The sequence below is a fragment of the Methylobacterium sp. 2A genome, assembly GCF_009806555.1.
Classification (GTDB): Bacteria; Pseudomonadota; Alphaproteobacteria; order Rhizobiales; family Beijerinckiaceae; genus Methylobacterium.
This window is the reverse complement of sequence record NZ_VUOK01000036.1, coordinates 56,856-111,680: the sequence shown is the minus strand read 5'-3', so window position 1 is coordinate 111,680 and position 54,825 is coordinate 56,856. Positions and strand designations below refer to the sequence as shown.

Below are 54,825 nucleotides of genomic sequence, written 5' to 3'. Positions count from 1 at the left end.
CACGCTTGGCGACGCCGTTGGCCGCGACGCTCTCCTCCTGGTCGTCCCAGGCGGTCAGGTGGTCGGTCATCGTTGCCTCTCGCTGGCGACAGAACGCAGCCGGTCGGCGACGAAATGCGGCGTAGATCCGCCGGGTCAACGGCCGCGGAGGCCTCGTCCGTGCGTCACCCGGTCCCGCCCTGGGGCGGGCGCCCGCGCTTGGCCTTCCCGGCCTGCGGCTCGGGCGGCGCGGCGGCCTGTGCGTCCCGGGGGCCGTCAGCCGTCGCGCCTTTCGTCGGCCAGAAGGTCTCGAACAGATCCTGCATCGCCCGGATGTTGTTGCCCTGCACCTCCGCCCCGGTGCGCAGCATCTGCTGGAGCATGTCCGAGCCGGCCTCGCCCGGCTTCGCCTCCGGCGGTTTGGGGGCCGGTTTGGCCGCCGGGGCCTCGGCGGGCAGGAAGGCCCGCGCCATCTCGGCCCAGGCCGGGCCGAAGGGGAACGGCACCGGCGGGGGCGGCGCGCTGGCCCGCGCCTGGGCGGGCGCGGGTTGCGGCTGGTTCAGCAGCACATGGACGATGCTGGCCACCACGGCGCCCGCCATCATCGGCAGCATCTGGCGCAGCACCTGCGCGCCGACGCCGCTCGTGGCCGAGGCCTGCTGCAGCACCGCCTGCAGCAACTGGGCCGAACCGAACATCTGGCTGAGGGGGTCGAGCCCCTGCGGCGCAGCGGGGCGCGGCGCCTCGGGCAGGCCGAACATCCGCCCGAGGCTGCCCGGATCCATGCCGACGCTGCGCTGGAGGCCGAGGGTCAGGGCCGGCATCAGGGCCTCGAAGGCGCGGGCCGTCTGCTCGGTCGTCAGGCCGAATTGCTGGCCCAGAGCCTGGAACCCGGCCTCGCCCTGAGCCTGGAACATCTCGAGCGGGTTGAACATGACGCCTCGTTCCTGGCCCGGCCGGACCCGGGATGGGGCATCGTGACCCGTCGCGCGGGGAAATACCAGTTCCCACCCGCGGAACTTGTGTTCAGCGCGGCCCGACCGTCGCGTTCAGCTTGCCGGACCGGGTTGGGCATGGCCCACCGGCAGGGGCGCGGCCCGGTGGGGCGCCTCCGGCGCGCCCGCGACCGGCAGGCGCTGCGGCCCCGCGCCCTCCAGCCGGTCGACCGTGCGGCGCGCGAGCAGGAAGCCCAGCACCCCGAAGACCAGCGAGCCGAGCCCCATGCCGGCGACGACCCCCCGGGGGCCGTAGAGCGCCGCCCCGATCAGGCCGGGCGGGATCGTGCCGAGCGTCGCCCGCCCCCAGTTCAGCAGCGTCGAGCGCAAGGGGAAGCCGAGATTGTTGAAGGCGGCGTTGCCCAGGAACAGGAGGCCGTTGAAGAACCAGATCGCGCCGCCGACCTGGCAGAAGAAGCCGAACAGATCGGCCGCGATCCCGTGCAGGCCGAACAGGGCGGCGAGCGGCGCGTGGGCGAGCGCCAGGACGAGCCAGACCAGACTCACGTAGGCGAGCGTCACCCCGGCGGCCTCGCGCAGGACGCCGCGCATCCGGTCGAACCGGCCCGCGCCCCAGTTCTGCGCGAGGATCGGCCCGATCGCCCCCGACAGGGCGAACAGGCCGCAGAAGGCCACCGGCGTCAGGCGGTCGATCACCGAGGCGGCCGCGACCGCCTCGGCGCCATAGCCGGCATAGAGACGCGCCAGGAAGGCGCTCGCCGCCGAGGGCGCGAGGTTGGTGAGGATGGCGGGCCCGGCGACGACCGCCAGGGCGAGGGCGTCGGCCCGCAGATCGGCGGCGCGGGGGCGGCCCAGGAGCCCGTGCCGCGCGACGTCGCGCAGGCCCACCACCACGAAGGTCAGCCGCGCCACGCAGACGGTGATCGCCGCGCCCTCGACGCCGAGGCCGGCGGCGAAGATCAGCAGGGGATCGAGGAACGCGGTGATCAGGGCGCCCGCGAGCGTGACCCGCATCGCCTGCCCCGCCGCACCGACCGCCCGGAGCAGGCCGGTGAACAGCATGCCGGCGGCGAGCAGCGGGTTCGATGCCAGGGTGATGTGCAGGAACAGGGTGGCGACCCGCAGGGCCTCGCCGCTTGCGCCGATCAGGGTCAGGAGCGGCTCGGCCGAGAGCCCGATCAGGACCGCGATCAGGGCGGACAGGCCGGTGCCCAGCGCCAGCGCCGAGGTCGAGAGGCGGCGGGCCGAGGCCGGATCATGCGCACCCACCGCCTTGCCCACCAGGGCGCCCGTGGCGATCATCAGCCCGATATTCACCGCGGTGGCGAAGAACTGCACGATGCCGGCGAAGCCGACCGCCGCGGTGAGGTTCGGGTCACCGAGCGACGAGACGTAGAGCAGCGACAGCAGGTCGACGGCGAAGATCGCCACCAGCCCCACCGAGCCGGTGGCGCCCATCACCACCACGTGCCGCAGGATCGAGCCGGTGACGAAGCGGCCCGTTTCCGGTGGAGGCGGGCCGTCAGACATCGTGTGCGTCACGCATCGGGATCGTCACGCATCCCGGACGCCGCCTTCCGTCTCCAGTTCGGCCTCCGGATCGCCCTCGACCTCCGCGGCGTCCGCCTCCTGCGGGGCCAGCGCCGGTTTCTCGAGCAGGCGCTCGGCCGCCTCGCGCCGGTCGCTGCCCACGAGGTCGCGGGTCTCGGCGCTGAGCGCCCGGGCCGGGCGGATCGGAACGGTCAGCGGCTCCGGCTTGAGGCCCGCGGTCCCGCGCATCCAGCTGGAGCCGTCCGGCAGGGCGCCAGCCTGCTGCAGGACGAGGCGGGCGATGTCGCGCTTGCGCACGTCGTCGGTCCGGGCCGCGGCGGCCTCCGGCGACAGGCCGAGCCCCTCCAAAGCCGCGCGCCCGAAGGCGAGGGCCGATTCCGCGGTCTCGCGGATCTGGTAGTCGACGTCCCGGTTCATCAGCTCCACCGCGTGCAGGCGGTCATAGGCCCGCACGAAGGTGCGCACGCTGGAGAATTCCTCGTGCACGATGTCGACGATCTTCAGGGCGCCCTCCCGGTCGTCGACGCAGATGCAGACCAGCTCGACCCGGCCGATCCCCGCGGCGCGCAGCACGTCGAGCCGCGTGCCGTCGCCGTAATAGATGCGGAAGCCGAAACGTGAGGCGGCGCGCAGCTGTTCCACGTCCTTGTCGATGACGGTGGCGGTGATGCCCTCGGCGAGCAGCACCTGCGTCAGCAGCTGCCCGAACCGGCCGAAGCCGATCACCAGGACCCGGGCGTCGCCGCTCTCGGCGAGTTCGGTCGAGGGCGCCTCCAGCTCGTGCGTGGTCCGGGCGTTGCGCCGCTCGATCAGCTTGTCGAGCCCCTTGGCGGCGATCGGCCCGATCAGCATGGTCAGCGCCGCGAGCGCCACTGCGAAGCGCGTCGCGGTGGCGCCGGTGAGGCCGAGATCCGCCGCCTGCGGCAGCAGCACGAAGGCGAACTCGCCCGCCGGCGCCAGGACGGCCGCGCCCCGCAGCGCCCCGAGCGTGTCCGAGCCGAACAGCCGGAACAGGGCCGCCACCAGGGCGACCTTCACCAGGATGGCGGCGAGCGTCGCCCCGAACAGGGCCGGCCAGACCTCGCGCACGAGGGTGCCGTCGATCGACATGCCGACGCTCATGAAGAACAGGCCGAGCAGCATGCCGCGGAACGGCTCGATATCGGCCTCGAGCTGGTGGCGGAAATTCGACTCGGCGAGCAGGATCCCGGCGAGGAACGCGCCCATCGCCATCGAGAGGCCGACCTGCTCCATCAGCAGGGCGGTGCCGAGCACCACGAGCAGCGCCGCCGCCGTCATCACCTCACGGGCGCCGCTCGCCGCGAGCAGCCGGAAGAACGGGTTCAGGCCGTAGCGGCCGATCAGCACCACCGTCAGGATCGCGGCCAGCGCCTTGCCGGTGGACAGCGCGGCCTCGCCGAGCCAGGATCCGCCGGTCCCGCCGCCAGCCGAGGCGAGCAGCGGCATCAGGGCCAGGATGCCGACCACCGAGAGATCCTGGAACAGCAGCACCGCGAAGGATTTTGCGCCGTAGGCGCTGTTCAGGTCGCCCCGCTCCTCCAGGAGTTGCAGCGCCACCGCGGTGGCCGAGAGGGCGAGCGCGAGCCCGATCACCGCGGCCGCGCCGAGACTCAGGCCCGCCAGCATGCCGGCGCCGCCCAGCACCAGGGCGCAGACGACGAGCTGCGCGGTGCCGAGGCCGAAGATGTCGCGCCGCATCGAGACGAGCTGCGACAGGTGCAGCTCCAGCCCGACGATGAACAGCAGCAGCACCACGCCGATCTCGGCGACGCTGGCGGCGGTGTCGGGCTCGGCGATCAGCGACAGGCCGGACGGCCCGATCAGAACGCCGGCCACGAGGTAGCCCAGCACGGCACTCTGGCCGATCAGCCGGAAGATCGGCACGCCGATCACCGCTGCCGACAGGAAGGTCAGGACCGGCGGCAGGAAGCTCGCATGTTCGACGGGGCTCGCCATGAAGATCGTCCCGGCGGTTCTTCCAAGATGCGTGCGAAGCACCCGCTTAGCGCGGCCGGCGCCGGGATGCGAGCCGCAAGCGGGTGCCGTTCGGCACCGACAGGGCTTCGTCGGGCGATCAGCCCAGCAGCCGCGGCCGGGCGGGGCGCGAGCCGTCGATGAATTCCAGGCCCCCGGCCGCGCTCAGCATGTGCAGGCGCGAGCCCGGCCAGGCCGCCCCGGGCCCGAGGCGGGTCTCGACTCGCTGGGCGTAGCCCTCCTCGTCGAGGCGCAGGATCCGGGCGAGGCCGAGCGCCGCGCCGTAGCCGCCGCGGCAATCCTGCACCGGCCGGATCAGGGCGCCGCCCCGCGCCACGACCGGCCCGGCGGCCCGGGCCGAGCCGACATCGATCAGGACCGGGTTGCGCCGATGCGGCGTCCAGGGGCCGCGGAAATGCGGCGCGTGCCAGAGGTGCAGCGTGTCGGAATAGCTGCCGCCGCCGGCCCGGACCGTGGCGAACAGCCACCAGCGCCCGCCGTGCCGCAGCAGCGTCGCGTCGCTGGCCACGATCCCGTCCACCAGCACCGCCTCGTGGACCCAGCCCCGCGGGAAGGCGGTGGCGCGGTACAGGTCGATCGTCCCGGAGGCGTGGGATTCCGGGATCATCCAGGCCTGCCCGTCCGCCTCGAACACGAACGGGTAGGAGAGGTGTGTTTCGAGTTCGAGCACCGGCTCCGGCCGGCCCCGGGGACCGCTGGCCTCGAAGCCGACCGCCGAGATCACCCCCTTGCCCCGGCGATAGTCGAATTCCTCGACGAACAGGGTCACGGCCCCGGCCCGGGCGATGGCGAAGGGGTCGGCGTAGAAGCGGCGTCCGTCGTCGGGCAGGTCGTTCCAGCCGCCCTCCGGGTGGCGGCGCAGGTCGATCAGGTCCGGGCCGACGACCTGCCGCCAGCCCACCCGCCATTGCGGACCCTGGAAGCAGAGGGCGTAGAGCCGGCGGGCGATCTGCCGGGCGAGGCCCCCGGCGGCGCGCCGCCCGGCCCCGAACCCGTCGAGGTCGAAGACCCGGCTCGGTTGCAGCGGCGCCTCGGCGCCATCGGGCAGCGTCGGCGATCCGGCCCCGTCGAGGGCGGCGGCGATCAGCGTGATCGTCCGGGCGAGGTAATCCTCGAAGGCGGCGAGCATCACGGTATGCGATTCCGCCCCGAGGCGGCCGACGGCCACCGGCGCGCCGTCCGGCCCGCGCAGGGCCGCCACCGGCGCCCGGCGGGCGAACAGGGCGGCGAGCAGGCCCGCTTCCCCGGGCCGCCCGTCGAAATCGAGCCGCCAGACAGGCGCGGCGGTCGAAGAGGCGGTCGGCGCGGCGGACGCGCCCGAGAGGTCGAGGACGAGGTCGGTATCGGCCCTCACCGCCTCGTCCGGCCGGACCTCGTAAGGCGCCAGGGCGACCGGCTCGGCCGCGGTGGCGAGCCCCGGACGCGGCAGCCCATGAATCGCCGCCTCCAGGCGGAACAGCAGTTCGGCATTCGCCGGCAGGCCATCGCCCTGCGTCACCCAGGCGATCCGGACGCGCCTGTCGGGCCGCTGCCCGAGCTGATCGAGGAGGCGGATATGCCAGCCGCGCAGGGACTGGCGGTCCAGGCGGACGGTGATGCATCGCGCGACGGCGCCCGGGCCGTGCGCCTGGGTGGCGGGAGCCCGACCGCCGACCGCCGACCGGTCCGAGCCGCCGATCACACGCTCCATCAACCGAACGATCTCGCGCTCGGCCTGTCGTATTGCGTCACGACGCGCACGGTGTGGGGCCCTGAAAAACGCCTTGGACGGCCGTCAATACGGTCGATGCGGGCTCGGAAGCTGTTGCTTGGCGGTACGATCCAGCAAGACCGACCGGTTGTCCACCAGAACAATCCGGCCATGCCGGGCGATTCCTGTCGACGTCATCAAAAATTGATGCGTTTCATCCGGCATCGTAAACCTCTGTTGCGCGGCCGTGATACCGTGTCACGCGGCTGATCCGGGGCTATCCGGGAACTCCCCGTTCGGCTGTGCCGTTCGCCGAGTCAGAGGTTTTGGAGACAGGACATGACGCGCAAGACGCTGACGCTCACGGCAATGCTCCTCGTCGCCCTGCCCGGGACGGCCTTCGCCTGGGGCGGCGGTGGTGGCGGTGACAGCGGCAGCGGGCTCTCGCCCTACGCGGCGCTGAGCGGCAACGACCGTTCGGCCGGCGTGAACAACGGTAATTACCGCGACCCGGCGCTCGATCCCTACATCCGGACCTACGATCCGGAGGCCGCCGCCCGCTACGTCGCGCCGCCGGCCGCCCAGCCGCGTCTGCGCATGCGGCCCTATTACGGCTATCCCTACTGAGCCGTCCCCCCTGCGCCGGCCCCCGCACGGGGCCGGCCGTCATCCGAAGCGTTCGGACCCTTCGCGGTCCGGATGCGCGTGAGCGTCCAGGCGCCGCCCGAGGGCTTGCAGCCGGTGCCGCGCACGAAGCGGCTGCGCTGCGGGGCGACCACGGAGGCCAGGAAGTTGCGGCAGATCAGGTCGTCGGCCACGTAAGGCAGGCCGGTCGGGTTGACGGTGCCGTGCAGGCCCGTCTCGGGGTTGTCCCATTTCACCGGACGCCCGTTGCCCTGCGGATCCAGCGCGACCGTCAGAGCCGCCCGGGCTCGCCGCCAATCCTCCTCGGCGAGGTCGTTCCCGAAGCTCAGGGGCCGTTTCTCGATGCTGCCGGTGACGGTGGGCTCCGCGGCCACGCGGGGCGCCTCGTCCGCCCCGTGGAAGACGAGCAGCGGCTGGCTGCAGCCGCACAGGACCAGCATCATCGACAGAGACAGCACGGACGCGCCGAAGCGCGCCTGCCGCCGTGCCTCTTTACACGCGCATCGCCGCATTACACCTGACTCACGACGGGCTTTCCGCTCGACCGAACATGCCGATGTCGGTGCCCCCTCAGGCCCTGGACGCGGCAGGCAGGAGTCTTGGCGTGGATCAGTTAAGGACCGATGACCCGCGAGGCGCGGACTTCACCCAGAGCGACGACCCGCTCGCCCTGTTTTCCGCCTGGATGAAGGAGGCGGAGGCCGCCGAGCCCGAGGACCCGAACGCGATGGCGCTCGCCACCGCGGGATCCGACGGGCTGCCCGATGTCCGCGTGGTGCTCCTGAAGGGTTTCGACGCGCGCGGCTTCGTTTTTTACACCAACGCGCACTCCGCCAAGGGCGAGGAACTGGCGCAGAATCCGCAGGCCGCCCTGGTGCTGTACTGGAAGAGCCTGCGGCGGCAGGTGCGTGCCCGGGGTCCGGTCTCGCCGGTGACGCCGGAGGAGGCGGATGCCTATTTCGCGAGCCGCCGCCGGGAGAGCCGGCTCGGCGCCATCGCCAGCCAGCAATCGCGCCCGCTCGCCGACCGCGCCACGCTGATGGACGCGGTGGCCGACCTCTCCGCGCACTACGGGGACGGACCGATCCCGCGGCCCCCGCACTGGACCGGCTACCGCATCACGCCGGTGAGCATCGAGTTCTGGCAGAACGGCGACTTCCGTCTGCACGACCGGGTCCGCTTCACCCGGACCGGCGACGGCTGGAGCCGGGCGCGGCTCTATCCTTGAGCCCCGGCCCCTGAAACGAAGAGAGCCCCGACAGGGCCGGGGCTCTCGATCGCGCTGGACGGTCCGACGCGGCTCAGGCCTCGTCGCCGTCCTTCTTCTCGCCTTCGGCAGCCTCGGCCTTCTCGTCGGCGGCCTCGCTCGCCTGTGCCTCGGCGACGGCGGCCTCCTCGGCCTCCACCTCGGCACCGAGCACCGTCGGCGGCACGATGTTGGCCACCGGGTCGGTCGCCTCGCCGGTGTAGGAGCCGGCCGGGATCTTGATGTCGGAGACGTGGATCACGTCGCCGATCGCGCGGCCGGTCAGGTCGACCTCGATCGCATCCGGGATCTGGTCGGGGGCGACGTCGAGGCTCAGGGTGTGGGCCACGATGTTGAGGGTGCCGCCGAGCTTCTTGATGCCGGGGGCCGCGTCCTCGTTGACGAAGTGCACCGGCACCTCGACCGTGACGGTCTGGCCCGAGACGACCCGCAGGAAGTCGACGTGCAGCGGCACGCCGGTCACCGGGTCGAGCTGGAAGTCGCGCGGGATCGCGCGGATCTTCTTGCCGCCGGCGTTGATCTCGAACAGCGTGGTCTTGAAGCCGCCGGCGTAGATCAGGGTGCGGGTGCGGATGAGGTCGACCGCGATGGATTGCGGCGGCTGGCCGCCCCCGTAGATGACGGCGGGAACCTGGCCCTGGCGACGAACGGCCCGGGCGGCCCCCTTGCCGACCCGGTCGCGTGCCACGGCCTCAAGCGTCTTCACAGCGCTCATGGCGTGATCCTTTCGATGGCTGGAGCCGGAACGCGAAAAAGCCGCCCGCTACGGACGGCTCAACCCCTTCCCGGCGCGCCCCTGCCTCCAAGGGTGTCTCGGGGGCGCGGGGTGCGCATACACGGACGGGGGTGGATTGGCAATGTTCGGGTGGCGCCGCTATGGGGCTGCGAGCCCGCTCCGGAGGATCATGCCGATGGCTTCCTCTCGGCTCGGCCGCTCCGGCCTCGACAGGCGCCACGCATCGATCGCGCCCAGGACATCGCCAGGGATTGTCGATGCCTCGACCGGCTGGGGCGCGGACGCGGCCGCACCGAACTGGCTCAGGGCGAAAGGCGAGTTGCCACTCGGCGTCAGGTGCAGGGTCACATAGATCCGCTCGCCGCTCGCGAGGCGATCGACAGTGTCGTGCGCGTCTCGCAAATCCAGACCGAAGTCCATCAGGGCTCGCACGAGGCTGACGGGTTGCTCGATCGGGCTCGAGGCCTGGAGCACGAGCTCAACGGGGAGACCGGACGGGCGGTGGTCGGCGCCCGCGCTTCGGTCCCGCTCCCGTCGTTCGAGCGCCTCCTTCAATGACGATCGCATCGACTTCAGCCTCTCTCAAGATCGCCGCACCGATCGCGTTGAGACCAACCCGCCCAAGGGCACCCCTATGCCGCCCCTGAATATGGGCAGGGCGAAATACAATGTTGGGCCGATCTGCTCAGCTCGCCGACTGCCTGCAGCCGCCCGACCGGCGTTTCGATCTCGATCAGGACCGTATTTCCGCGGCCATCATCGAGGATCGTGATCGCAACGGAATCGGCCAGCCACACAAGCGAACCTCATCGACTCGCATGCGGGCATGGTGAGAAGATCGGTGCCTCGCCGGAACCCTGTTGGGCAACGGCGGACCCCATCCACCGCGGACATCCGGCTCTGCGTGCGAGCAAACCCATCACGGCCGCCCTCGGCGAGCCGCGAGCCCTCGACCGCGAGAAGGCTGCGCTGGAGGCCATTCTGCGGCAGCGGGTTCAGGAAGCGCTGGACGATCCGCGCCCTGCGATCCTGGCCGATCAGGTCTTCGCGGATCTGCATGCCCATCATGCGCAGCGCATGAGAGCGGCCAAGCGTGGCGCATAGCGTAATGGTTTTCTTCTCGACTACGGCTACAACCCCGCCAGCGCCCGCCGCGCGCGGCGCTTCTGCAGCCATAGCGTCAAACCGAGCGCCGTCCCGATCACCAAGCCTGAGACCGCCGTGGTCACCGTGCCCAGCGCGTAGATCTCCGGCGTCGTCACCGTGGTGGTCAGGCCCTGCAATTCCAGCGGCAGGGTGTTGCGGCCGCCGATCGCCTGGCTGGTGCGGGCGAGCTCGTCGAACGACAGGGTGAAGCCGAACAGCGCGACGCCGACGAGGGCGGGCGCGAGGATCGGCACCACCACGTGGCGCAGCGTCTGCGGTCCGCTGGCGCCGAGGTCGCGCGCGGCCTCCTCGTAGGCCGGGTCGAACCGGTTGAACACCGCGAACATGATCAGCAGGCCGAAGGGCAGCGTCCAGGTGAGGTGCGCCCCGAGCGCCGAGCTGTAGAGGCCCATCAAGGTGCCGTGATCCTGCAGGAAGCCCCAGCCGGTGGCGGCGGCGAGCGCCTTGATGGCGTCGTCGAGGAGCCGGAACTCCAGCCCGATCCCGAGGGAGACCACGATCGACGGCACGATCAGGCTCGACACCGCCAGGGCGAAGACGAGGCCCGCCCCCCAGAACCCCTTCCGGAAGGCGAGGCCGGCGTAGAACGCGATGCCCACGGTGAGCGCCATCACCACGAGGCCGAGCGCCAGGGAGCGGCGCAGCGCCGCCCAGATGTCGACCACGCCGACGCCCTCCCACAGCTTGGCGAACCAGTGGGTCGAGATGCCGTTCATCGGGAAGGTCAGGCCGCCGGACGGACCCTGGAAGCTGAGCGCCAGGATCGTCAGCGTCGGCCCGTAGAGGAACAGGACGTAGAGGGCGAAGACCGCCGCCAGCAGGTAGAAGGCGCGGCCCCGGGGCTGGTCCATCGCTACAGCTCCCGCCGGAGGTCGATCATCCGGGTGAGACCCAGGATCATCAGCAGCACGGCGGCGAGCAGCACCATGGCGTTGGCGGCCGCCGCCGGGAATTGCAGGTAGGCCATCTGCACCTGGATCACCTTGCCGACGCTGGCGATCTGCTGCCCGCCCATGACGCCGACCGTGACGAAGTCGCCCATCACCAGGGTCGTCACGAAGATGGTGCCGATGGCGATGCCGGGCTTGGCCAGCGGCAGGATCACGGTCCAGAGGATCTGCGCGCCCGACGCGCCGCAATCCCGCGCCGCCTCGATCAGCCGCCGGTCGATGCGGGCGAGGCTGTTGAAGATCGGCACGATCATGAACACCGTGTCGAGGTGCACGAAGGCCAGGACCACCGCGAAGTCGGAGTAGAGCAGGCCCTCGATCGGCTGCCGGATCAGGCCGAGCGCACGGAGCGTGTCGTTGATCAGGCCGTTGCGGCCGAGCAGCGGGATCCACGAGATCATGCGGATCACGTTCGAGGTCCAGAACGGGATCGTGCAGAGCAGGAACAGGCCCATCCGCACCGTGCCTGAGCGGATATGGAAGGCCAGGAAATAGGCGATCGCGAAGCCCAGCGGCAGGGTGATCGCCAGCGTCAGGGCGACGAACTTCACCGTCGAGAGATAGGTGCGCAGAGTCGTGCAGAGGTCGGCCGACAGGCAGCCGTCGAACACGTCGGCGTAGTTCTGGAGGGTGAGCGCCGGGATGATCTCGTACTCGTTGTACTCCCAGAGGGAGACGATCCCGGTGAGCACCAGCGGGATCACCAGGAAGATCAGAAAGATCAGGGCGAGCGGCGCGGCCTGGAGATAGGCGAGGGCGCGGCGCGGGCGGAGAGGCGCAACGCGACTCTCCTCTCCCCGGGGGGGAGGAGCCGGAGGTGGGGGTGGTGCAGGATCGAGCGGTGCGGTGCCGTCTGCACCACCCCCGCCCCTGCCCCTCTCCACAGGGGGGAGGGGAAAGGTGAGCCCGCTCACGCCGCGATGAACTCGTTCCACTTGCGCACCATGTAGGTGTTCTCGTCCATCACGGCGTTCCAGCAGGCGACCGCGCCCATCCGCGCGTCGAAGGAGCCGCCGTCGCGGGTGGCGCCGGCCTTCTCGATCAGGGTGCCGTCGGGGCCCAAAATGTCCTTCTCGGCGGGCTTGCCCTCCATCCAGAAGGCCCATTCGTAGGGCTGCATGTTCGCCTGGGCGGTCTCCAGCACCGCGGAATAGTAGCCCTGCCGGTTGAGATAGGCCCCGCCCCAGCCGGACAGGAACCAGTTGATGAAATCGTAGGCGGCGTCGAGCTTCCTGCCGCTCAGGGTCTTCGGGATGCCGAAGCCCGAGGCCCAGGCCCGGTAACCCTCCTTCAGCGGCTGGTAGGTGCACGGCACCCCCTGGGCGCGCACCTTCGTGACGGCGGGCGACCACATCGACTGGATCACCGTCTCGCCCGAGGCCATCAGGTTCACGGATTCGTTGAAGTCCTGCCAGAAGGCCCGGAACTGTCCGGCGCGCTTGGCCTCGATCAGCACCTTGATGGTCCGGTCGATCTCGGGGCGCGTCATGTTGCCCTTGTCGCCATAGGTGTAGTCGCCGGTGGCCTCCACCACCATGGCGGCATCCATGATGCCGATCGACGGGATGTTGAGGATCGAGGCCTTGCCCTTGAAGGCCGGATTCAGGAGCTCCTTCCAGCTCGTGACCGGGACCTTGATCAGGTCCGGCCGGATGCCCAGCGTGTCGGCGTTGTAGACGGTCGGGATCAGCGAGATCCACTGGGTCTGTTCGCCGGCAAATTTCTTGGAGTCCTGGCCCTCCAGGTAGAAGACCTTCCTGGGCGCCGTGCCCTGGTCGCCGATCTTCTTGCCCGCGACCTCACCCTTGGTGAAGACCGAGGAAATCTTGTCGGCGAGCTTGATTCTTTTGGCGTCCATGCCCTGCAGGTTGCCGGAGGGCAGGATCTTCTTGAGGCTGAAATACTCGGTGTCGATCAGGTCGAAGGAGTTCGGCTGGGTGACCGCCCGCTTGGTCACCTCGTCGGTCACCACCGGAATGTATTCGAGGGTGATGCCGAGATCCTCCTTCACCTTCCGGGCGATGTCGGCGGACTGGTTCACCGCGGTGCCGAGATAGCGCAGGGTCACGGGCTCGGCGGCGTGCACCGCCGGGAAGCCGGTGACCGGCGTCGCGGCGAGCGCGGCGGCGCCCTTCAGGAGCGTGCGGCGGCTCGGGGAAAGGTCCATGGTCGTCTCCGTCCTGTTACGCATCGAGGCGGTGGGCGGCGGCTTCGTCCCAGCCGACCGGAACCGTGTCCCCCGGCCGGAGCGGGCGCGCTGAAAAATCCGCGTCGCTGAGGATCGCCGTGAGGGCTGCCGGGCTCTCGGGCGGGCGCTCCAGACCGTCTGCATCGAGGCCGACATGGACGCTGGTGCCCTGGTACTCCACCGCCACCACCCGGGCCGGCACCGCGGAGGGGCCGGCCTCGGCGCCGAGCCGCATCCGGTCGGCCCGCACCGCGACCAGCCCGTCGGGCAGCCGGATGACGTTGTGGCCGCCGATGAACCGGGCCACGAAGGCGGTGGCGGGCCGCTCGAACACCGTGCGCGGGTCGGCGGCCTGCTCGATCCGGCCGGCATTCATCACCACCACGAGGTCGGAGAGCGCCATCGCCTCCTCCTGGCTGTGGGTGACATGGATGAAGGTCAGGCCGAGTTCGGTCTGGATCCGCTTCAGCTCCACCCGCATCCGCACCCGCAGGAACGGGTCGAGGGCCGAGAGCGGCTCGTCGAGGAGCAGCACCTTCGGGCCGGTGACGAGGGCGCGGGCCAGCGCCACGCGCTGCTGCTGCCCGCCTGAGAGCTGGGCCGGCAGGCGCCCGGCGAGGTGGCCCATCTGCACGAGGTCGAGCATCGCCATGGCCTTGGCGCGGCGCTCCGCCTTGCCGATTCCGCGCATCTTCAGGCTGAAGGCGACGTTGTCCCGCGCGTCGAGATGCGGAAACAGCGCGTAGCTCTGGAACATCATGGCGGTGCCGCGCTCGGCCGGAGGCGCATCGCCCACCGCCTTCGGGCCGATCACGACCTCGCCCGCGCTGACGCGCTCGTGGCCGCCGATCATCCGCAGCGTCGTGGTCTTGCCGCAGCCCGAGGGCCCGAGCAGGCAGCAATAGGCGCCGGACGGCACCTTGAGGTCGATACCATCCACCGCAATGGCCGCACCGTAGCGCTTGGTCAGGCCGATCAGCTCGACATTCATGTGAGGCTCCCCCCGGAGATCACGCAAGCGGCGGGCCAGCGGGGCCGTCAGGCCTCCCGCCGCTCGGCCGGATCGACCGCCCGGTCGAGCACCCGCCCGTGCCCCGGCGCGGAGAGAACCTTGCCGTCCTCGGCGATTACCTGCCCGCCCGCGATGGTCATGACTGGCCAGCCGGTGACCTCGAACCCCTCCCAGGGCGTGTAGTCGGAACCGTGATGCAGGTTCGCTTGCCGGATGGTCTCGCGCTTGTTGGGGTCCCACAGGGTCAGGTCGGCGTCGAAGCCGGGGGCGATCGAGCCCTTGCGCGGATAGAGCCCGTAGAGCTTGGCGTGGTTGGTGGCGGTCAGCGCGGCGAACTGGTTGAGGCTGATCCGCCCCTTCGAGACGCCCTCAGAGAAGAACACCGGAAGCCGCGTCTCGACGCCCGGGATGCCGTTCGGGATCCAGCGGAACGAGGTCTTGCCGCGCGGGTTCAGCTTGCCCTGCGGGTCGTCGTAGCGGAATGGGCAATGGTCGGAGGAGACCACGTCGAAGATCCCGCGCCGGATGCCCGACCACACCGCCTCCTGGCTCGCGACGTCCCGCGTCGGCGGTGAGCAGACGTATTTCGAGCCCGCCATGGGATCGTCGAGGCCGAGCCCCTTCATGTCCTCAGCCGTCAGCGTCAGGTATTGCGGGCAGGTCTCGGCCCGGATCTTCAGGCCCCGCGCTTGCGCCCAGGCGATCTGCTCGGTCGCCTCGCGGCCCGAGACGTGGACGATGACGATGGGCAGGTCGATCAGCTCGGCGTGGCTGATCGCCCGGTGGGCCGCCTCGCGCTCGACCACCTCGGGGCGCGACAGGGCGTGGCCGTAGGGCCTGGTCTCGCCCGCCCGCTCCAGCCGCTCGCTGAGATAGCGGATCGCGTCGTAGCCCTCGGCATGGACCATCACCCGCGCGCCCTGCCGCCGCGCCACGTGGAACACGTCGAGGAGCTGGCGGTCGTTCAGCACGAGGTCGTCGTAGGTCATGAAGACCTTGAACGAGGTGTAGCCGTCGGCCACCAGAGCGGGCAGCTCCTGGCCGAGCACGGCTTCCGTCGGGTCCGAGATGATCATGTGGATCGCCACGTCCACGTGGCACTGGCCCTCGGCCCTGGCCCGGTAGGCATCGACCGCCCCGCGCAGGGAGGCGCCCCGGGGCTGGAGCGCGAAGGGCATCACGCAGGTGTTGCCGCCGGCCGCCGCCGCCCGGGTGGCGCTCTCGAAATCGTCCGCCATGACGATGCCGGGGCCTGAATCCTGGGCGATGTGGACGTGGCTGTCGATGCCGCCGGGCAGGACCAGCAGGCCGGAGGCGTCGATCACCCGGGCAGCATCCGCGATGCCCTCGGCCACCGCCACGATGCGGCCGCCGCGCACGCCGATATCGGCCCGCACCGTGTCGCTCGCCGTGACGACGGTGCCGCCGCGGATCGCCAGATCGTATTCGGGCATGCCGCTCCCTCCTCTGCGCCGCCGGGCCGATGCATGGTCCGCGCCGATTCGGGCGACCGTCATCGCGGCGGCAGGAGGTCACAGCCGATCGTCGGGGTCCAGCGCCTCCCCGTCATGGGTTTCCAAAGGGCGTGCCCTTTGGCGGGGAATCGGGGCGGAGCCCCAATATCGGGCTTCGCCCGAGCCCATCAGGGCTCCGCCCTGAACCCGCGAAAGGGCACGCCCCTTCGGATCCGGGTTCGTGGCTCGGAGCATCGACGGCGCCGTCGCGTGGAACTGCGCCCAGACCCGTCGCATGTGCCGGGCCGAGGCGAAGCCCGCCCGCTCGGCGACCTGTTCGAGGCCGAGATCGGTCTGCGCGATCAGGTCCCCGGCCCGCGCGATCCGGGCGCGGTTCACCGCCTCCGTCACGGTCATCCCGGCATGAAGCCGGAACAGCCGCGCGAGGTTGCGCGGGCTCGCCCCGACCAGCGTGCCGAGCGCGGCGGGTGACCAATCCCGCACCGGGTCGGCCGCGATCGCGTCCTGCGCCCGGTGGACCACCGGATGCAGGTGGCTGCGGCCCTCCAACCAGGGGGAGAGCTGCGGATCGTCCGGACCGCGCCGCATGTACACGACCAAAGTGCGGGCCACCGCGACGGCCGTCGCCGGGCCAGCCCACTCCGCCACGAGGTGCAGCATCAGGTCGATGCCGGCCGTGACGCCGGCGCTGCTGAACCGGTCGCGGTCCTGCACGAACAGCCGGTTCTCCAGCACGTTCGCGTGGGGCGCCGCCGCCCGGAGGCGGACGCAGCTGCCGTGATGGGTGGTGCAGGCATAGCCATCGAGCAGGCCGGCCCGCGCCGCCAGCAGCGCGCCCTCGCAGACGGTCGCGACCGTGTGGCCCGGCCGGATCGCCGCGCGCAGCCAATCGACGATCGCGGCCTCCGCGGCGGCCTCGGCGGCCCGGTCCCGGTCGGGGCCGAGCGGGTTCTCGGTGGCGCCGGGCAGGAGCACCACCGTCCCGGGCGGGATCTCCCGTGGCAGCGGGCCGGCGCCGCCGAGATCGAGCCCGATCGAGCTGCGGATCGATCCCGGCGGCGCCGCGTAGCTCACGTCGAAGGCGATCCGGTCCTGCACCGCACCGGCGATCCGCAGCACCTCCACGGGGCCGGCGAGATCGAGCAGCAGCGTCCGGGGCGGCAGCACCACCAGGACCGGGATGCGGCGCCCCGGCCCGGTCATGCGGCGGCAGGCAGCGCCCGGCCGGCCAGCGCCTGGTCCACCGTGGCGATGCGGGCGAAACGGTCGGTGAGCACCAGCTCGGTGCGGGCCTTGATGTCGTCCGCCTCGAAGCGGCGGCCATCCGGATGGGTCATGGCGAAGGTCAGGGTCGCCTCCGTGACGAAATCCACCTGCCAGCCGCTGTCGGAGGCGTGGCGGGTGGTGGTCTCGCAGCATTGCTCGGTCCGGATCCCCGACACGATCAGGCGGCGGATGCCGTGCTGCGTGAGCCAGCCCGCCAGGCCGGTATCGACCAGGGCGCTGTGCCGGCGCTTGTGGAACACGGCCGCGGGCGCGATCACGACGGGATCGAGGGTGCGGACATGGCCCGATTCCAGGGAGAAGGGACCCGTCTCGGCCAGGTGGAACACCTGCACCACCGGGATGCCGCGCGCCACGGCGCCGTCGATGAGCGCCTGCAGACGCTCCGCGAAGCGCGGGAGATCGGCGTCGGTCCAGAAGGGCCTGTGCCGGAAGGAATCCTGGACATCGATGACCAGCAGCGCAACATCGGACATTTCCTGCCTCCGCAAGGGTGGATGCAGGGCCAGCATCCGTCTCCCGGCCGGCGCGTGAAAGCAACCGCGTGGCCAACGAGCGGACATTTCCGGCCATCCGGAGCACGGGCATGACGCGGCATCCCCAAAAGATCTTCGTGCTGACCGGGGCCGGCGTCTCGGCCGAGAGCGGGCTCGGCACGTTCCGGGACCGGGGCGGGATCTGGGCGCGGTTCGATCCCATGAAGCTCGCCACCCCGGAGGCCTACGCGGCCGATCCCGACACGGTGCTCGACTTCTACGACCATCGCCGCCGGGGCGTGATCGCGGCCGAGCCGAACGCCGCGCATGTCGCCCTGGCGCAGGCAGAAGCCCGACTCGCCGACCGGGGCGGGCGGCTGTTCCTGTGCACGCAGAACGTCGATGACCTGCACGAGCGGGCGGGCTCCCGGGCGGTCGTCCATATGCACGGCGAGCTGCTGAAGGCCCGCTGCTGTGCCTGCGGTTCGGTCACGCCCTGGCGCGCGGACCTGACGCGTGCGGATGCCTGCCCGGCCTGCGGCGCCGCGGGCCGGATGCGGCCCGACGTGGTCTGGTTCGGCGAGATGCCGATGCACCTCGACGCGATCGAGGCCGCGCTGGCGGAGGCCGATCTGTTCGTGGCGGTGGGCACGTCGGGGGCGGTCTACCCGGCGGCCGGCTACGTGCGGCAGGCCCGGGCCCTCGGCATTCCGACCTGCGAGATCAACCTCGACCCCTCCGACAACGCCGACGTGTTCGACGCGGCGCGGTACGGGCCGGCCAGCGAGGCCCTGCCGCGCTATCTCGCCGAACTGGGTCTGTGACCGCACCTAAGCCGGCAACACACTGAGAAATCTGTGTATTTCGGCCTAAAAGGCGTTGCGACAGACAAGGATCCATGTCCTAATTCGCGCGAATCACTTCGTTGCGAGCTGTCAAGAACTGTTCGGATAGTTGCCTACCGGTTACAACGGTCAAGCTCGGGCTCGGCGTCGCGGCCCTCCCGGGCGTTCGTTGAAGCCACAGGGGAAGCTACGACCCATGCAGCACTTCACCGTAACCGACCGCGAGCGTGACACCGTCCTGGCGGCGTTGCGCTATTATCAATTCTACCGGATGCAGGGACATCCCTTCGACCCGCGCCAGGACCACCTGATCGACACGATCGCCGGCCAGACCGGCGAGGCTCTGAACCTGACGGAGATCGACGATCTCTGCGCCGGCCTGAACGGCCACCGGCACGCTCTGGCGGCCGCCGCAGCCTGAGGCTGCAACGCGGGGCGGCTCGACCGCCCCGGGTATCCTGCGGGAAGATCCCCTCCGAGATGAGCGCGAGCGCCGCCGGAGCGGGATCCTCCCCGGTTCGGGAGGCGTCCGATGCCTCCCGCCCCCCCGAAAGGCCGGTCCCGGTTCCGGGCGAGAACGATGTGGTCATCGAGATCAGCGCGCCCGGCCGGTGAGTTGCTGGCCTGACGGGGTTTCCAAAGGTCGTGCCCCAGCCCTTTTAAGGTGTTTGCGGAAGCAACGAGACAGGGGCCAAGCGCACTCTCCTCCCCCTTGTGGGGAGGAGTTGGAGGTGGGGGTGGTGCAGACGGCACCGCTGCGCCTCATCCTGCACCACCCCCACCCCTGGCCCCTCCCCACAAGGGGGAGGGGAAAAGGCGGTGCTCTTTCAGGATGTTAGAGCCACGACTTGCGATTTTCGCAGCTAGCCCAAACACCTTAAAAGGGCTGGGTCGTGCCCTTTGGCGGGTTGCCAGGGCGCCGCCCTGGCGGAGCTTCATCGCAGCGCGCTGCCCTGCACCCGCAAAAGGTCCCAGACCTTTTGAAACCCTGACTCTGGATCAGGGCGCCTTCTTCAGCTGCTGCTCGGCCCGCGAGAGGGCCGCCTCGCAGCCCTTGGCGTCGCCCTTCGAATCCGCGGTGCGCGCCTCGTCCAGGGCGACCTTCGCCTGCTGGGCGGCATCCGCGCCCTGGCCGGCCTGGGCCGCCTTCTCGGGCGGCGCCTGCGGCGACTCGTTCGCCCGCTGGCCCTCCGTGCCGGTCAGGCCCTCGCCGCCCCGCTTGGCGGCGTTGCCCTGGCCGCTGGTATTGGCCGAGATCGACTGGCTGACCTCGGCCTGGACGCGCTTCGAGACGCTGTCGATCCGGTCGCCGCAGGGCGAGGCGAGGGCGGGAGCCGCCGTCAGCATCAGGGTCAGGCAGGCGGTCAGGGCGGGACGCATCATCGGGTCGGGTCACTTTCCAAAAAGAAGGGGCCGCGGGTTCCCCCACGGCCCCAACGTCTCGCGACGCGTGACGGTTCAGGCGCTCAGCTGATCGCGGATCGGCAATTGCCGCACCCGCCGGCCCGTGGCCGCGAAGACCGCGTTCGCGATCGCCGGCGCCACCGGCGGCACGCCGGGCTCGCCGACGCCGCCGAGCGGCCCGTCATAGGTGCCGGTCGGCACGAGATGCACGCGGACCACCTTCGGGGCGGCGTCGATCCGGATGATCTCGTAGCCGTCGAAGTTGTTCTGCACCGCCCGGCCCTGCTTGAAGGTGATCTCGGAGGTGAGGGCGAGCCCCATCCCCATGACCACCGCGCCCTCCAGCTGCGAGCGGATGCGCTCCGGGTTCACCTGCGGCCCGCAATCGACCGCGATGTCGACCGCCTTCACCTGGACCTGGCCCTTGTCGTCGACCTCCACCTCGGCCGCCACCGCCGTGTAGGTGACGAAGCTGTAATGGCCGGCGATGCCGAGACCCCGGCCCTTGGGCATCTGCCGGCCCCAGCCGGCGCCCTTGGCGGCCGCCTCGATCACGCCGCGCAGGCGCCCGGTGTCGATCGGGTAGCGCTTCGGGTCCTCGCCGTAGTTCCAGACATCGCCGATGGCGGCCGGATCGATCTTCCGGTCCGGGCCGATGAGCTCCAGCAGGTAATCCTTCGGGTCGCGGCCGGCGGCATGCGCCAGCTCCGACACGAAGGACTGGATCGCGAAGGCGTGCGGGATGTTCGAGACCGAGCGGAACCAGCCGATCCGGACATGGGCGGCGGCTTCCGGGTTCTCGAGGCGGAGATTCGGCACGTTGAAGGGCGTGTTCACCAGCCCCATGCCGAGCTCCAGCGGCAGCTCGTGCTTCGGATCGGGTGCGAAGATCGAGCCGATCGTCGGCGCCGCCGAGCGGTGCAGCCACGCCACCGGCATGCCCTTCTCGTCGAGGCCCGCCTCCAGGTGCTCCACCGAGATCGTGTGGTAGAAGCCGTGGTGGAGGTCGTCCTCGCGGGTCCAGGCCAGCTTCACCGGCGCGCCGCCGACGGCCTGCGAGCAGAGCGCGGCCTCGACCACGTAGTCGGGCTTGGACTTGCGCCCGAACCCGCCGCCGAGCAGCGTGACGTTCACCTTGACCTTGTCGTCGGGCAGCTTGAGCGCCTTCATCAGGCGGTCATTGGCCGCCTGCGGACCCTGGACGCAGGCCCAGGCCTCGCAGAACCCGTCCTTGACCCGGGCCACGGCGGCCGGGGGCTCCATGGGCGCCTGGGCGAGGTGGGGCACGAAATACTCGGCCTGGACCTTGGTCTTCGCCTTGGCCATGGCGCCATCGACGTCGCCCTGGGTGCGCACGACCTTGCCGGGCTTGCGGGCGGCGGCCTCCAGCTCCTTGCGGAACGCGTCGGTGTCGTAGCCGGCGTTCGGGCCGTCGTCCCAGGTGATCTTGAGGGCGTCGCGCGCCTTCATGGCCGACCACGTGTTCTTGGCCACCACGGCGACGCCGCCGAGCGGCATGAACTCCGTGGGAATCGGGGTGGCGTCGATCTTGAAGATCTTCACGACGCCGGCGACCTTCCTGGCCTCGCTGTCGTCGAACGACTTCACCGTGCCGCCGTAGACCGGCGGGCGGGCGACGACCGCGTAGAGCATCCCGTCGAGCTTGGTGTCGAGGCCGTAGATCGCCTTGCCGGTGGTGATGTCGAAATTGTCGATCAGCCCGATCTTGCCGGTGCCGATATACCGGAAATCCTTCGGGTCCTTCAGCTTGACCTCGGTGGGGACCGGAAGCTCGGCCGCCGCCTGCGCCACCGCGCCGTAGCCGAGGGTGCGGCCCGACTTGGCGTGGGTGAGCGTGTGGTTGACGGCCGTCACCTCGGAGGCCGGCACGCCCCATTGCTTGGCGGCGGCCTGGATCAGCATCAACCGCGCGGCGGCGCCGGCATGGCGGAAATGCTGGAAGAAGTGGCGGGTCGAGCGCGAGCCGTCCGTGTCCTGGTTGCCGAAGCGGGTCTCGTCGCCCCAGGCCTGCACGACCTTCACCTTCGACCAGTCCGCCTCCAGCTCGTCGGCGACCGTGAAGGCCACCGAGGTGCGGATGCCCTGGCCCATGTCGGAGCGGTGGTTGGTCACCGTGACGGTGCCGTCCGGCGCAATGGCGACGAAGATTTTTGGATCGTCGCGCCAGCCATGCGGCATGGAATCGGCGCCGAATTTCTGCGCCTCCGCCTTGGCCTCCTCGGCCCGGGCCGGGCTCCGCAGGCTGAGCGCCAGCACGAGGGCGCCGGCGCCGCCGAGGATGCCGCGGCGGCTGACATTGTCGAGGGCCGGCTTGGCCGTGGCGATGTCCGCCATCATCTTCGCGTCGTGGATCACAGGCGCTCTCCCTTGCTGGCGGGCGCCTGACCGGCGGCCTGGTGGATCGCGGCGCGGATGCGCGGATAGGTGCCGCAGCGGCAGATGTTGCCGCTCATCGTGGTGTCGATATCCGCGTCGGTGGGCTTGGGCGTGTCCTTGAGGAGGGCGGCGGCCTGCATGATCTGGCCACACTGGCAGAAGCCGCACTGGGCGACGTTCTGATCGCGCCATGCCACCTGCACGGGGTGGTTGCCGTCCGGCGACAGCCCCTCGATGGTGACGACCTCCTGGCCCTCGGCCGCCGAGACCGGCGTGATGCAGGCGCGGGTCGCGGCGCCGCCGAGATGGATCGTGCAGGCCCCGCAGAGCGAGACGCCGCAGCCGAACTTGGTTCCGGTGAGCCCGAGCTCGTCCCGCAGGTACCACAGCAGCGGCATGTCGGGGTCGCCGTCGAAGCTGCGCGCAGCCCCGTTCACGGTGAGTCTGATCATCGATGCGTCCTGTCTGGCGGCGCCGGAGCGGCGTTCAGTCGGGTCCGAGCCGGGCCGGGGGCCGATGCTGGCTTTGCCGGATCACGTTCGCCGATGCGGGCATGCCGCCGGGCGAGCGCTCAGGCTCAGAATAATAACTGTTCTAAAGCACGCCGCGCGGGCGGCGCAACGCAGGGATGGGGTGGGTCATCCCTACCTAGCTGCGCTCATGGCATGCCGCGTGCGGTGGCGCACATAGTCGGATTACCGGGGGTGACGGTCGCGAAGCCGGGGCCGAGTGGGAGCGTCGGTTCGTTGATCCCCCCGAGATAAGAGACTGCTCTCGAAAACCGATGTCTTTAAGGGACCGTCTCCAGATCCGTTCTGCGAAATTCGTCAGCTGTAGCAAGAATCGGCATGCGGAAGAACCGCGCCGCCGCATAGTGGAGGCAATCGCCGAGATTGAGTCCGTGGCGACCAGCCCGGTATTGATGCGCGGCCGACAGGGCGAGCGCAGTCGTCTCACTGGCAGGCGGGAGATCGCAGATCTCGATGCCTCCGGCGTCCAAAAATTCGAGGACGATCGGTCCGACCGCTTCGACCGTCATGTCGAACTTGTCGGGCCGCGCGAGCGCCAGCACCGTTTCCAGAACCGCTACAGGCGAGGTCCGACGCTGGCTGGCCGAGGCGAGCGCTGCAGAGATCCGGTCGGCCTCGGGTTCGTCCGCCAGCAGGGCGACGATCGCGGAGGCGTCCACGAACATCAGCGGCTTCCCCACATAGCGTCGTAGACCTCCCGCGGCAGAGGTTCTCGGGCGGTCTCGCCGAGCGTGATCCCATGCTGCGCCCGCAACCGGGCCGCGGTCTCCCGCGGCGTCTCCGCTCGGTGCCTGCGCTCGATCGCTTCCCGCATGGCGATGACGATCGCCTCGGTGATGCCGACGCCCGCCATGGCGGCGAAGCGGCGCGTCAGCGCATCGGCTTCGGGATTGTTGACGTTGATCGGCATGCGGATTCGCCCTCAATCCCCAGCGTAGATAATCCCGTGCGCCGATCTACACCAGCGGCAGGCGAAACACCGTCACCTGCCTCACCCCTCGAAGACTTCGTCCATGCCGATCAGCAGATCGCGGCCGTTCTTCGGTAGGGGAAAGCCGTACCCAGCACCGGGCTTATCCCACATCAGGATGCCGGCCTTGTGGGCGTCGCTGACGTAGAGGTCGATGCCGATCTTCTGCATCGTCAGATGGAGCGCCTGCAGCGCGTCGACGCCGGCTCCGAAGCTGTCCCGCGGCTGCTCGGGCCAAGCGATCGTGTCGCGGCAGATCCAGTGCCCATCCGCGTATTCCGGCGCGCAGAGTTGGATCGGGACGGGGATGTCCGCGTCCGGGCTCCGGATCGTCAGGACGCGGGTGCCGATGACCATGGCGGCGCGATCCTCACACCGTCACCTGCGTCCCCACCTCCACGACGCGCCCGGTCGGGATCTGGAAGAAGTCCGTCGCATCGTTGGCGTTCTTGGCGAGCGTGATGAAAATCCGGTCCTGCCAGAGCGGCATGCCGGAATGCGCCGCCGGCCGGATCGAGCGACGGGACAGGAAGAACGACGTCGCCATGATGTCGAACTTGAAGCCCTGGCGGCGCAGCAGCACCAGCGTCTTCGGGATGTTCGGCGTCTCCATGTAGCCGAACTTCATCACGACCTTGTAGAAATGCGGGCCCACCGGCTCGATCCGCACCTTGTCGGCCTCGTTCGAGCGCGGCGTGTCCACCGTCTCGACGGTGAGGATCACGTTCTTCTCGTGCAGCACCTTGTTGTGCTTGAGGTTGTGCAGGAGCGCGGCCGGGGCGATCTCGGGATCGCTCGTCAGGAACACCGCCGTGCCGCGGACGTGGTGGGGCGGGCTCTTCTCCAGCATGCCGACCAGCTCCACGAGCGGCACGTCGTTCTTGCGGGTCTTGTTGAACAGGATCGTCACCCCGCGCACCCAGGTCCACATCACGATGACGAGGGCGCCGGCCAGCAGCAGCGGCACGTAGCCCCCCTCCACCACCTTGATCAGGTTGGAGAGCAGGAACAGGAATTCCAGCACGATGAAGGGCAGCATCACGGCCGCCGCCGCCACCGGCGACCAACGCCACATGCGCCACATCACCAGGAAGGTCAGCGAGGCGGTGAGCAGCATCGTGCCGGTCACCGCGATGCCGTAGGCCGAGGCGAGCGACGAGGAGGTCTTGAACAGCACCGCCAGCAGCACGACGCCGATCATCAGGAGCGAATTGATCTGCGGCAGGTAGATCTGGCCGGCATGCGATTCGGAGGTGTGGCGGATCTCCAGCCGCGGCAGCAGGCCGAGCTGGATCGCCTGCCGGGACAGCGAGAAGGCGCCGGTGATCACCGCCTGGCTCGCCACCACGGTGGCGATCGTGGCGAGCAGCACCATCGGCAGCAGGCCCCAGGCCGGCACGAGCTGGAAGAACGGATCGGCCGTGTCGGGCTTCTCCAGCACCAGGGCGGCCTGCCCGAGATAGTTGAGGGCGAGCGCCGGGAAGACCAGGCCGATCCAGGCCACCTGGATCGGCTTGCGGCCGAAATGCCCGAGATCGGCGAACAGGGCCTCGGCCCCGGTCACCGCCAGGAACACGGCGCCGAGCGCCACCAAAGCCCCGGTGCCGTGGCCGAGGAGGTACATCACGGCGTGAACCGGGTTGAGTGCCCGGAACACCTCCGGGTGCAGGGCGATATGCGGCAGCGCCGCCAGCGCCATCGCGACGAACCACACGATGGTGACCGGCCCGAAGAAGGCCGCGACCTTGCCCGTGCCGCGGTTCTGCACGAGGAACAGCGCGACGATGATCACCACGGTGATCGGCAGGACGTAATCGTCGAGGGTGGGGGTGACGAGCTTCAGGCCCTCCACGGCCGACAGCACCGAGATCGCCGGGGTGATCACCGCATCGCCGTAGAACAGCGAGGCGCCGAGGAGCCCCAGCATGAACACGATGCGGGAACCGCCGAGCGCCTTGCGGGCCAGCGCCATCAGCGAGAGGATGCCGCCCTCGCCGTTGTTGTCCATGCGCAGCAGAATCGCGACGTACTTCACCGTCACGATCATGAACAGCGCCCAGAGGATCAGCGAGACGGTGCCGATCACCTCCTCGGGCAGCAGGATGCCGTCGGTCCGCGCCGGGACCAGCGCCTCGCGGAACGCGTAGAGCGGGCTGGTGCCGATATCGCCGTAGACGACGCCGACGGAGCCGACCAGCAGCGTCCAGAAGCCCGCATGCCCGTGCCGGGTCTCGGCCTTCTCGGGGGCGTCGAGGGTGCCGGAGGCCGCCGGTCCCGGGACGGGGCTCTCGCCCTCGGCCGCCGGGGCGGTCTCGCGCGCGATGTCGGACGCCGCGGGCGTGGGCTGGGCTGCTACGCCGGGTGCGAAGGTTTGGCTCATGCGATTGTCGGAAGCTCGGGCGTGGCCGGCGCTTCGCGGTTCGGCTCAGGGGCCAATCGGGGCCGGGCAGAAAACGCGAAGACTCCGCCGAACCGCGCGGGCCGGCCACCGGGCCGACCGCTCACGGGATCGTGCGGCCTTGCTACCACGGCCGGGGGCGGGCGGAAACCGTGTGCGGCTGCGAAGGCCGGGGGCTGGGTCCCGGTGGGGGGAGGTCGATCGACGCGGATGGGTGAGAGGCGCGTCTCTCTTCCCGGCAAAGGTGAGGAGGGGAAGTCGCGGCCCTCACTCCGCGGCGGTGCGCGTCCCGCCCTGGCCGAAGCGGCGCTGGATGTAGTCGATCACGATGCCCTCGAAGTCCTTCGCGAGCGTCGGGCCGCGCAGCGTCATCGCCTTCTTGCCGTCGATGAAGACCGGCGCGGTGGGGGTCTCGCCGGTCCCGGGCAGCGAGATGCCGATATCGGCATGCTTCGATTCGCCCGGGCCGTTCACGATGCAGCCCATCACGGCGACGTTCAGCCCCTCGACCCCCGGATAGGTCTTCTTCCATTCGGGCATCGAGGTGACGATCCAGTTCTGGATGTCGCGGGCGAGTTCCTGGAAGGTCGTCGAGGTCGTGCGGCCGCAGCCCGGGCAGGCCGCCACCATCGGCACGAAGGTGCGGAAGCCCATGGTCTGCAGGAGTTCCTGGCTGGCCTTCACCTCCAGGCTCCGGTCGCCGCCGGGCTCCGGCGTCAGCGAGTAGCGGATCGTGTCGCCGATCCCCTCCTGGAGGAGCACGCCGATGGCGGCCGAGGCGGCGACGAGGCCCTTCGAGCCCATGCCGGCCTCGGTGAGACCCAGATGGATCGCGTAATCCGAGCGGCGCGCCACCTCGCGGTAGACGGCGATCAGGTCCTGCACCGCCGAGACCTTGGCCGACAGGATGATCTTGTTCTGCGGCAGGCCGAGTTCCACCGCGCGGTCGGCCGAGCTGATCGCCGAGCGGACCATCGCCTCGCGCATCACCGCGCGGGCATCGATCGGCCGCAGCGCCTTGGCGTTCTCGTCCATCAGGTGGGTGAGGAGTTCCCCGTCGAGCGAGCCCCAGTTGGCGCCGATCCGCACGGTCTTGTTGTGCTTGATCGCCTGCTCGATGATCGCCGAGAACTGCGTGTCCTTCTTGTCCTTGAAGCCGACATTGCCGGGGTTGATCCGGTACTTGGCCAGCGCCTCGGCGCAGGCCGGATGGTCGGCGAGCAGCTTGTGGCCGATATAGTGGAAGTCGCCCACCAGCGGCACGTTGACGCCGATCCGGTCGAGCCGCTCGCGGATCTTCGGCACGGCGGCGGCGGCCTCGTCGCGGTCGACGGTGATGCGCACCAGCTCCGAGCCGACCCGGGCGAGCTGGGCCACCTGCGCCACCGTGGCGTCGATGTCGGCCGTGTCGGTGTTGGTCATCGACTGGACGACGATCGGCGCGCCGCCGCCGACCGTGACCGCGCCGGCACCCTCGCCGACCGTGACGCCGACCGTGCGGTGGCGGGGGGCGGGGCCGGCGATCTCCGGTCCGCCGCCGGCCAGCGGGTTCTCGGCGGCGGGGATGTCGGAGCGGGTGGTGGCTTCCATGACTTCCATCGTGGACCTTCGGTGCGCGCCTCGCGAGGCGCCGGCGCCCGTCAGGGCCGTCGGGCCTGTCCCGGGGACCGCCGCACGGGAACCTCCGCACGGGAACCTCGGGGCTGCCGCAGGTGAGGTGCGGACGCCCCGGCGCGGCGTCAAGCCGGCGCCACGCGGGACAGCATCGCGCTGGACAGCATACGCGGCTCTCATGTCGTATCTGTGCGCGGATGTCGAGTTTGCCGTGTGGGCGGCGGGGTTTTCGTCCGCCTCTGTTGCCGATCCGCCCGGCCGGCCGGAGGGCGCCGCGCGCGCAACCCTGCCGCGCCGTTGATGCTGCACCGCAACATGCCCATCTTGTCGGCCCTGACAGGAGGCTGAGATGAGCGAGCAGTCCGGCGGCGCCGAGCCGCACAATCCCGTCACCGCCGTACCGGAGACCCCCGTCTCCGACGCGATCGACGCCCAGTCCGCGCCTGCGTCGGGCCGCATGCTGGCGGGTCCCCGGGCCGAGAAGCCGGTGGCCCTCGCGCTTCAGGGCGGCGGCGCGCACGGCGCCTTCACCTGGGGCGTGCTCGACGCCCTGATCGAGGACGGGCGGCTCGGATTCGAGGCCGTCACCGGGGCGAGCGCCGGGGCGATGAACGCCGTCGTCCTGGTGGATGGCTGGCTCAAGGGCGGCCCCGACGGCGCCCGGGAGGGCCTGGAGCGGTTCTGGCGGGAGGTCAGCCTCGACGGCGACCTGGGCCCCGCCCAGCGCCACTTCGTCAGCGGCCTGTTCAGCCTGTGGAAGGGCAATCCGGTGGCCGAGTTCTGGTCGAAGATGCTCTCGCCCAGCCCCTACGTGTCGAACCCGCTCAACATCAACCCGCTGCGCAAGGCGCTGGCCGAGCAGGTCGATTTCGAGCGCCTGCGCGAGGCCGAGACGGCGGGCCTGTTCGTCTCGGCCACCAATGTCTGGACCGGCAAGCTGGCGGTGTTCGAACGCGAGCGCCTGACCGTCGATCACCTCATGGCCTCGGCCTGCCTGCCGACCGTGTTCCAGGCGGTGGAGATCGACGGCGTACCCTATTGGGACGGGGGCTATCTCGGCAACCCGCCGCTCTATCCGCTGCACCGCGGCGCCCAGACCCGCGACATCCTGCTCGTCCAGATCAATCCGGTGGAACGGCGGGAGACGCCGCGCACCGAGAGCGAGATCCGCGACCGGCTCAACGAGATCACCTTCAACGCCAACCTGATGCGGGAACTGCGCGCCATCGACTTCCTGGACGGGCTGATCGAGGAGGGCACTCTCGGCCAGGGGCAGTATCGCCGGGTGCTGGTGCACCGGATCGACGGCACCGACGCCCTGGAAGACTACAACGCCGCCTCGAAGCTCGACGCCCGCTGGACCGTGTTCAAGCGCCTGCGCGACAAGGGCCGCGCCGCCGCGCAGGCATGGCTCGCGGAGAATTACGGGCGGGTCGGCCAGGACTGCACGATCGACTTGCAGCAGGCGTATCAGTGACAAGCGATCCGTGATGTCGATCTGTGAAAGCTTATTGGTCGTTATCGCCGCAGGGGTTGATCGGGTTTATATCTGGCGTGAACAGAACTGGCCACCGATCCGAGCGCGTATGTTCTGGATAAATTGAACATAATCTGTATATTTGTTGATCTGGACAGCATGATTTGAAAAACTATACCTAGCGCATCGCGGACTTTGTCTCCGCGTGACGATGATGTTCTCAGGGGGGCAGGGCATATGACAATTCGGTGGGTGGATTTGAGGATCAGGATCAAGATCGCGCTCGTCATGGGGATGATGCTCGTCGTGACGCTCGTCGTCGCGTCGGTATCGCTCAGGAATATCGGTGCGATTCAGGAGACCGAGACCTGGATCGAGCATACGCAGGCCTTGCTTGCCGAGGTCGAGCGGATGCGCATCGCGATGGTCGACCGGGAGACCGGCCTGCGCGGCTACCTGCTCTCGGCGGATCCGAGTTTCCTGGAGCCGCAGCGGGCCGGCCGGGAGACATTCACGGTGGCCCTCGCGGCGGCGCATCGGTTGACGGCCGACAATCCCGACCAGCAGGCACGCCTCGCGGATCTGAAGACCTTCGCGGACCGCTGGACCCATGATATCGCGGACCGGGAACTCGCCCTCATGCAGGACGAGGCGACACGGGAGGCGGCGCGCCGGATCGAGACTTCCGGAGCCGGCAAGGTGTCGATGGACGGCCTGCGCGCGAAGCTGGCCGAGATCGCGCAGGTCGAGCGCACGCTCATGGAGGCCCGGTTCGCGAATTCTGCGGCGGCCGTGATCGCGACGCGCTCCGCCAGCCTGATTGGGCTGGGTGCGATGACGATGATTGCCCTGGCGGCGCTGACCATCCTGCAACGGGGGATAGCCCGGCCGATCCACGCGATAACGGGCACGATGACCCGGCTCGCCGCCGACGACCTGTCGGTCGTGGTGCCGGGCGTCGGCCGCCGCGACGAGGTCGGGGCCATGGCCGACGCCGTGCAGGTCTTCCGGGATAAGCTCGCGCGGGCCAAGGAGCTGGAAACGGAGGCGGCCGAGGCGCGGACGGCGGTCGAGAGGCAGCGGAGGGCCGCCATGCACGAATTGGCCGACCGGTTCGAGGCGGCGGTCGGCGACGTGGTGCGCGCCGTGGCGGCGGCGGCGACCCAGCTGCAATCCACTGCCGAGAGCATGAGCGCGGCCGCCACGCAGACCGCGCAGCAATCGGTCACCGTGGCCTCGGCGGCCGAGGAGGCGGCCTCGAACGTCGGCACGGTGGCGGCGGCGGCCGAGCAGCTCGGCGCCTCCGTCTCGGAGATCGGCCGGCAGGTGCAGGGCTCGGCGAGCTTCGCCAACGCGGCCGTCGCGGAAGCCGAGAAGTCCGCGGACCTGATGCAGACGCTGCGCGCGGGTGCGGCCCGGATCGGCGACGTGGTCAACCTCATCTCGGGCATCGCCGCACAGACCAACCTCCTGGCACTCAACGCCACGATCGAGGCGGCGCGCGCCGGGGAGGCGGGCCGCGGCTTCGCCGTGGTGGCGACCGAGGTCAAGGAACTGGCCGGCCAGACCGCCAAGGCGACCGAGGACGTCGCGCGGCAGATCGGGGAGATCCGGTCCTGGACCGGGGATGCGTCGGACGCGATCACCATCGTCGTGAACCGCATCAGCGAGATCAGCGTGCTGGCCAGCGGGATCGCCGCAGCGGTCGAGGAGCAGGGCGCGGCGACGCAGGAGATCGTGCGCAACGTCGGACAGGCGGCGCTCGGGACCGGTGAGGTCACGAGCAATATCGCGGGCGTTGCCCGCGCCGCCGAGGGAGCCGGAGCCGCCGCCGCGCAGGTCCTGGGTTCAGCCTCCGGCCTCTCGACCCAGGCCCAGCGGCTCGACGCGGAGGTCCGTCGCTTCCTCGATACGGTCCGCGCGGCTTAGGGCCGTGCCCGATCGCGTTGCACACGGGACACGACACGAATTCGGACGCTTTGGGTCGGTTGTCCAACCCACCCCCTCATCCTTAGGTGCCGCAGCGGAGCGGAGGCCTCGAAGGAGCCCTCCAGATGGACCTGCGATTCCTGGAGCCCTCCTTCGAGGCCCGCTCCGCGGTCACCTCAGGATCAGGGGATTGGATCGGATCACCCCGGCGCGATGCGCTGTCGTGTACCGATCGCGTTGCAATCGTGCGCGGCTCTAAGCCTTTGTTTCGATGCGCTCTCTTGCGCCGAACCAGTGTCCTCTTCGGTGGAGAGCGCTCTAGGGCCAGCCCTTTTAAGGTGTTTGGGCTAGCTGCGAAAATCGCAAGTCGTGGCTCTAACATCCTGAAAGCGCACCGCCTTTTCCCCTCCCCCTTGTGGGGAGGGGCCAGGGGTGGGGGTGTGCAGGATGAGGCGCAGCGGTGCCGTCTGCACCACCCCCACCTCCAACTCCTCCCCACAAGGGGGAGGAGAGTGCGCTTGGCCCCTGTCTCGTTGCTTCCGCAAACACCTTAAAAGGGCTGGCTCTAGGGCCTCGTCCCGAGCCGCGGCTTCTGGCAGACGATGATGCGCGGCACGGCCCTGCGGCGAATCGATCGCCCCGGCGGACGAAACGTAGGACCCGCTGCCGCGTTCCGCGACCTGCGTTCGGGGAGGCTGACGTCATGATGCTGCTGCGCCGCGAGGCCCTGATCCTGATCGGCGCCGGTCTGGCCGGCGGCGCCCGCGCTGCCGAATCGGCCCGGGCCGCCGATTTCGCCTTCGAGACGCCGGAGGGCGGACCGATGCCGCTCTCGGCCTATGCGGGCAAGCCGATCCTCGTGGTCAACACCGCCACGGCCTGCGGCTATGCCGGGCAGCTCTCCGGCCTTCAGGCCCTGTGGACCCGCTTCGGCGGCCGGGGCCTGACGGTGATCGGCGTGCCGTCCCCGGATTTCGGCAACCAGGAGCCGCTCGACGGTCCCGCCATCGCGGAGGCCGCCCGGAAGAATCACGGCGTCACCTTCCCGCTCACCGCCAAGACCCACGTGAAGATGCCGGGCGCCCATCCGTTCTACCGGTGGGCCGCCGCCGAGCGCCCGGCCGAGACGCCGCGCTGGAACTTCCACAAGTACCTGATCGCCCGGGACGGCACCCTCGCGGCCGCCTTCGCCACGCAGGTCGAGCCCACCGACCCGCGGGTGATCTCGGGCATCGCGGCCGCCCTCGATCGGGCCTGAAGACCGCAAGACAGTCGAGCGGGATTAAGGTGCCGGGGCGACGCGTTCACGTTCCATGGCATCGGACAAGCAGAAGCGCCCTGATCTCCTCGACCTGCTGGTGCCCCTGCGGCGCTACGCCCGGTCGCTCACCCGCGACGCGCTGCGGGCCGACGATCTCGTGCACGACACGCTGGTGCGCGCCCTGGAGATGCAGGGCACGCTCCGCCCGAACACCAATCTGCGCACCTGGATGATGACGGTGCTGCACAATGCCTTCATCGACGAGCAGCGCCGCCGGCAGGTCGAGGCGCGCCACGCCGACACGCTGGTGCGGATGGCCGAGGACATGGCCCCCCCGGCCCAGGAGGGGCAGGTGCGCCTCGCCCAGATCCGGAAGGCCTTCCTCACCCTGCCCGAGGAGCAGCGCGCCGCCCTGCACCTCGTCACCCTGGAGGGCATGGCCTATGCCGACGCGGCTTCGGTGCTCGGCATCCCGATCGGGACGCTGATGTCCCGCCTCGGCCGCGGCCGGGCCGCCCTGCGGGCCTTCGAGGAGGGCGCGCGGACCGAGCGGGCCTCCGGCGAGGCGCAGGACGGCGAGCGGGCTCCGGAGACCCGGCGCGGACCGCCCTCCGCCCTCAGGCTCGTCGTGTCCGACACGCCGCCGGGCCGGTCCGTCTGGCCCCTCCGGCGCGCGGCCGGGGAGGGCTGAGGCCGGGTTGTTGCGAATCGGTCAGTCCCCGGCGCCGGCGCGGACTGACGACAGCGACCGGCGGATCGCTCTGCGGCCTGGTGCGGGAACGCGGCATCCGGTTTTCCCAATCCACCATGCGGTCATTGAGGTTCCGGGGCCGCCGCCGTTGAAGGGCGGCGCAATCCCGGGCACGCTGGCACCGAGGACTTCACGATGATTGATCCGATCACGGACGACGATCTCATCGCCTTCGTCGACGGGCAGATCGACCCGATGCGCCGCCTGGAGGTCGAGGCCCATCTCGCCGCCGATCCGGCCGCCGCCGCCCGGGTGATGGCCGAGATGCACGATCGCGATGCCCTGCGGGCGTGCTTCGAGCGGGTTCCGGGTCCCGGACCCGACCGGACCGTCGCGCTCGCCCGCCGCTTCGATCGCAACCTGCGCTGGCGCCGGGTCGCCTCGCGCCTCAAGCGGGCCGCCGCCATCGCGGTGCTGGTCGGCGCGGGCTGGCTCGCCCATGACGAGATCGGCCGGTTCGGCGTGCCCGACACCCTGGCGGCGACGCCGGACCCGGCCCTGATCGCCGATGCCCGTCAGGCCCGGGCGGTGGCGCAGCTGCGCAAGAGCATCAGCGGCGAGGCCGACGGGCCGGTCTACGACCGGGCGCGCCTGCGCGCCGTCACCGGCATCGACCTGCCCGCGCTGCCGGAGGGCTGGCGGGTGCGCGACATCCAGATCTTCCCGGCCCGGCACGGCACCGGCATCGAGGTCGCCCTGGAGGCGGGCGCGTATGGCGAGGCATCGCTGTTCGCCACCCGCGGCATCCGTGGCGGCCCGGCGGCGCTCACCGGCTCCGAGGAGGGCGACATCGTCTCCTGGAATGCGGGCGACACCGCCTACGCGCTGATCGGCCCGCGGGACGACGCGGCCCTGCAGCAGGCGGCGGGCCTCCTCGGCGCAGGGCCGGCGGCGCGCTGAAGCGTTGATCTCAGATGTCGTAGTGCCATCGACACTGGGCGATGCCGAGCACCTGCTCGTCCCCGACGCCCTTCACGCGATAGACGAGGCGGTGTTCCCCCGTGATCCGGCGTGACCACCACCCTTTGAGATTGCCCTCAGAGGCTCGGCCTTCCCGATGCCGGCGAACGGCGTTCGCAGGCTGGCTTTGATCAGGTCATCGATGCGGGCAGGCGTGTCCCGGTCGGTCGGCTGCCAGTGCAGGTAATCCTCCCAGGCGTTCGCCGACCAGACGAGCTTCACGGCTCGATGAGGCCATGCTCGGCACCGGCCTCGGCCTCAAGCTGTGCGACACTGTCGAGGAGACGCTGGGCGTTTGTGGGCGTCGAGAGCAGGTGCAGCGTCTCGCGGAGGCTGTTCAGCTCGGCCAGGGGCATGATCACCATGTCCGGGCGGTTCTGCCGGGTCACGATCAGCTCTGCCCGATCTTTCTCGACACGATCGAGGTACGTGGCGCGGTGCGCACGGAACTCCGTGTCGCTGATCTGACCCATGCGCATCCCCTGCCGTACAGGGTTCTGTACATAATCCGCGGCCACGCATTCATGAAGGCTGGGACAAGCCCCCATTGCGATGGCGTGCTCCGCGAGCCCGCCACGACCCTCGACAGGCCGCCCCGGCGGGTGCCAAAGATCGGCCATGCAGGCTTTGGATTCGGCACGGGCGGATGATCGGGTGGCCCTGCTGGCGGCTGCCCGGGCGGTGCGCGAGCGGGCGCACGCGCCCTATTCCCGCTTCCGGGTCGGGGCGGCGCTCCGGGACGAGCACGGCGCCATCCATGCCGGCTGCAACGTCGAGAATGCCGCCTATCCGGTCGGGACCTGCGCGGAGGCCGGGGCGATCGCCGCCATGGTGGCGGCCGGGGGGCGGCGCATCGCGGAAATCCTCGTCTGCGGCGAGGGCGCGGGCCTCGTGACACCCTGCGGCGCCTGCCGCCAGCGCATCCGGGAATTCGCGCGCGCGGACACGCCGATCCACGCCGCCACCCCGGACGGCATCGCGAAGAGCTTCACGCTCGCCGAGCTGCTGCCCGAATCCTTCGGGCCGGAGACGCTCGGTGAGTGAGGCGGCCGCCCTCGCTACCCTGCGCGCCGCCGGCTTCTCGGGGGACTACGCCTGCGCCCTCGTGACCGGCACCGGCCTCGGCGGGATCGCGGAGGGCCTGGAAGAGGCCGTCTCCATCCCGTATGCGGCGATTCCCGGCTTCCCGGGGGCGGGGGTCAGCGGCCATGCGGGCCGGCTCCATCGCGGAACCCTGGCGGGGCGACCCGTCCTGATCTTCGAGGGGCGGGCGCACGCCTACGAGCGGGGCAACCCGGCCGTGATGCGCCTGCCGCTCGCCTGCGCGCGACAAATCGGGGCGCGGCGCCTGCTGCTCACCAACGCCTCCGGCTCGCTGCGGCCGGAGACCGGCCCCGGAAGCCTCGTCCTGCTCGCCGACCACATCAACCTCTCCGGCCTCAACCCGCTGATCGGCGAGGCGAGCGACGCCCGCTTCGTCCCGATGACCGACGCCTACGAACCGGACCTGCGCGCGCGGCTGCACGCGGCGGCCGGGACCTGCGGCGTACCGCTCGGGGAGGGGGTCTACGCGTGGTTCTCCGGCCCGAGCTTCGAGACGCCCGCCGAGGTCCGGATGGCCGGCATCCTGGGGGCGGATCTCGTGGGCATGTCGACGGTCCCCGAGGTGATCCTGGCCCGCTTCCTCGGCCTGCCGGTGGCGGCCATCTCGGTGGTGACCAACCTCGCCGCCGGGATCGCCGGGGGCGCCCCGCACCATGCGGAGACCAAGGCGGTGGCGGCCCGGGCCGCGGAGGATCTCGGCCGCCTGATCCGGGCCTTCGTGGCCGATCTGCCCGACGGAGATGCGCCATGACCGATTCCGAGACCGGCGCGGTCGCCCGCCGGGCGCTGCCGCTCCTCGATCTCACCGACCTCGGCGAGACCTGCACCGAGACGAAGATCGACGCCCTGTGCCGGGACGCGAAGGCGGGTTCCGTCGCGGCGATCTGCGTCTGGCCGCGCTTCATCGAGCAGGGGGCCCGGGCGCTCGCCGGAACCGGGATCCGGGTCGCCAGTGTGATCAACTTCCCCGAAGGCGGCGCGGATTGCGCCCGGGCCACCGACGACACCGCCGAGGCCCTGCGCGACGGCGCCGACGAGATCGACCTCGTCCTGCCCTATCGCGCCCTGATGCGGGGCGAGGCGGCTTTGGCCCGCGACATGGTGGAGGCCGTGCGCGACGTCTGCGGCACCGCAACGCTCAAGGTGATCCTGGAGACGGGCGAACTCGGCGACCCGGAGACGATCCGGGCGGCGAGCCGCCTCGCCCTGGAGGCGGGCGCCGATTTCCTGAAGACCTCGACCGGCAAGAGCCCGGTCTCGGCGACCCCGGAAGCCGCCGAGGCGATGCTGACCGAGATCAAGGCGCGCAGCCGTCCCGCCGGCTTGAAGGTGTCGGGCGGCCTGCGCAGCGTCGCCGACGCCGCCACCTATCTGGCGCTCGCCGACCGGATCATGGGAGCAGACTGGGTGACGCCAAAAACCTTCCGCCTCGGGGCGAGCAGCCTGTTCGGCGCCCTGATGCAGGCCCGGGGGCTGTGAGCATGCGTCTCCCGCAGGAGATCATCCGGGCCAAGCGCGACGGCCTGCCGCTCGAACCGGAGGCGATCGGAGCCTTCATCGCGGGCCTGACGGACGGCACCGTGGGGGAGGGGCAGGCGGCGGCCTTCGCGATGGCGGTGTTCTTCCGCGGCCTCGCGCTGCCCGAGCGGGTGGCGCTCACCCGGGCCATGGCGGATTCGGGCACGGTGCTGAGCTGGGCACTGCCGGGGCCCGTGCTCGACAAGCACTCCACCGGCGGCATCGGCGATACGGTGAGCCTCGTGCTGGCCCCGATGGTGGCGGCCTGCGGCGGCTACGTGCCGATGATCTCAGGACGCGGCCTCGGCCATACCGGCGGCACGCTCGACAAGCTCGGCAGCATCCCGGGCTACGACGCGGCCCCGGGACTCGACACCTTCCGGCAGGTCGTGCGCCGCGTCGGCTGCGCGATCATCGGCCAGACCGCCGACCTCGCCCCGGCCGATCGGCGCCTCTACGCGATCCGCGACGTCACCGGGACGGTCGAGTCGCTGGACCTCATCACCGCGTCGATCCTGTCGAAAAAGCTCGCCGCGGGGCTCGACGGGCTGGTGATGGACGTCAAGCAGGGCTCCGGCGCCTTCATGGCGACCCTGCCCGAGGCGCGGGCGCTCGCCGAGAGCATCGTCACGGTGGCGGAGGGGGCGGGCCTGCGCACGACGGCCCTCATCACCGACATGGACGCGCCGCTGGCGAGTGCCGCCGGCAACGCCGTGGAGGTCGCGTACGCGATCGATTACCTGAAGGGCCTGCGCCGGGAGCCGCGCTTTCACGCGGTCACGCTGGCGCTCGCCGCCGAGATGCTCGTGGCGGGGGGCCTCGCCCGGCATGCGGCCGGCGCCGCCGAGCGGCTCGAAGCGGTCCTGGCCTCGGGCCGCGCGGCCGAGACTTTTGCGGAGATGGTGGCGGCGCTCGGTGGACCGGCCGATCTCCTCGACGAGCCCGAACGACATCTGCCCGCCGCGCCGGTGCGGCGGCCGGTCCATCTGGCCGGGACGGTGGCGGGCATCGCCACGCGGGCTATCGGCCTGGCGGTGATCGAGCTCGGCGGCGGGCGCACCCGACCGGAGGATGCCATCGATCCCCGGGTCGGCTTCACGGATCTTGCCGGTCCCGGTGATTCGAATGGTCTGCTCGGGATCGTCCACGCGGCTGACGAGGCCGCCGCGGATCGGGCAGAGGCGGCCCTGCGGGCGGCCTACCGGATGGGCGAGGCGCCGGCGGCGGAACGTCCGGCGATCCTCGACACCGTCGGTGTCGGCAGGCCGCCATCGGAGCGTTGACCCAACGCCTGACTTGACCGGCGCCGCTCGCCCCAGGCGCTATCCGCGCTGGTGCGGACCCGCCAGATGGGGCTTGTTAACCGTCCGTTAAGGGTCGAGTCGCGAGCTTGCTAACGATTTCGTGAACGCGTCGCACGCCTCGCGCTGACCCCGCGCCACGGAAGGGGTGACCTTGCCTGTCGGGCGGAGGATGTGATGGCTCGAACGTTCCGCCGCGTCGCGGACCTTGCGCGCACGTTGACGCGATCAAACCGGCCCCCCGCGCGCAATCGGAACGCGCCGCCCCCGCCTCCCCCGTTCGTGGTCGATGCCGACATCCCCGTCGATATCGGCTGCATCAAGGTTTTTCGGGCGGAAAATTTCCCGGAATCCGGTCCGAGCCCCTGGCTCGACCAGCCGGACGCGCAGGCGATCATCGACCGCCGCGTCGCGCGGCGGGAGATCACGCCCAGGCAGGCCGAGATCTGCCGGTTCTGGGAGGCGCACGGCTATTACGTGCTGCGCGGGGCCATCGATTCCGAGACGATCGACGAGACCTGGGGCGCCTACGAGGCGGCGATCGCCCGGGGCGACGTGACCCTCGCCCCCGAGAAGGCCGCCGAGGACGATCCGCATCCCGGCCGCTATCTCAACCCCCACCTGAAGGTCGAGGCGATCGACCGGCTCCTCAAGCACCCGGTGCTGGTCAACTTCAGCAGCCTGGTGCTGGGCCGCCCGGCAATCCCGTTCCAGACCATCGCGTCCCACAAGGGCAGCCAGCAGGCCGAGCATTCCGACTCGATCCATATGACGACCTACCCGGTCGGCTATCTCGCCGCCTGCTGGATCGCCATGGAGGACATCCATGCGGATTCCGGGCCGCTGGTCTACTATCCCGGGACGCACCGCCTGCCGTACCTGTTCAGCCACGATGTCGGCATCTCGCCGGAGGATTTTAAGCAGCGCGGCTACGGCGCCTATGTCGAGCACTACGAGCCGGCGATCCAGCAGGAGATCCGGGCGCACGGGGCGCAGCCGGAATACTTCACGGCCCGCAAGGGCGACGTGCTGTTCTGGCACGCGAACCTGCTGCACGGCGGCTCGGCCCGGGCGGACATCACGCGCTCCCGCAAGGCGCTCGTGCACCACTACTTCGCCGAGGGCTGCGTCTGCTACCACGACCTGTCGGCGACGACCTCGGCGGTCCACGGCCCGGTCGAGAGCCTGCCGACCTGCGGCGCGTCGAGTCCGGATATCAAGGTCCGGGAGCAGATTGCGCTGTAGGGCGTCGGGTCGAAGGCTTGCGCCTGGGACGGGACGCCTGAAGGATTCGCGCGTCTCCCTCCCCCGCAAAGGGGGAGGGAGGGGTCGGGTGCTGCGGGGGCCAGGATTTTTCCGACCGGCCGTCGTGTGACCTTACCAGCGGCCGTAGCCGTGGCGATGCCCCCAGCCGCCGTGATGATGGTGCCGCGGCCCGAAGCCGCGATGACCCCAGCCGTAATGATGCCCGCGCCCCCAGCCGTGATGGCGTGGGCCGAAGCCGCCATGGCCGCGCCAGCCGTGGTGACGGGGGCCGTAACCGTAGCCGTACTGGACGGTCACGACATCGCCGGCACCCCGATGCAACCCGGCGTCGATCCCGAGCGGCGCGGCCATCGCCGGCGCCGCGACGGCCAGTCCTCCGACCGCCAGAGCGGCGGCCAGACAGGTGCGTGCGGTCTTGGTGAACATCGGCGTCCTCCTGCTCCACGCCGACCGCGATGTCGCGACCGGCCGTGCCCCAGGTGTTACACCCGGCAGTTGACGCAAATGTGAGCCGTTCGCTCAGGCCGTGTTCAGCTCAGGGCCGGCGGTAGACCCAGACCCGCGCCGGCGGCAGGTTCAGCCAAACCCGATTGGACCGGTCGGTCGTGTAGCTGCCGGCTTCGCAGCGGGCCGGGATCGGCGGCACCACCGCGTAGGTGAACTGCACGAACGGCGCGCCCGGCTGCATCAGATCGTGCGCGGTGTTGAGCAGGTCGAGCCGCTGCTCCAGCGGCTTGGTGAACAGCGGCAGGCTCGAGATCGTGGCTGCGGCGGGCTGTGTCAGCACGTCCCGCAGGCTTGCCCGCATGTCGTAGGCATCGCCGCGGATCACCGTCACGCCGGGGAAGCGGCGGATCAGGAGGCTGCAGAAATCGGGGTTGAACTCCACCAGGATCAGCCGCTCGGGCGCGATGCCACGCCGGATCAGCGCCTCGGTGACCGGACCGGTGCCGGGGCCGAGCTCGACCACCGGGCCCTCGCGGCGCGGATCGACGTAGGACGCCATCGTGCGGGCGAGCATCTTGCCGGAGGGCGTCACCGCGCCGGTGACGAGCGGTCGCTCCAGCCAGGAGCGCAGGAACCGCGCCTCGTCCTCCAAGGGGTCGCGCCGCGGCCCGAAAATCGCGCTCCGGGTGGCAGGAGCCTTCGCGGTGGAACGGCGCAGCGGCGGCAAGTCCTGATTCCTTGATGCCGAATGAGAATGAATGGCTAGGGGAACGCGCTGTCTTACAGCCAAGCCACGGCGGCGCCTAGGGTAAGTGTGCCACGCTGGGGCCGCATGCATAACGGGCCGCCGGGGTTTCGGATCCGGCCCCGGAGCGCTCTCCACCGAAGTGGATACCGGTTCGGCGGAAGAGAGCGCGTCAAAACGAAGGCCTGGAGCCATGCCCCTCGCAGCGCGATAGGCATGGCGCTAGGGGCGGACCGCCCCCCCGAAGAAGTCCCGCACCTTCGAGAAGAAGCCCGCGGATTCCGGGTGATTCTCGGGCGAGGCCGACTGGTCGAACTCCTGCAGGAGTTCGCGCTGGCGCTTCGTCAGGTTCTGCGGGGTCTCGACGAAGACCTGGATGTAGAGGTCGCCGACCTCCCGCGAGCGGAGCACCGGCATGCCCTTGCCCTTGATGCGGAACTGCTTGGCGGTCTGCGTGCCCGCGGGGATGCGCACCTGGGTCTGCGAGCCGTCGATCACCGGCACGGTGATCTCGCCCGACAGCGCCGCGGTCACCATCGAGATCGGCACCCGGCAGAACAGGTCGGCGCCGTCGCGCTGGAAGAACTCGTGCTGCTTGATCGACAGGAAGACGTAGAGGTCTCCGGGCGGGCCGCCGCGCAGCCCGCTCTCGCCCTCGCCGGCGAGCCGGATCCGCAGCCCGTCATCGACGCCCGCTGGCACGTTGATCGAGAGCGTGCGCTCGCGGTTGACCCGGCCCGCGCCCTGGCAGGCGGTGCAGGGATCATCCACGATCTCGCCGCGGCCGTGGCAGTTCGGGCAGGTGCGCTCGATGGCGAAGAAGCCCTGCGCCGCCCGCACCCGACCGTAACCCGCGCAGGTCTGGCAGGTCCGGGGCTTCGAGCCCGGCTTGGCGCCGGAGCCGTCGCAGGCCTCGCAGGTCACCGAGGTCGGGATCCGGATGGTCTCGGCCTTGCCGTTGAAGGCCTCCTCCAGGGTGATTTCCAGGTTGTAGCGCAGGTCGGCCCCGCGCTCGCGGCCCGGCGCGCCGCCGCGTCCGCGGGCGCCGCCGGCGCCGCGGCCGTCACCGAAGAAGTTGTCGAAGATGTCCGACATGAAGTCGCCGAACTCGTTGCCGAATCCGGGGCCGCCCCCGCCCTGGCTGAAGGCCGCGTGGCCGAACCGGTCGTAGGCGGCACGCTTCTGACCGTCGGAGAGGCACTGGTAGGCCTCATTGATTTCCTTGAACTTGATCTCGGCGTCCTTGTCGCCGGGATTGCGGTCGGGATGATAGGTCATCGCGAGCTTGCGGAAGGCGACCTTCAGCTCGCTTTCCGTGGCGGTCTTGGTGACCCCCAGGATCTCGTAATAGTCCCGCTTCGACATCCGACCCCGTCTCCGGACAATCCGACCCGCGCGTCATCGGGGTTTCCAAAGGGCTCAGCCCTTTAGGTGGGGTGTCGGGGTGAAATCCCGACGCCTCGGGCGTTGCCCGACGGCAGGGCTCTGCCCTGCACCCGCGAAAGGGACTTGTCCCTTTCGAAACCCGTGACCGCGCGACAGCGAACGAGGCCGGATCGCTCCGGCCCCGTTCCCGAACCACGCGTGCCCTTATGCGCGCTTCTTCTGGTCCTTGTCGTCGACTTCCTGGAAGTCGGCGTCGATGACGTCGTCCTTCTTCTCGGCGGCATGCGCCTCGGCTCCGGCCTCGGGACCCGCCGCCTGGTTGGCGGCGTACATCGCCTCGCCGAGCTTCATCGATGCCTGCATCAGGTCCGTCGTGCGGGCCTTGATGGTCTCGGCGTCGTCACCCTCCAGCGCGGTCTTGAGCGCGGTGATCGCGGTCTCGATGGCGCCCTTGTCGGAGGCCGGGACCTTGTCGCCGTACTCGGTCACCGACTTCTCGGTGGCGTGGATCAGGCTCTCGCCCTGGTTCTTCACCTCGACCAGCTCGCGCCGCTTCTTGTCCGCCTCGGCATTCGCCTCGGCGTCCTTGACCATGCGCTCGATATCGGCGTCCGAGAGGCCGCCCGAGGCCTGGATGCGGATCTGGTGCTCCTTGTTGGTCGCCTTGTCCTTGGCGGTCACGTTCACGATGCCGTTGGCATCGATGTCGAAGGTCACCTCGATCTGCGGCATGCCGCGCGGGGCCGGCGGGATGCCGACGAGGTCGAACTGGCCGAGCAGCTTGTTGTCGGCCGCCATCTCGCGCTCGCCCTGGAAGACCCGGATCGTGACGGCGTTCTGGTTGTCCTCGGCCGTCGAGAAGGTCTGGGACTTCTTGGTCGGGATCGTGGTGTTGCGGTCGATGAGCCGGGTGAACACGCCGCCCAGGGTCTCGATGCCGAGCGACAGCGGGGTCACGTCGAGGAGCAGCACGTCCTTGACGTCGCCCTGGAGCACGCCCGCCTGCACGGCGGCGCCGATCGCCACGACCTCGTCGGGGTTCACGCCCTTATGCGGCTCCTTGCCGAAGAAGGACTTCACCACCTCCTGGATCTTGGGCATGCGGGTCATGCCGCCGACCAGCACCACCTCGTCGATCTCGGAGGCCGAGACGCCGGCATCCTTGAGCGCCTTGCGGCAGGGCTCGATCGTCCGCTGCACCAGATCGTCGACGAGCGACTCGAACTTGGCCCGGCTGAGCTTCAGCGCGAGGTGCTTCGGGCCGGTCTGGTCGGCGGTGATGTAGGGCAGGTTGATCTCGGTCTGGGTCGCCGAGGACAGCTCGATCTTGGCCTTCTCGGCGGCCTCCTTGAGGCGCTGGAGGGCGAGCTTGTCCTTGGTCAGGTCGATGCCCTGCTCCTTCTTGAACTCGGAGGTCAGGTACTCGACGACCCGGTTGTCGAAATCCTCGCCGCCCAGGAAGGTGTCGCCGTTCGTGGACTTCACCTCGAACACGCCGTCGCCGATCTCGAGGATCGACACGTCGAAGGTGCCGCCGCCGAGGTCGTAGACCGCGATCGTGCCGGACTTCTTCTTGTCGAGGCCGTAGGCAAGCGCCGCCGCGGTCGGCTCGTTGATGATGCGCAGCACCTCAAGGCCCGCGATCTTGCCGGCGTCCTTGGTGGCCTGACGCTGGGCGTCGTTGAAGTAGGCGGGGACGGTGATGACGGCCTGCGTCACGGGCTGGCCGAGATGGGCCTCCGCGGTCTCCTTCATCTTCTGCAGCGTGAAGGCGGAGATCTGCGAGGGCGAATACTTCTTGCCGTCCGCCTCGACCCAGGCGTCGCCGTTGTCGCCGCGGGCGATCTTGTAGGGGACGAGGCCCTTGTCCTTCTGGGTCAGCGGATCGTCGTAGGTGCGGCCGATCAGCCGCTTGATGGCGAAGAACGTGCGCTCGGGATTCGTGACCGCCTGGCGCTTGGCCGGCTGGCCGACGAGCCGCTCGCCGTCATCCGTGAAGGCAACGATGGACGGCGTGGTGCGGGCGCCTTCCGAATTCTCGATGACCTTGGGCTGCGTGCCTTCCATCACGGCCACGCAGGAATTGGTGGTGCCGAGGTCGATACCGATAACTTTACCCATGGTGGGATCCCTCTTTGTGTCGCGTTCAAGCAGACCGCCGAGCCCCGAAGCAGCTCGGCCCATGGCGGTGTACGGGGGTGATGTGAGTATGGGACCCGGGCCGGATCAAGGGCCGTGAACGGCTGAAATCCAGCGCGCAATCCCGCGTCGAGGGCGATATAAGAAGCCCGCCACGGGCTCGCAAGGCGAAGTCTGCCTGTCGGCGCCGACCACGCGCTTCCACGCTAACGCATTCGACGGCCTCGATAATCCTTCCGTGATCCGCGGATGCGCCGGATGGCGTGGTTGCATTTTGTTGCTTCGCTGCCACGTCGGCGCCATCGACGGCGTGTTAACACTTCGACAAGGGGTTGCGCGTGGCCCCGCCAATTCGTGTCCCCGTCGTAGAGCCCGATGCGCCCGACCCGCAGCCTCCTGCTCCCCGTCCTGGCGCTCGCCGTCGCGGCTCCCGCCCTGCTCGCGGCCCCGCCGGCGCGGGCGCAGAACTTCTTCGAGCGCCTGTTCGGCATCAGGCCCGAGCGGCCGCCGGTGCCGCCCCGGGGCCTGCCCGAGGCGCCCCCGGCCCCGCCGCCGGGGGCTCCCGGAGAGCCGGGCCAGCCGGCGGCCCCCGAGGCGCCCCGGGCGCCGCCGGCCCCCGCCCGTCCGGTGGTGCTCAAGGCACCCTCGGAGGAGGGCGTGATCGGGCAGGATCTGCAGCTCAACGGAACCTCGGGGTCCCTGAAGCTCGAACGGTCGGGCAACGCCGTCACGGCCCGGATCACCCTGCCGGGGACCAAGATCTCGCAGCCGACGGAATCCTGCACGGTGCCGCTCGGCGGGGGCAATCCCGTCACGCTGAGTTCCGAGGGCAAGCCCGACGGGGTGCCGCGCTACGAGGCGGCCGGGGCGGAATGCCCGCTGCGCCTCGACGTGGCCGAGGGCGGCGTCCTGGTCTCGACGCTGGGCTCAGGGCCGGTCTGCACCTTCTCGGCCGCGGATTGCGCGACGACTCCGATCGGCCTGTGGGGCCCGGCCCCCGCCGCGCTGATCCCGCGGGCCGGCGAGTTCGACACGGCGCGCGGCGTGGCCGACAAGGCGGTGCGCGACAATTACAAGCTCATGACCCAGCGCGCCCGGCGCGAGGACGTGCGGCCGATCGTGACCGAGCAGGCGGCCTTCTCGTCGGACCGGGAGCAGTTCTGCCGCGGCTACGCCCGCGAGGGCACGCACGGCTTCTGCCACCTGCGCTTCAGCGAGAACCGGGCGCTCGCCCTGGCGACCCGGCTCGGCGCCAACACGGCGGTGCCGACCGCGGCGGTGGCCCCGCGCAGCCGGCCCCGGTCCAGGCCGGCGGTGGAGGGCATGAACCCCGACGCGGCCGGCGGCGGCGACGCCGTTCCGGAGTAACCGCCGGCCGAGCCGGTCAGGCCCGGCCGGCCGTCGTGGACAGCATGGCGGGATCGATGCCGTTGGCCCGGAGCGCCCGCTCGTACTTGGCGTCGAGGTCGGTGTTGAAGATCAGCTCGGGGTCGGCCGGGCAGTTGAGCCAGCCATTGGCCATGATCTCGCTCTCGAGCTGGCCCGCCTGCCAGCCGGCGTAACCCAGGGCCAGCACGGCGCTCGCGGGGCCCTCGCCGCTGGCGATGGCGCGCAGGATCTCGACGGTGGCGGTCAGGCAGATGCCGTCGTCGATGATCAGCGTCGATTGCTGGATGTGGAAGTCGTCGGTGTGGAGCACGAAGCCGCGCCGGCCCTCCACCGGCCCGCCCATCAGCACCGGCATGTGCCCGACCCGCTCGCGCAGGCGAATCGCATCCGCCTCGGGGGCGACGTCGAGCTGGACCAGCAGGTCCGGCATGCTGATGTCGGTGGCCGCCTTGTTGACGATGATGCCCATCGCCCCGTCGGCGGAATGGGCGCAGACATAGATCACCGAGCGGGCGAAGCGCTCGTCGACCATGCCGGGCATCGCCACGAGGAACTGCCCGTCGAGGAAGTCGGGGCCGGAGAGCGCGGAGCGCGTGGGCGACGCTGGCTTCTGCATGTGCCCATGCTACGCGCCGCCCCCGGCTTGTCCAGCGGACAAAGCGCGCGTCCTCCCGGCCCGGCGGAACCGGGAAGCCCCTGTCGACTCTGCGGACGGGCGGCTCCAGTATGTGCCTGCCCGCGCGTTGAGCCGTCCGCCGGCCTGAACCGGCGAACACTGAAGGAGCCATGCCGATGGGAGATGCCGCCACGCCGGCCGCCTTCGACATCGAGGCGCAGCGCGCCCAGATCCAGCGGGCGCAGGAGGAGACGAACAAGTTCGTCGCCGAGCAGCACAAACTGATCGCCGACGCGGCCAAGCTAGCCGCTGAGCAGCTCAAGATGTCGGCTGAGGCCGCAAGGCGCCGAAGCCGACGATCAGGGCGCCGACCGGGAAAGCGGCTACGGTCGCAAGCTGGGGCCAAGTCATCGAATCCTCCGGAGGAGATAGCTCGCTCCGAGATGTGGGCCGAAGCTGGCTAGGAGGCAAAGAAACAGCTTCACGACGAACAGCCCGATCTCCAGATCGCTCATCGTTTCGAAGTGATTTTGCGCGCTCGGCGACAAGCCGCCGATGGCGATCGCTGCGATCGCGACGCCGTTCATGTAGGGCGCGGACAATTTTGTTCGCTCGTTGTGAACGGCTTTCAGCCGGTCGGCCTCGGCTTTGTCCTCAACTGAATCGTGAATCGCTCACGCCGTCCACTCCAAAAATCGGGACCCGGCGCCTGTGCCATGCCCGAAAACAAGCGCCGAGCCGATCGTCTCAAGCGTTTTTCGTACGGTCTGGCCGAGGGCGGCTGCCGCGAAGCATAGAGCGGTCTCGGACGTATCAGGCGCGTCGGAAGACCGATTGCTCGACAGGCCCGGCCGACCACGCTAGGTCAGGCGCGCGAACGCATCTGCGCAGCAACGAGGGACCCGCGATGATCCAGGTCGGCGACCATCTGCCCCAGGCCACGTTCCGGGTGAACAGCCCGGAGGGCCCGATCGCCCGCACCACCGACGATGTGTTCAAGGGCCGCCGCGTGGTGCTGATCGGCGTCCCGGGCGCCTTCACGCCGAGCTGCCACCGCAACCACCTGCCGGGCTTCGTCACCCACAAGGACGAGATTCTCGGTCGCGGCGTCGATGCCATCGCGGTCACGAGCGTCAACGACGTGTTCGTGCTCGATGCGTGGGCGAAGGCGAGCGGCGCCGAGGGGCTGGAGTTCCTGGCCGACGGCAACGCCGATTTCGCCAAGGCGATCGGCCTGGAGATGGACGGCACCGGCTTCGGCCTCGGGATGCGTTCGAAGCGCTACTCCATGCTGGTCGAGGACGGGGTCGTGAAGATCCTGAACGTCGAGGAGACGCCCTCGAAGGCCGAGGCTTCGGGGGCCGAGGCGCTGCTCAAGGTGCTCTGAGCGCGGTTGCCCGGCGAACCGGCCTCACGCCTGCGCGAGGTCGATGGCGTCGAGCCCGTCATGGTGCAGCAGGAGCACGCCGGTCGCCGCCGCGAGCCGGCGGGCGGCCGGCGTGAAACCGGCATTCGACACCACCGCGGCGCGGTCGCCCGCCCAGTAGCGTTGGGCCGCGGCCGCCTCCTGCACCGCGGCGTTGCCCACGGGCTTGGTCAGGCGCTTGCACTGCACGACGAGGCGCAGGCCGTCGCGATCCGCCACGATGTCGGCGCCCTGATCGCCGCTCGCCGGGGTCCGGTGCGCCCGCCAGCCCGCCCGGGCGAGGCGCTCGGCGCAGTAGCGCTCGTAGTCGAGCCCGTCCTCCGGGGCGTCCTCCTCCTCGGGCAGGTCGACCGCAGCCGCCTCGGCCTCGACGATCGCCAGCATCCGGTCCCGCTCGGTTATCGCCAGATCGGCGTCGCGCGGGCCGATCTGAGGCAGCACCGTGCGGTCGAGGAAGTAGTCGCGCTCGCGCAGCCAGCCGTCCTCGATCCAGTTGCCGTAGGCGTCGCGAAAACTCTCCTGCCGCCGCCGCAGGGCCAGCGTCTCCCCGTGCGCCCGGGCGATGCGGCGCACCCGGGCGCGGAACCGGCGCGGCCGTCCGAGATGGCGCAGCCACACGCACAGCAGCGCGAACCCCGTGGCCGCCAGGGCGGGCGGACCGTACCAGAGCGCGAGCGGGCCGCCGATCACGGCCGTCCAGAACAGGCGGGCGACGGGGCTGGGCTTGCCGGGCATCGGGTCTCGGGGGCGTGGACGCGTTCCGAACCCTCGCAAGCGCCCCTTGCCCGATACCTAACCGGCGCCGGAAACCTGTGGACCGGGGCGCGCCCTCACCCCTTCCGGCGCTGGTGGCCGAGGCCCATGCTCTTGGCGAGGCTCGACCGGGCCGCGGCGTAGTTCGGCGCGACCATCGGATAATCGGGGGGCAGCCCCCATTTCTGGCGGTATTCGTCCGGGGTCAAATTGTAGTGCGTGCGCAGGTGGCGCTTGAGGGATTTGAACTTCTTCCCGTCCTCCAGGCAGACGATGTAGTCGGGCTGGACCGAGCGCCGGACCGAGACGGCGGGCCGCAGGTCCTCGGCCGGCGCGGACGCGGGCCGGCTGAGTTCGTGCAGGGTTGCGTGAACCTTGGCGATCAGTCCGGGCAGCTCCGGTGGGGGGACCGGATTGTTGCTCACGAAGGCCGACACGATGTCGACCGAGAGCGTGAGAAAATCCGGTTGCCCTTCGACCGTGGAATCCATTCCCTTGAACCTCCTGGCGATTCCGGGCTCGCGCCATCACGCGGCAGGATAATCGGAATCTGTTTCCGGCTCGCCTGATACAGGCGACTGGGGCGCAGTTACTATTGTGATAGGACTTTCATGGCAAGAACAAATTACATGTGGTCATAACGGCGGTCTTGAAGTCGATAAAGCGTGCCGGATATTTGATCTGCTCGGAGCCCGCAGGGCCTCCGGGTTCCAGGTGATCGCATGGGGACGATTGAGCGTTGCCCGGGCGGCCGGCTGCGCCATGTGGTCGGGCCTGTGGTAGAACGGTGGTCGCCCGGGATTGCGCCCGATCCCGACGTGAGCGAGGGACACCCCATGCACGCCGGCTCGACTGGCCCGCGGGACCCGATCCCATGATGGCGACTCCGTGAGCACCTACCGGTTCGACAAGCTGCTGGCGCCCCGCGCGATCGCCCTGGTCGGGTCCGTGGCGCGCGCGGGTTCGGTGGCGCGCAGCGTTCTGGACAGCCTGCGGGCTTCGGGCTTCCCCGGTGCGATCCTGCCCGTCCAGCCCGACCACGCGGAGGTGGACGGCCTGCCGTGCGTCCCGCAGATCGCGGATCTGCCAACCGCCCCCGACCTCGTCCTGATCGCGGTTCCGCCGCCGCGGGTGCCCGAGGTCGTCGCGCAGGCGGCCGCGGCCGGGGCGGGCGCGGCCGTGATCCTGACCGCCCGGCTCGGCTCCGCGCCGGACGATCCGGGGCCGACCGCGCACCGGATCGCCCGCGCGCACGGCCTGCGCCTGCTCGGGCCCGACAGCGCCGGCCTCGCCGTGCCGGCGGCCAAGCTCAATGCCAGCCTGTTCGCCCACGCGCCTGCCGCGGGGGATCTCGCCCTCGTCTCGCAATCCGGCACGGTCGCGGCCGCCATCGTCGAGTGGGGGGCCCGCCACGGGACGGGGTTCTCGGCGGTGCTCTCGCTCGGCAGCGTGCTCGATATCGGCGTGGCCGATTGTCTCGACCATTTCGCCGCCGATTACCGCACCCGCGCGATCCTGCTGTGCCTCGACCGGGTCGCGGATGCCCGGCGGTTCATGTCGGCCGCCCGCGCGGCCGCCCGCGCCAAGCCCGTGGTGGTCCTGCGCGCCGGGCGGCACCGGCCCGACACCCGCGCCCGCGAGACCCATACGGGGGCTTTGGCCCGGCCCGACGCGGTCTACGCCGCGGCCTTCCGGCGGGCCGGCCTGCTGGCGGTGCAGGATCTCGACGAGATGTTGTCCGCCGTCGAGACGCTGGGGCGCCAGCGCCCGTTCCCCGGCGACCGGCTGGCGATCCTGTCGAACGGCCGCGGCATCGGCCTGCTGGCCGCCGACCGGCTGATCGAGCGCGCGGGCACCATGGCCGAAGCCGCCGAGATCGAGGGGCACCCGGCCGGCAACCCCCTCGATCTCGGCATCGACGCGGCCGGCCCGGCCTTCGCGGCCGCCCTGGAGCCGATCCTCACGGACCGCATCAGCGACGCCGTGCTGGCGATCCACGTGCCCACCGTGCGGTCGGACGCCGGGGAGGTCGCCAACGCGATCGCCGACACGGTCAAGCGCGTCCGCGCCGGTCAGACGCGCAAGAAGCCGCTCTTCGCCGTCTCCCTGGGGGATGCCGAGGCGGCGCGGGAGGCCTTCGCGCGCGCGGGCCTGCCGCATTTCGCCACCGATTCCGAGGCGATCGAAGGCTTCCTGCACCTCGTGCGCTACCGCGAGGCGCAGGACGACCTGATGCGCACGCCGGACTCGCTGCCGCGCGACTTCTCCCCCGACACGGCCCGCGCCCGCTCGATCATCGCGGGCGCCCTGCGCCAGGGGGCGGCATGGCTCGATCCGATCGCGGTGAACGGCCTCCTCGAGGCCTACGGGATCCCGACCGTGCCGATCACGCTGGTCCCCGACAAGGACGCGGCGGCAGCGGCCGCCTGGCCGATCATCGCGGCGGGGGGAACGGTGGCGCTCAAGGTCGTCTCCCCCGACATCGTGCACAAATCCGATATCGGCGGGGTCCATCTCGATCTCACCAGCGAAGCCGATGTCCGCGAGGCCGCGCGCAGCATCCTGATTCGGGCGCGGCGCGAGCGGCCGGATGCGCGCGTCACCGGTTTCGCGGTGCAGCCCATGGTGCGCCGGGGCCAGCGCCGGGAGCTGATCGCGGGCCTCGCGGAGGATTCCGTGTTCGGCCCGGTGGTGGTGTTCGGGCGCGGCGGCACGGCGGTCGAGGTGATCGACGACCGGGCGCTCGGCCTGCCGCCGCTCGACCTGACCCTCGCCCGCGACCTGATCGGCCGGACCCGGGTCGCCCGGCGGCTCGAAGGCTACCGGGACGTGCCCGCCGCCGACCAGCCGGCCATCGCGCTGACGCTGGTGAAACTGTCCCAACTCGCCGCCGACCTGCCGCAGGTGCGCGAACTCGACATCAATCCGCTGCTCGCCGACGAGACCGGCGTGCTCGCCCTCGACGCCCGGGTGCGGATCGGGCGCTCGGAGCGGGGACGGCACGGGCGCGGCCATCCGCGCTTCGCGATCCGGCCCTACCCGGCGGAATGGGTGAGGACGCTCAACCTGAAGAACCGCACGATCCGCGTGCGGCCCGTGCGCCCGGAGGACGAGGGCCTGTTCCTCAGCTTCTTCCAGGGGCTCGACCCGGAGGATCTGCGCCTGCGCTTCTTCGGGCCGGTGCGCGCCTTCAGCCACGCCTTCCTGGCCCGCCTGACGCAACTCGACTACGCCCGCGCCATCGCGTTCGTGGCCACCGAGGTGGATGCGGGAGGAGCCGAGCGCATGCTCGGCGCCGTCCGTCTCCACGCCGACGCCAACCACGAGAGCGGCGAATACGCCATCGCGGTGGGGCGCGATGCGCGGGGCACCGGACTCGCCTTCGCGTTGATGCGCCTGATGATCGACTGGGCGCGCTCCGAGGGGATCGGCCGGGTCGAAGGCTCGGTGCTGGCCGAGAACCGGCCGATGCTGGCGGTCTGCCGGCGCCTCGGCTTCACGCAGGGGCGCGATCCGGAGGATCCGGGCCTGATGAAGGTGCAGCTGCCGCTGGCGGGTGGATCACCGGCCGGGGGGTAGGCCGGCGCGCCGTCTTCGCGCGTGTCGCGTCGTCGGGTCCGGTCGGAACCGCGGCTTGCCGGCCGCCCAGGCGTGGGGATCGATCCGGTCGCGCACGGTAAGAAGGAAGCGCAGGAACGCGTCCGGGTCGGTCCACACGCTCCGCATCGTGTCGCCTTCCGTCTCCCGCCAGATCGCCTGCGCCTCCGCGAAGGTCACGGTGCCGTCCGTCAGTTCGGTGATGAACGCCGCGACGAGGCGATGCTCCGCCTTCTGCAGCCGTGCGAGCGCGGCTTCAAAAATCGCCCGACCATCATCCCCGACCTGCCCCATGGCCGGCCTGAGACCGGCATCCGCGAAATAGGCCTGCCAGTGCAGGGCGTTGCCGAAGCGGATGAAGGCCGCCCGCGCCGTCGTGGCCGGCGGCCCGAAGATGGGCTCCTTGACACGCGCCGGCGGGCGCGGCCGCCGGGCCATTCACCCCTCCATGTGCTGCTTGAACGCCTCGGCATGATCCGGATGCCAGCGCGAGAGCGCCGGCCGGTTCTCGATGATATCGCCCGCCGCCCAGGCGATCCGCTTTTCGTCCTGCGCCCGGGTGGTCTCGTTGTCCGGGCAGAGGATGTAGAAATCGCCCGCCGCCAGCCGCTCCAGCAGGAACGACACGGTCTCCTCCGGCGTCCAGGCGCCGGCCGGCTTCTCGGCGACGCCGCGAGCCCTGGTCAGCCCCGTATAGACGAAGCCCGGGATCAGCAGATGCGCGGTGGTCCGGCAGCCCTCGCGGTTGCGCAGCTCGTGGGCCAGCGCCTCGGTGACCGCCTTCACCCCCGCCTTCGAGACGTTGTAGGGCGCGTTGCCGGGCGGCGTGGTGATGCCCTGCTTCGAGCCGGTGACGATCACGGCCCCGGGCTTGCCCCCCTCGATCATGCCGGGCGCGAAGGCGTGGATGCCGTTGACCACGCCCCAGAGGTTGGTGCCCAGAATCCGCGTCCAGGTCTCGGCGTCGGAGAACAGTTTTCCGCCGGCCTCGATCCCGGCATTCAGCATGACGATGGCGGGCGGCCCGCCCCGCGCGACGGCGCCCGCCAGGGCCTCCACGGCGCCCCGGTCGGAGACGTCGGTCGGCACCGCGCGGACCTCGACGGCGGCGAGTCCGGCCACGGCGGCGCGAGTGGCGTCGAGGGCCGGTCCGGGCAGGTCGGCGAGCCAGACATTCATGCCCGCCCGCGCGAAGGCCTGCGCGGCGGCGAGCCCGATGCCGCTCGCGGCCCCCGTGACGACGGCGCTGCGGCCGGGGCTGATGGCGGGATGCTGGCTCATGGGAAATCCTCGGCTGGATGGCGCCCTTCAGATGGGGCGAGCCCCGGATGAAGGCGAGTTGATGCACCGGATCGGATGGAGGCCCGCAGACTCAGCGGATCGTAACCTCCGCCGCCGCATGCTCCGATGGCGGCGATCCCGCCGAACCCGAGGATGCGGCATGCCGATCCGTCCGAGCCGCCGATCCATTCTGACCGGGATGGCCTGCGCGGGGCTCGCCACGGCGGCGCGGGGGGCCACGCCCGGCGGGTTCGGGCCGCCCGGCCGCCCGTCCTGGTCGGCCGACAGCCTCCAGGCCGCGGCCGCCGCGAAGGGCCTGCTCTACGGCTGCGAGGTGCCGTTCCACCGCTTCGATTCCACGCCCGCCTACCGGCAGGCGGTGGCGCGGGAATGCGGCATCCTGGTCTGCGGCACCGAGATGAAGATGGAGGAGGTAATGCCCGCTCCGGGCAGGACCGACTTCGCCCGGGGCGACGCGATCCTGCGCTTCGCCAGGAGCAACGGCCAGCGCATGCGCGGCCACACCCTGATCTGGCACGCGGCGCTCCCGCCCTGGGTCGGCCCCCTGCTCGGACGGGCGAGCGCGGCGCAAGGCGAAGACTTCATGCGGCGCTGGATCGAGACCGTGGCGGGCCATTACCGCGGGCAGATCGTCGCCTGGGACGTCGTCAACGAGATTTTCGGCAACGAGGCCGACCCAGACCGCGGCGGGGGCCTGCGCGACTCGCCCTGGCTCGCCTCGATCGGACCCGGTTACGTCGATCTCGCCTTCCGCATCCTGCACGAGACCGATCCGGCGGCCGCCGGCACGTGGAACGAGGATGCGGTCGAGCAGGGCGCGCCCTGGATGGAGGCCAAGCGCACCAGGGTCCTGCGCCGGCTGGAGGCGATGCGGTCGCGGGGCGTGCCGATCCGGCGCTTCGGCTTGCAATCGCACCTCACCAGCACGATCCCGATCGACCAAAGCCAGCTGCGGCGCTTCCTGCGCGAGATCGGCCAGATGGGTCTCGGGATCGAAATCACCGAGTTCGACATCGACGACCGCGCCTTCCCATCCGACGTGCCGACCCGCGACCGGATGGTGGCCGACTTCGCGCGGCGCTACCTCGACGTGGTGCTGGACGAGCCGGCGCTGCTCGACGTGCTGACCTGGGACATCTACGACCCGGACACGTGGCTGAACGACCACCCCTACCGCAAGCGGCCCGACGGCCTGCCCCAGCGCGCCCTGCCGCTGGATTCGCAGTTCCGGCGCAAGCCCCTCTGGCACGCGATGAAGGCCGCCTTCGCGGCGGCGCCGGACCATACAGCCGCGCGGGACAGGCTCAGGCGGCCGTGACCCCGGCCTGCCGCCCCCCGTCGGCCAGGATCGGCTCGGGCGGTCGTTCGGTCAGGAGCCGGCGGCGCAGGCGGGCGCAGGGGCGCTCGACGAGATTGTACATCCCCCAGCACCAGAGCAGCGTCGGCGGGAAGGCCGCGAGCATCAGCGACAGGCCGTGCAGGCTGGGCCACAGGTGCAGCACCAGCGCCACCACGGCCATGTGGGCGAGGTAGAAGCTGTACGACCACAGCCCGAGCTGGCGCATCGGCCGGCCGGCCAGCAGCCGCACCGCGGGTCCCTCCCCGTGCAGCAGGTAGGCGAAGGGCACGAACAGGGCCGCGCTCTGGAGCGTGTAGCGCAGGGTCTCGCGGAAGGCGGGCGCCCGCAGCGCCAGGGTGGCGAGGATCACCGCAAGGCTGAAGCCCACGTGCCACCCCTTCGGCCGCCACGCTGCGTCAGCCGGGATCACCGGGTTGTTCCACAGGCCGAGGCAGCAGCCGAACAGGATCGCGTCGATGCGGGTATGGGTCCAGGAATAGTTCAGGCTGTAATCGGCGAGCCGCCAGACGTTGACGCAGCGGATCGCCAGGACCGCGGCGCAGATCCCC

The 54,825-nt window shown here is 70.6% G+C and carries 53 protein-coding genes and 2 pseudogenes (2 of these 55 running past the window's edge); 18 read left to right on the top strand and 37 right to left on the bottom strand.

Features of this window, described 5'->3' with window-relative positions:
• The 5 genes from FVE89_RS18250 to FVE89_RS18230 all read right to left on the bottom strand — a co-directional run.
• Positions 1-70, bottom strand: the 5' end (the start) of a protein-coding gene (locus FVE89_RS18250) for a cupin domain-containing protein (protein WP_160535410.1). The gene continues 248 nt to the left of window position 1, outside the view; only the first 70 of its 318 coding nucleotides appear in the window; the start codon lies at positions 68-70; the stop codon falls past the left edge of the window.
• Positions 71-164: 94 nt separating this feature from the next.
• Positions 165-914 carry a DUF937 domain-containing protein gene (locus tag FVE89_RS18245; protein ID WP_160535408.1) on the bottom strand — a complete coding sequence of 250 codons (750 nt, stop codon included), beginning with the start codon at positions 912-914 and terminating at the stop codon, positions 165-167.
• Positions 915-1,028: 114 nt separating this feature from the next.
• On the bottom strand, positions 1,029-2,465 hold the full coding sequence (locus FVE89_RS18240; RefSeq protein WP_160535439.1) for an MATE family efflux transporter: 1,437 nt from the start codon (positions 2,463-2,465) through the stop codon (positions 1,029-1,031).
• Between the two features lie 24 nt (positions 2,466-2,489).
• On the bottom strand, positions 2,490-4,463 hold the full coding sequence (locus FVE89_RS18235) for a monovalent cation:proton antiporter-2 (CPA2) family protein (protein ID WP_160535406.1): 1,974 nt from the start codon (positions 4,461-4,463) through the stop codon (positions 2,490-2,492).
• A gap of 118 nt (positions 4,464-4,581) precedes the next feature.
• A complete protein-coding gene (locus FVE89_RS18230; RefSeq protein ID WP_160535405.1) occupies positions 4,582-6,192 on the bottom strand; it encodes a glycoside hydrolase family 43 protein in 1,611 nt (536 codons plus the stop codon).
• A 339-nt stretch (positions 6,193-6,531) separates the two neighbouring features.
• Between FVE89_RS18230 and FVE89_RS18225 the strand changes: the two genes are divergently transcribed.
• Complete coding sequence (locus FVE89_RS18225) at positions 6,532-6,819, top strand: hypothetical protein (protein WP_160535403.1); 288 nt, start codon at positions 6,532-6,534, stop codon at positions 6,817-6,819.
• Here FVE89_RS18225 and FVE89_RS18220 read toward each other — a convergent pair.
• Positions 6,813-7,349 (bottom strand): RT0821/Lpp0805 family surface protein, encoded by a 537-nt coding sequence (locus FVE89_RS18220; protein WP_160535401.1) that lies wholly within the window; start codon positions 7,347-7,349, stop codon positions 6,813-6,815. The two genes, FVE89_RS18225 and FVE89_RS18220, sit on opposite strands and share 7 nt — an antisense overlap.
• Before the next feature lie 92 nt (positions 7,350-7,441).
• On the opposite strand from FVE89_RS18220, the gene pdxH reads away from it, so the two are divergent.
• Positions 7,442-8,065: a pyridoxamine 5'-phosphate oxidase gene (gene pdxH, locus FVE89_RS18215; RefSeq protein ID WP_342389700.1), complete on the top strand. Its 624-nt coding sequence runs from the start codon at positions 7,442-7,444 to the stop codon at positions 8,063-8,065.
• 73 nt (positions 8,066-8,138) lie between these two features.
• Here the strand turns inward: pdxH and FVE89_RS18210 are convergent, their stop codons facing one another.
• The 10 genes and pseudogenes from FVE89_RS18210 to FVE89_RS18165 all read right to left on the bottom strand — a co-directional run bounded on the left by FVE89_RS18210 (position 8,139) and on the right by FVE89_RS18165 (position 17,392).
• Complete coding sequence (locus FVE89_RS18210) at positions 8,139-8,819, bottom strand: 50S ribosomal protein L25/general stress protein Ctc (RefSeq protein ID WP_160535397.1); 681 nt, start codon at positions 8,817-8,819, stop codon at positions 8,139-8,141.
• Between the two features lie 159 nt (positions 8,820-8,978).
• Positions 8,979-9,395, bottom strand: coding sequence for a hypothetical protein (locus FVE89_RS18205; RefSeq protein ID WP_160535396.1), 417 nt, complete (start codon positions 9,393-9,395; stop codon positions 8,979-8,981).
• Positions 9,396-9,596: 201 nt separating this feature from the next.
• A complete protein-coding gene (locus FVE89_RS18200; protein WP_160535394.1) occupies positions 9,597-10,016 on the bottom strand; it encodes a hypothetical protein in 420 nt (139 codons plus the stop codon).
• Complete coding sequence (locus FVE89_RS18195; protein ID WP_160535392.1) at positions 9,971-10,858, bottom strand: ABC transporter permease; 888 nt, start codon at positions 10,856-10,858, stop codon at positions 9,971-9,973. The genes FVE89_RS18200 and FVE89_RS18195 overlap by 46 nt, the downstream gene beginning before the upstream one ends.
• A 2-nt stretch (positions 10,859-10,860) precedes the next feature.
• Positions 10,861-11,721 (bottom strand): annotated as a pseudogene (locus tag FVE89_RS18190) (ABC transporter permease); the annotation flags it as partial.
• Between the two features lie 146 nt (positions 11,722-11,867).
• Positions 11,868-13,124, bottom strand: coding sequence for an extracellular solute-binding protein (locus FVE89_RS18185; protein WP_160535390.1), 1,257 nt, complete (start codon positions 13,122-13,124; stop codon positions 11,868-11,870).
• Positions 13,125-13,140: 16 nt separating this feature from the next.
• Complete coding sequence (locus tag FVE89_RS18180; RefSeq protein WP_160535388.1) at positions 13,141-14,136, bottom strand: ABC transporter ATP-binding protein; 996 nt, start codon at positions 14,134-14,136, stop codon at positions 13,141-13,143.
• A 47-nt stretch (positions 14,137-14,183) separates the two neighbouring features.
• Complete coding sequence (gene hydA / locus FVE89_RS18175) at positions 14,184-15,611, bottom strand: dihydropyrimidinase (protein ID WP_160535386.1); 1,428 nt, start codon at positions 15,609-15,611, stop codon at positions 14,184-14,186.
• Between the two features lie 78 nt (positions 15,612-15,689).
• Positions 15,690-16,835, bottom strand: coding sequence for a helix-turn-helix domain-containing protein (locus FVE89_RS18170; protein WP_160535383.1), 1,146 nt, complete (start codon positions 16,833-16,835; stop codon positions 15,690-15,692).
• Positions 16,832-17,392, bottom strand: coding sequence for an isochorismatase family protein (locus FVE89_RS18165; RefSeq protein ID WP_160535382.1), 561 nt, complete (start codon positions 17,390-17,392; stop codon positions 16,832-16,834). The genes FVE89_RS18170 and FVE89_RS18165 overlap by 4 nt, the downstream gene beginning before the upstream one ends.
• A gap of 110 nt (positions 17,393-17,502) precedes the next feature.
• Here FVE89_RS18165 and FVE89_RS18160 point away from each other — a divergent pair, with 110 nt between their 5' ends.
• The gene (locus FVE89_RS18160; RefSeq protein ID WP_160535379.1) at positions 17,503-18,216 is read left to right on the top strand and encodes an NAD-dependent deacylase; all 714 of its coding nucleotides are present in this window, start codon (positions 17,503-17,505) and stop codon (positions 18,214-18,216) included.
• Between the two features lie 217 nt (positions 18,217-18,433).
• Positions 18,434-18,658, top strand: coding sequence for a hypothetical protein (locus FVE89_RS18155; protein WP_091720005.1), 225 nt, complete (start codon positions 18,434-18,436; stop codon positions 18,656-18,658).
• Between the two features lie 578 nt (positions 18,659-19,236).
• On the opposite strand, the gene FVE89_RS18150 is transcribed toward FVE89_RS18155, so the two are convergent.
• The 8 genes from FVE89_RS18150 to ispG all read right to left on the bottom strand — a co-directional run bounded on the left by FVE89_RS18150 (position 19,237) and on the right by ispG (position 27,526).
• Positions 19,237-19,620, bottom strand: coding sequence for a hypothetical protein (locus tag FVE89_RS18150; protein WP_160535377.1), 384 nt, complete (start codon positions 19,618-19,620; stop codon positions 19,237-19,239).
• Positions 19,621-19,695: 75 nt separating this feature from the next.
• Positions 19,696-22,017 carry a xanthine dehydrogenase family protein molybdopterin-binding subunit gene (locus FVE89_RS18145; protein ID WP_160535376.1) on the bottom strand — a complete coding sequence of 774 codons (2,322 nt, stop codon included), beginning with the start codon at positions 22,015-22,017 and terminating at the stop codon, positions 19,696-19,698.
• Positions 22,014-22,490, bottom strand: coding sequence for a (2Fe-2S)-binding protein (locus FVE89_RS18140; RefSeq protein ID WP_160535374.1), 477 nt, complete (start codon positions 22,488-22,490; stop codon positions 22,014-22,016). Before FVE89_RS18140 ends, FVE89_RS18145 begins: the two co-directional genes overlap by 4 nt.
• Before the next feature lie 338 nt (positions 22,491-22,828).
• The gene (locus FVE89_RS18135) at positions 22,829-23,233 is read right to left on the bottom strand and encodes a type II toxin-antitoxin system VapC family toxin (protein ID WP_160535371.1); all 405 of its coding nucleotides are present in this window, start codon (positions 23,231-23,233) and stop codon (positions 22,829-22,831) included.
• Complete coding sequence (locus FVE89_RS18130; RefSeq protein WP_160535369.1) at positions 23,233-23,478, bottom strand: type II toxin-antitoxin system VapB family antitoxin; 246 nt, start codon at positions 23,476-23,478, stop codon at positions 23,233-23,235. The genes FVE89_RS18135 and FVE89_RS18130 overlap by 1 nt, the downstream gene beginning before the upstream one ends.
• An 81-nt stretch (positions 23,479-23,559) precedes the next feature.
• Complete coding sequence (locus FVE89_RS18125) at positions 23,560-23,895, bottom strand: hypothetical protein (protein WP_160535367.1); 336 nt, start codon at positions 23,893-23,895, stop codon at positions 23,560-23,562.
• A 13-nt stretch (positions 23,896-23,908) separates the two neighbouring features.
• Positions 23,909-25,918 carry a potassium transporter Kup gene (locus FVE89_RS18120; protein ID WP_160535365.1) on the bottom strand — a complete coding sequence of 670 codons (2,010 nt, stop codon included), beginning with the start codon at positions 25,916-25,918 and terminating at the stop codon, positions 23,909-23,911.
• A gap of 285 nt (positions 25,919-26,203) precedes the next feature.
• Positions 26,204-27,526, bottom strand: coding sequence for a flavodoxin-dependent (E)-4-hydroxy-3-methylbut-2-enyl-diphosphate synthase (ispG, locus tag FVE89_RS18115; protein ID WP_160535364.1), 1,323 nt, complete (start codon positions 27,524-27,526; stop codon positions 26,204-26,206).
• A 373-nt stretch (positions 27,527-27,899) separates the two neighbouring features.
• On the opposite strand from ispG, the gene FVE89_RS18110 reads away from it, so the two are divergent.
• The 5 genes from FVE89_RS18110 to FVE89_RS18090 all read left to right on the top strand — a co-directional run bounded on the left by FVE89_RS18110 (position 27,900) and on the right by FVE89_RS18090 (position 33,868).
• Positions 27,900-29,027, top strand: coding sequence for a patatin-like phospholipase family protein (locus tag FVE89_RS18110; protein ID WP_160535362.1), 1,128 nt, complete (start codon positions 27,900-27,902; stop codon positions 29,025-29,027).
• A 252-nt stretch (positions 29,028-29,279) separates the two neighbouring features.
• On the top strand, positions 29,280-30,956 hold the full coding sequence (locus FVE89_RS18105) for a CHASE3 domain-containing protein (protein ID WP_342389699.1): 1,677 nt from the start codon (positions 29,280-29,282) through the stop codon (positions 30,954-30,956).
• A 703-nt stretch (positions 30,957-31,659) separates the two neighbouring features.
• The gene (locus FVE89_RS18100; protein WP_160535358.1) at positions 31,660-32,214 is read left to right on the top strand and encodes a glutathione peroxidase; all 555 of its coding nucleotides are present in this window, start codon (positions 31,660-31,662) and stop codon (positions 32,212-32,214) included.
• A 55-nt stretch (positions 32,215-32,269) separates the two neighbouring features.
• Positions 32,270-32,908, top strand: coding sequence for a sigma-70 family RNA polymerase sigma factor (locus FVE89_RS18095; protein ID WP_160535356.1), 639 nt, complete (start codon positions 32,270-32,272; stop codon positions 32,906-32,908).
• Between the two features lie 195 nt (positions 32,909-33,103).
• Positions 33,104-33,868: an anti-sigma factor gene (locus tag FVE89_RS18090; RefSeq protein ID WP_160535354.1), complete on the top strand. Its 765-nt coding sequence runs from the start codon at positions 33,104-33,106 to the stop codon at positions 33,866-33,868.
• A gap of 10 nt (positions 33,869-33,878) precedes the next feature.
• Here the strand turns inward: FVE89_RS18090 and FVE89_RS18085 are convergent.
• Both FVE89_RS18085 and FVE89_RS18080 read right to left on the bottom strand, forming a co-directional pair.
• Positions 33,879-34,150 (bottom strand): annotated as a pseudogene (locus tag FVE89_RS18085) (Txe/YoeB family addiction module toxin).
• Positions 34,147-34,401, bottom strand: a complete 255-nt coding sequence (locus FVE89_RS18080; protein WP_160535352.1) for a type II toxin-antitoxin system prevent-host-death family antitoxin — start codon at positions 34,399-34,401, stop codon at positions 34,147-34,149. The pseudogene FVE89_RS18085 and the gene FVE89_RS18080 overlap by 4 nt, the downstream one beginning before the upstream one ends.
• 145 nt (positions 34,402-34,546) lie before the next feature.
• Between FVE89_RS18080 and cdd the strand changes: the two genes are divergently transcribed.
• The 5 genes from cdd (at position 34,547) to FVE89_RS18055 (ending at position 39,096) form a co-directional block, all read left to right on the top strand.
• Positions 34,547-34,972, top strand: a complete 426-nt coding sequence (gene cdd, locus FVE89_RS18075) for a cytidine deaminase (protein ID WP_160535350.1) — start codon at positions 34,547-34,549, stop codon at positions 34,970-34,972.
• Positions 34,965-35,783, top strand: a complete 819-nt coding sequence (locus FVE89_RS18070) for a purine-nucleoside phosphorylase (protein ID WP_160535349.1) — start codon at positions 34,965-34,967, stop codon at positions 35,781-35,783. Before cdd ends, FVE89_RS18070 begins: the two co-directional genes overlap by 8 nt.
• Positions 35,780-36,511 carry a deoxyribose-phosphate aldolase gene (deoC, locus tag FVE89_RS18065; RefSeq protein ID WP_160535347.1) on the top strand — a complete coding sequence of 244 codons (732 nt, stop codon included), beginning with the start codon at positions 35,780-35,782 and terminating at the stop codon, positions 36,509-36,511. Before FVE89_RS18070 ends, deoC begins: the two co-directional genes overlap by 4 nt.
• 2 nt (positions 36,512-36,513) lie before the next feature.
• Positions 36,514-37,833 carry a thymidine phosphorylase gene (gene deoA / locus FVE89_RS18060; protein WP_160535345.1) on the top strand — a complete coding sequence of 440 codons (1,320 nt, stop codon included), beginning with the start codon at positions 36,514-36,516 and terminating at the stop codon, positions 37,831-37,833.
• Between the two features lie 195 nt (positions 37,834-38,028).
• Complete coding sequence (locus FVE89_RS18055) at positions 38,029-39,096, top strand: phytanoyl-CoA dioxygenase family protein (RefSeq protein WP_160535343.1); 1,068 nt, start codon at positions 38,029-38,031, stop codon at positions 39,094-39,096.
• 132 nt (positions 39,097-39,228) lie between these two features.
• On the opposite strand, the gene FVE89_RS18050 is transcribed toward FVE89_RS18055, so the two are convergent.
• The 4 genes from FVE89_RS18050 to dnaK all read right to left on the bottom strand — a co-directional run bounded on the left by FVE89_RS18050 (position 39,229) and on the right by dnaK (position 43,816).
• Positions 39,229-39,543, bottom strand: a complete 315-nt coding sequence (locus FVE89_RS18050) for a hypothetical protein (protein ID WP_160535341.1) — start codon at positions 39,541-39,543, stop codon at positions 39,229-39,231.
• A 109-nt stretch (positions 39,544-39,652) separates the two neighbouring features.
• A complete protein-coding gene (locus FVE89_RS18045; protein ID WP_160535339.1) occupies positions 39,653-40,291 on the bottom strand; it encodes a phospholipid methyltransferase in 639 nt (212 codons plus the stop codon).
• Positions 40,292-40,531: 240 nt separating this feature from the next.
• Entirely contained in the window at positions 40,532-41,674 is a 1,143-nt protein-coding gene (gene dnaJ / locus FVE89_RS18040; protein WP_160535337.1) for a molecular chaperone DnaJ, read from the bottom strand.
• A 225-nt stretch (positions 41,675-41,899) separates the two neighbouring features.
• The gene (dnaK, locus tag FVE89_RS18035; RefSeq protein ID WP_160535335.1) at positions 41,900-43,816 is read right to left on the bottom strand and encodes a molecular chaperone DnaK; all 1,917 of its coding nucleotides are present in this window, start codon (positions 43,814-43,816) and stop codon (positions 41,900-41,902) included.
• A 393-nt stretch (positions 43,817-44,209) separates the two neighbouring features.
• On the opposite strand from dnaK, the gene FVE89_RS18030 reads away from it, so the two are divergent.
• A complete protein-coding gene (locus FVE89_RS18030) occupies positions 44,210-45,202 on the top strand; it encodes a hypothetical protein (protein ID WP_160535334.1) in 993 nt (330 codons plus the stop codon).
• 16 nt (positions 45,203-45,218) lie between these two features.
• Here the strand turns inward: FVE89_RS18030 and FVE89_RS18025 are convergent, their stop codons facing one another.
• On the bottom strand, positions 45,219-45,839 hold the full coding sequence (locus tag FVE89_RS18025; RefSeq protein WP_160535333.1) for a YqgE/AlgH family protein: 621 nt from the start codon (positions 45,837-45,839) through the stop codon (positions 45,219-45,221).
• A 407-nt stretch (positions 45,840-46,246) separates the two neighbouring features.
• On the bottom strand, positions 46,247-46,441 hold the full coding sequence (locus FVE89_RS18020; protein WP_160535332.1) for a hypothetical protein: 195 nt from the start codon (positions 46,439-46,441) through the stop codon (positions 46,247-46,249).
• Between the two features lie 305 nt (positions 46,442-46,746).
• Between FVE89_RS18020 and FVE89_RS18015 the strand changes: the two genes are divergently transcribed.
• On the top strand, positions 46,747-47,226 hold the full coding sequence (locus FVE89_RS18015) for a peroxiredoxin (RefSeq protein ID WP_160535331.1): 480 nt from the start codon (positions 46,747-46,749) through the stop codon (positions 47,224-47,226).
• A gap of 24 nt (positions 47,227-47,250) precedes the next feature.
• Here FVE89_RS18015 and FVE89_RS18010 read toward each other — a convergent pair whose 3' ends face one another.
• A complete protein-coding gene (locus FVE89_RS18010) occupies positions 47,251-48,000 on the bottom strand; it encodes a restriction endonuclease (protein WP_160535330.1) in 750 nt (249 codons plus the stop codon).
• A gap of 95 nt (positions 48,001-48,095) precedes the next feature.
• Positions 48,096-48,509 carry a MucR family transcriptional regulator gene (locus FVE89_RS18005; RefSeq protein WP_160535329.1) on the bottom strand — a complete coding sequence of 138 codons (414 nt, stop codon included), beginning with the start codon at positions 48,507-48,509 and terminating at the stop codon, positions 48,096-48,098.
• Between the two features lie 397 nt (positions 48,510-48,906).
• Between FVE89_RS18005 and FVE89_RS18000 the strand changes: the two genes are divergently transcribed.
• Complete coding sequence (locus tag FVE89_RS18000) at positions 48,907-51,597, top strand: bifunctional acetate--CoA ligase family protein/GNAT family N-acetyltransferase (protein ID WP_160535328.1); 2,691 nt, start codon at positions 48,907-48,909, stop codon at positions 51,595-51,597.
• On the opposite strand, the gene FVE89_RS17995 is transcribed toward FVE89_RS18000, so the two are convergent.
• Together FVE89_RS17995 and FVE89_RS17990 are read right to left on the bottom strand one after the other, a co-directional pair.
• Positions 51,580-52,053: a hypothetical protein gene (locus tag FVE89_RS17995; protein ID WP_160535327.1), complete on the bottom strand. Its 474-nt coding sequence runs from the start codon at positions 52,051-52,053 to the stop codon at positions 51,580-51,582. The genes FVE89_RS18000 and FVE89_RS17995 overlap by 18 nt on opposite strands.
• Positions 52,054-52,896: an SDR family NAD(P)-dependent oxidoreductase gene (locus FVE89_RS17990; protein WP_160535326.1), complete on the bottom strand. Its 843-nt coding sequence runs from the start codon at positions 52,894-52,896 to the stop codon at positions 52,054-52,056. It abuts the gene before it with no gap.
• 160 nt (positions 52,897-53,056) lie between these two features.
• Here FVE89_RS17990 and FVE89_RS17985 point away from each other — a divergent pair, with 160 nt between their 5' ends.
• Positions 53,057-54,235, top strand: coding sequence for an endo-1,4-beta-xylanase (locus tag FVE89_RS17985; protein ID WP_160535325.1), 1,179 nt, complete (start codon positions 53,057-53,059; stop codon positions 54,233-54,235).
• On the opposite strand, the gene FVE89_RS17980 is transcribed toward FVE89_RS17985, so the two are convergent.
• A protein-coding gene (locus FVE89_RS17980) for an acyltransferase (RefSeq protein ID WP_160535324.1) crosses the window boundary here: on the bottom strand, positions 54,222-54,825 show its 3' portion. The gene runs 515 nt beyond the window's last position; 604 of the gene's 1,119 nt are visible here — the last part of the coding sequence; the start codon falls outside the window, past its right edge; it ends in the stop codon at positions 54,222-54,224. The two genes, FVE89_RS17985 and FVE89_RS17980, sit on opposite strands and share 14 nt — an antisense overlap.

Excerpts from the sequence above, each read along its gene's own strand:
- FVE89_RS18245 (WP_160535408.1), bottom strand. The coding sequence starts at position 914 with ATGTTCAACCCGCTCGAGATGTTCCAGGCTCAGGGCGAGGCCGGGTTC.
- FVE89_RS18240 (WP_160535439.1), bottom strand. The coding sequence starts at position 2,465 with ATGTCTGACGGCCCGCCTCCACCGGAAACGGGCCGCTTCGTCACCGGC.
- FVE89_RS18235 (WP_160535406.1), bottom strand. The coding sequence starts at position 4,463 with ATGGCGAGCCCCGTCGAACATGCGAGCTTCCTGCCGCCGGTCCTGACC.
- FVE89_RS18230 (WP_160535405.1), bottom strand. The coding sequence starts at position 6,192 with ATGGAGCGTGTGATCGGCGGCTCGGACCGGTCGGCGGTCGGCGGTCGG.
- FVE89_RS18225 (WP_160535403.1), top strand. The coding sequence starts at position 6,532 with ATGACGCGCAAGACGCTGACGCTCACGGCAATGCTCCTCGTCGCCCTG.
- FVE89_RS18220 (WP_160535401.1), bottom strand. The coding sequence starts at position 7,349 with ATGCGGCGATGCGCGTGTAAAGAGGCACGGCGGCAGGCGCGCTTCGGC.
- FVE89_RS18210 (WP_160535397.1), bottom strand. The coding sequence starts at position 8,819 with ATGAGCGCTGTGAAGACGCTTGAGGCCGTGGCACGCGACCGGGTCGGC.
- FVE89_RS18200 (WP_160535394.1), bottom strand. The coding sequence starts at position 10,016 with ATGGCTGCAGAAGCGCCGCGCGCGGCGGGCGCTGGCGGGGTTGTAGCC.
- FVE89_RS18195 (WP_160535392.1), bottom strand. The coding sequence starts at position 10,858 with ATGGACCAGCCCCGGGGCCGCGCCTTCTACCTGCTGGCGGCGGTCTTC.
- FVE89_RS18185 (WP_160535390.1), bottom strand. The coding sequence starts at position 13,124 with ATGGACCTTTCCCCGAGCCGCCGCACGCTCCTGAAGGGCGCCGCCGCG.
- FVE89_RS18180 (WP_160535388.1), bottom strand. The coding sequence starts at position 14,136 with ATGAATGTCGAGCTGATCGGCCTGACCAAGCGCTACGGTGCGGCCATT.
- hydA (WP_160535386.1), bottom strand. The coding sequence starts at position 15,611 with ATGCCCGAATACGATCTGGCGATCCGCGGCGGCACCGTCGTCACGGCG.
- FVE89_RS18170 (WP_160535383.1), bottom strand. The coding sequence starts at position 16,835 with ATGACCGGGCCGGGGCGCCGCATCCCGGTCCTGGTGGTGCTGCCGCCC.
- FVE89_RS18165 (WP_160535382.1), bottom strand. The coding sequence starts at position 17,392 with ATGTCCGATGTTGCGCTGCTGGTCATCGATGTCCAGGATTCCTTCCGG.
- FVE89_RS18160 (WP_160535379.1), top strand. The coding sequence starts at position 17,503 with ATGACGCGGCATCCCCAAAAGATCTTCGTGCTGACCGGGGCCGGCGTC.
- FVE89_RS18155 (WP_091720005.1), top strand. The coding sequence starts at position 18,434 with ATGCAGCACTTCACCGTAACCGACCGCGAGCGTGACACCGTCCTGGCG.
- FVE89_RS18150 (WP_160535377.1), bottom strand. The coding sequence starts at position 19,620 with ATGATGCGTCCCGCCCTGACCGCCTGCCTGACCCTGATGCTGACGGCG.
- FVE89_RS18140 (WP_160535374.1), bottom strand. The coding sequence starts at position 22,490 with ATGATCAGACTCACCGTGAACGGGGCTGCGCGCAGCTTCGACGGCGAC.
- FVE89_RS18135 (WP_160535371.1), bottom strand. The coding sequence starts at position 23,233 with ATGTTCGTGGACGCCTCCGCGATCGTCGCCCTGCTGGCGGACGAACCC.
- FVE89_RS18130 (WP_160535369.1), bottom strand. The coding sequence starts at position 23,478 with ATGCCGATCAACGTCAACAATCCCGAAGCCGATGCGCTGACGCGCCGC.
- FVE89_RS18125 (WP_160535367.1), bottom strand. The coding sequence starts at position 23,895 with ATGGTCATCGGCACCCGCGTCCTGACGATCCGGAGCCCGGACGCGGAC.
- FVE89_RS18120 (WP_160535365.1), bottom strand. The coding sequence starts at position 25,918 with ATGAGCCAAACCTTCGCACCCGGCGTAGCAGCCCAGCCCACGCCCGCG.
- ispG (WP_160535364.1), bottom strand. The coding sequence starts at position 27,526 with ATGGAAGCCACCACCCGCTCCGACATCCCCGCCGCCGAGAACCCGCTG.
- FVE89_RS18110 (WP_160535362.1), top strand. The coding sequence starts at position 27,900 with ATGAGCGAGCAGTCCGGCGGCGCCGAGCCGCACAATCCCGTCACCGCC.
- FVE89_RS18100 (WP_160535358.1), top strand. The coding sequence starts at position 31,660 with ATGATGCTGCTGCGCCGCGAGGCCCTGATCCTGATCGGCGCCGGTCTG.
- FVE89_RS18095 (WP_160535356.1), top strand. The coding sequence starts at position 32,270 with ATGGCATCGGACAAGCAGAAGCGCCCTGATCTCCTCGACCTGCTGGTG.
- FVE89_RS18090 (WP_160535354.1), top strand. The coding sequence starts at position 33,104 with ATGATTGATCCGATCACGGACGACGATCTCATCGCCTTCGTCGACGGG.
- FVE89_RS18080 (WP_160535352.1), bottom strand. The coding sequence starts at position 34,401 with ATGGGTCAGATCAGCGACACGGAGTTCCGTGCGCACCGCGCCACGTAC.
- cdd (WP_160535350.1), top strand. The coding sequence starts at position 34,547 with ATGCAGGCTTTGGATTCGGCACGGGCGGATGATCGGGTGGCCCTGCTG.
- deoC (WP_160535347.1), top strand. The coding sequence starts at position 35,780 with ATGACCGATTCCGAGACCGGCGCGGTCGCCCGCCGGGCGCTGCCGCTC.
- deoA (WP_160535345.1), top strand. The coding sequence starts at position 36,514 with ATGCGTCTCCCGCAGGAGATCATCCGGGCCAAGCGCGACGGCCTGCCG.
- FVE89_RS18055 (WP_160535343.1), top strand. The coding sequence starts at position 38,029 with ATGGCTCGAACGTTCCGCCGCGTCGCGGACCTTGCGCGCACGTTGACG.
- FVE89_RS18050 (WP_160535341.1), bottom strand. The coding sequence starts at position 39,543 with ATGTTCACCAAGACCGCACGCACCTGTCTGGCCGCCGCTCTGGCGGTC.
- dnaJ (WP_160535337.1), bottom strand. The coding sequence starts at position 41,674 with ATGTCGAAGCGGGACTATTACGAGATCCTGGGGGTCACCAAGACCGCC.
- dnaK (WP_160535335.1), bottom strand. The coding sequence starts at position 43,816 with ATGGGTAAAGTTATCGGTATCGACCTCGGCACCACCAATTCCTGCGTG.
- FVE89_RS18030 (WP_160535334.1), top strand. The coding sequence starts at position 44,210 with ATGCGCCCGACCCGCAGCCTCCTGCTCCCCGTCCTGGCGCTCGCCGTC.
- FVE89_RS18025 (WP_160535333.1), bottom strand. The coding sequence starts at position 45,839 with ATGCAGAAGCCAGCGTCGCCCACGCGCTCCGCGCTCTCCGGCCCCGAC.
- FVE89_RS18015 (WP_160535331.1), top strand. The coding sequence starts at position 46,747 with ATGATCCAGGTCGGCGACCATCTGCCCCAGGCCACGTTCCGGGTGAAC.
- FVE89_RS18010 (WP_160535330.1), bottom strand. The coding sequence starts at position 48,000 with ATGCCCGGCAAGCCCAGCCCCGTCGCCCGCCTGTTCTGGACGGCCGTG.
- FVE89_RS18005 (WP_160535329.1), bottom strand. The coding sequence starts at position 48,509 with ATGGATTCCACGGTCGAAGGGCAACCGGATTTTCTCACGCTCTCGGTC.
- FVE89_RS17995 (WP_160535327.1), bottom strand. The coding sequence starts at position 52,053 with ATGGCCCGGCGGCCGCGCCCGCCGGCGCGTGTCAAGGAGCCCATCTTC.
- FVE89_RS17990 (WP_160535326.1), bottom strand. The coding sequence starts at position 52,896 with ATGAGCCAGCATCCCGCCATCAGCCCCGGCCGCAGCGCCGTCGTCACG.
- FVE89_RS17985 (WP_160535325.1), top strand. The coding sequence starts at position 53,057 with ATGCCGATCCGTCCGAGCCGCCGATCCATTCTGACCGGGATGGCCTGC.